This window comes from Paraburkholderia nemoris (genome assembly GCF_905221015.1).
Taxonomy (GTDB): Bacteria; Pseudomonadota; Gammaproteobacteria; order Burkholderiales; family Burkholderiaceae; genus Paraburkholderia; species Paraburkholderia nemoris.
Window position 1 is genome coordinate 172,753 of record NZ_CAJNBO010000007.1, and the last position, 57,326, is coordinate 230,078.

Here is a 57,326-nt window from a genome sequence, read left to right on the forward strand (position 1 = left end):
GCGATGAACGAGGACGTTGTGCCTGAAACGCTCGCCGCGCAGTTGCACGCGATGCATGGATCGTACTCGTTGATCGCCGCAAGTCATCGGACGCTGGGCCGTAGCACCCTGCCACGCGCCGCGGCGCTTGTCGGCGGTGCGTTCATTCCGGATGTGATCGCGGTGGAAGGCGAAGGCGCGTTCGTGCGCAGCCTGTATGCCGGAAGCGTCATCGCCAATGTGAACACGGCCAGCGCCGTGACGTTCGCGACGTTTCGGGCGTCGTCGTTCGCACCCGCGGCCGACAGCGGCGGCAACGCGCAACGCGTGACGCTCGAACCGGCTGCCGGCTTTAGCCGAACGAAGCTCGTCGAGCGCCATGCATCAGCACGGACTGGCCGCGAATTGCCCGACGCGCGGATCGTCGTTGCGGGCGGGCGCGGTCTGGCATCGAAAGACAACATGGATCGGCTCGGCGAACTGGCGGAAAAGATCGGCGCGGCGCTCGGCGCATCGCGGGCCGCGGTGGATGCCGGCTACGCGCCGAATACCGCACAGGTCGGGCAAACCGGCAAGATGGTCGCACCCGACGTCTACCTTGCATTCGGCATCTCCGGCGCGATTCAGCATCTGGCCGGGATGAAGGACTCGAAGACCATTGTGGCGATCAATAAAGATCCGGACGCACCGATCTTTTCGGTCGCGGACATCGGGCTCGTCGGCGATCTGTTCGAAGTGGTGAGCGAGATCGAAGCGCATGTAAGCGCAGCTCAGGTGTAAAGCCCTCACCAAAATCCGCAGGCTCAAAGAACGGCCGAATCTCGATCTCTGAATCACCCACCACCGGATTCGGCCACGCATCGCGTTAAACCCGGCTGATCGCGCAACGCGATTCCCGCGCCGAAAGAACGTTCACACCCTCCCCCTCCGATTTGCACTCAGGCCACCAACCTGATGTGCGAGTGCCGACTTTCCCTCCGTTATCGACGCCGAAAAAAAGCTTGGCTATTTTTTATGATGCAGTATAGTCCGGTCTAGACCGCATCGCGAATGGACTTCATCGAGGTATCGCGGACGCGCACAACGTTTCCCCAAGCCGTTCCCTTTCTGCACGGAGTGTTCGCCATGAATCGTCTGATCGCGTTATGTGCCGCCGCCGTCCTGTCCAGCTCCGCATTTCCAGTCGCCGCGGGGTGTCTGGACGACGTGAAGTCGAGCGGTGTCCTGACAGCGGGCAACGGCCTGATGGGCACCCGCCCTTTCGTCTGGCAAAACGAAGACGGCAGCTATGGCGGCTTCGAGGCCGATATGCTGAAGGAGGTGGGCAAACGCATCGGCGTGCCGAAGACGGACTTCGTCGTCACCGAATGGAGCACGCTGATTCCCGGGCTGAAATCGAAGCGCTGGGACATCATCTTTTCATCGATGTCGGCCACGCAGGAGCGCATCCAGAGCGCAAACGTGCGTTTCTCGCGGCCCTACTTCCTGCTCTATGACGAAATCATTGTCAAAACCGATTCGCCGATCCAGTCATTCGCAGATCTGAAGAACCGGAAGGTTGCCACAACGCTCGGCACCAACGATTCGGTGAACGCGCACCGGCTCGCGACCGAAGGTCAGATCGGCGAAGTCATGGACTTCAATTCGTTCGGCGAGCCGTTCATGGCCCTGCAAAACGGCCAGGTCGACGCGGTACTGCTCGATCAGGGCACCCTGCTCGGCCAACGCGAGAAGATGAAAAATCTGCGCGTTGTCGGTCAGCCGATCTACTACCACCCGAAGCCCGAATGGGTCGACGCCGAGAACAAGGCGAACTATAAATTCGGCACGAGTGCCGCAGCGGTGCGCGCAGAGTGCAGCGATCTGCTCACCGCGATCAATGGCGCGCTGCAATCGATGGATCAGGACGGCACGCGCCAGAAGATCCTGACGAAGTACGGTGCATGGTCGCCGGAGCAAGCGGTGCTGACGAAGTAATCGCGCCGATCATGAGCGAGTTCTTCTTTACGCTGATTCCGCGCTACTTTCCGTTCCTGCTGAAGGGCGCGTGGGTGACGATCGAACTGTCGGTCATCAGCATGACGTGTGCGATTGCGCTCGGCCTCGCGGTCGCGCTAGGCCGGCTGTCGTCACGGCGCTGGCTTGACTGGCTGCTGCGCGCTTATGTCGAGATCTGGCGCGATGTACCGCTGGTGGTTCAGTTGCTGGTGATCTACTTCACGTTGCCGCAGGTCGGCTTGACCTTGCCGGGATTCTGGGCGGGCGTGCTTGGCCTCGCGCTGAACCTCGGCGCGTATCTTTCGGAAGTGTTCCGCGCAGCGATCCAGGCGGTAGACAACGGTCAGCGTGAAGCGGGGCTGACCATCGGCATGTCGCACACGATGATCTACCGGCGGGTGATTCTTCCTCAAGCGCTGAAGGTTGCGCTCCCCACGATCGGCGGCTATTTCATTTCGTTGCTGAAAGATTCGTCCTTGGTGTCGTTCATCGCGGTCAACGAATTGCTGAGGCACGGCACGATTGTGATCGCCGATACCTTCATGAGCATGCAGGTCTATCTGATGGTCGCGATCATCTACTTCGCAATGAGCTTTGCTGCCGCACGCGGCGTGCGATGGATCGAGCAGAAGTTCACCCCGGTACACCGCGGCGGCAAGCGCGTGTCGACACAGATTCCCGCAGGCAAGGCCGGCGCAACGAGCACGGAGCCCAATCTTGAAACCTGATCTGAACGGGAAGGCGAATCCTTCAACGTCTATTCTCGAAGTGCGCGCACTCGAAAAATCGTTCGGCGCGGTGCGGGTGCTCAAAGGCATCGACCTGCGTATCCGGCCCGGCGAGGTCAGTTTCTTCATCGGTCCGAGTGGCGGGGGCAAGTCCACGCTGCTCCGTTGCATCAATTTTCTGGACATGCCGACCGGTGGTGAAATCCATTTCGACGGCGAACGGCTTTGTCACCAGGATGGCGCCACGTTTCGCACGAAGCCGGAAGCGCAGTTGCGCATCGCACGGCGCAAGATGCCGATGGTGTTTCAGCAATTCAACCTGTTCGCTCATCGCACCGTGCTCGAAAACGTGATCGAAGGGCCGATCCACGTGCAGCGTCGCCAACGCGACGAAGTCATCAGCGAGGCCTCGGCGATCCTGCATCAGGTTGGCCTCGGCAATCGCCTTGGCTACTACCCAGACCAGTTGTCAGGCGGCCAGCGCCAGCGTGTTGCGATCGCGCGTGCACTGGCGATGAAACCGAAAGTCGTCCTGTTCGACGAGCCGACCTCGGCGCTCGATCCGGAGCTTGTCGCGGGCGTGCTCGACACGATTCGCACCCTTGCGGATGCGGGTTTGACGCTTGCCATCGTTACCCATGAGATGGCGTTCGCGCGCAAGCTCGCCGACACGATTCATTTTGTCGCCGACGGCGTCATTCTGGAGTCAGGCACCCCTGACTCGATTCTCGGCGCGACAGGAAACAGCCGCATCGCCGATTTCATTCGGGCAGTTGAGCGGTGAGCAGCGTGCAATGTCAATCACATACAAAGGAAACGGAGATGTCTGAAACCATTCAACAGCGCGTCGCGCGCGCGGTGACCGACGATCTGGTGCGGGCGTTTCGCGTCGACGGCGCGGTGTGCATTCGCAATATTTTCTCCGCGGATGAACTGGCGATGCTACGCGAGGCCATCGACCGCAACATCGCCCAACCGAGTCCGCGTGCAAAAGTGGCGAGCCGGCCGGACGATCCAGGCTGGTTTTTCGAGGACTTCTGCAACTGGCAGGATAACGACGGTTATCGGCGTTTCATCATGGAGTCGCCCGCGCCGAGCGTTGCCGGAGCGTTGATGGGCGGCGAAGCGGCCCGCTTCTATCACGACCATCTGCTGGTGAAGGAGCCGAACACGCGCCAGCGCACGCCGTGGCACCAGGACCAGCCGTACTACAACATCACCGGCGATCAGAACGTGAGCATGTGGATTCCCGTCGATCCGGTCGCGCGAGCGTCAACACTCGAATTTGTCGCGGGTTCGCATCGCGGGCCGTGGCTAATGCCGCGCACGTTCATTGCCAACGAGGCGAAGTGGTTTCCCGAAGGCAGCCTGACCGATTTGCCCGATATCGAAAGCAATCGCGACGCGTATCCGATCATTGGCTGGGAACTCGAACCCGGCGATATGGTGTGCTTTCATATGCTGACCTTGCATGCATCGGGCGGCGTTGGTGGCAACCGTCGGCGCCGCGCGTTTTCGCTGCGCTTTATCGGCGACGATGTCCGTCACCAGCCACGCCCGTGGCGCACCTCGCCGGAGTTTCCAGGTCTGCGCGAGACGCTCGCCGAAGGCGCGCCGATGGCGCACCCGCTGTTTCCGATCGTGTGGCGCGCAGAACAGGGACAGGTGGGCGCATGAGCGAAGCGAAAAGCGAGTTGGACGGCGCCGTGAAAAACGCACCGGTGCCCGCGCATATCCGTGCGTTGCCGCTCTATGTACCGGGCCGCTCCGAGCAATCGGTTGCGCGCGAATATGGTCTTGCGCGCATCATCAAGCTGGCGTCGAATGAAAATCCGCTAGGCTGCAGCCCGCATGTCGCGCAAGCGTTAGCCGAGCAGTTCAGCGGCGCGAATACCGCTCTCGCGCGCTATCCGGATAGCGATGCATTCGATCTGCGCAACGCGCTTGCCCACTATCATGGCGTGCCGGCCAACCACATCGCGGTGACGAACGGGTCCCACGAATTGATCGATCTGTGCGCGGCGTTGAGTCTGCGTGCCGGCACCGCCGGCCTCTATTCGCAGTACGCATTTCAGGCCTATCCGATCAGTATCAAGGCGCGCGGCGCTGCCGCAATTGAAGTGCCCGCGTCCGATTACCGTCACGATCCTGCCGCGATGCGCGCGGCGTTGACCCCTGCGACGCGCCTCGTCTACATCTGCAACCCCAACAATCCAACGGGTACGCTGCTGTCCCCGGCGGAGATCGAAGTCATTCTGGATTCGGTCGGTCCGGATACGCTCGTGGTACTCGATGAAGCGTATATCGACTACGTCGATCCCACGCTGCGGCCCGATTCGATATCACTGCTTGCGCGTTATCCGCAACTGGTCGTCGCGCGAACGTTTTCGAAGGCATACGGGTTGGCGTCGCTGCGAGTCGGCTACGGCATCATGCATCCCGATCTTGTCGATGCCATTGCTCGAATCCGCCCGACGTTCAGCGTCAATGCACTCGCGCAGCGCGCGGCATTGGCGGCGCTCGCCGATCGCGCGTTCCTGCAACGCACACAGAGCCTGAACCGAGCAGGCGTTACGCAAATCACCCAGGCGCTGGAGCGTCAGGGCATTCCATTCATCCCAACGCACGCGAATTTCATTACGATTGGCCTGAATGACGCAAAGACGGTGGCCCAACGGCTGCTGCAGGCCGGCATCGTGGTCCGGCCGCTCGGCGCATACGAACTGGACAACCTTATCCGTGTGACCGTCGGTACCGAAGAGGAAAATGATATGTTTCTGCGCGCATTGTTTGCGGCGCTTGAGCGAGACTGAAAGCGTAATAGAATCGGTGTCGCTCAATTCGGAATCGAAGGGTAGTACATATGGCTCAAAAACCCGGTGCGCCGTTTCAGCAGATCAAGGCCGTTGTGCGCGACAAGGTTCGTGCGGGCGAATGGGGCGTTGGCGAGCGCATCCCGTCGGAGATCGATCTGGCGACGGCGTTCGGGGTCGCACGCATGACGGTCAATCGCGCTCTACGCGAACTGACCGCCGAGGGCGAACTCGAACGCGTGGCCGGCGTCGGCACGTTCGTCGCCGAAGGCAAACCGCAGTCGAACCTTCTGATGATCGCCCATATTCGCGATGAGATTCGCTCGCGAGGGCACGAGTATGCCTGCAAGGTCATTACGCTCGTGCGCGAAGCCGCTTCGGTCGAGGTCGCTGCCGCGTTCGGGTTGCCGAGGAATACGCCGGTGTTTCATCTGACATGCGTACATCTGGAAAACGGGCGGCCCATTCAGTTTGAAGATCGGTATGTGAACCCCGCTGCTGCGCCAGATTTTCTCACGCAGGATTTCACGGCCGAGCCGCCATCGCAGTATCTCTACAACAACGTGTCCCACTACGAACTGGAAATCGAGCATATCGTCGACGCCTGTTTGCCGACGCCTGAACAGGCAGCGCTGCTCGAGATGCGAACCGACGAACCTTGCTTGATGCTGACGCGTCGCACCTGGACCGGCGGCACGCCGGTGACACTCGCCCACTTTGTGCATCCTGGCAAACGGTATCGGCTCGGTTCGCGCTTCAAACCGAATTCGATGCCGGGCCAGGGCTTGGCCAGGGGCCGCTGAGGGGCACACCCAGGCGTCAGTCGGGTTTGGGCTCGAGAAGCGCCAGTGCGGGCCGTACAACGCCCTCCAGCAGCGCACGTTCCGGCCTTGTCCGGGCAAGCACCCGTATGCCGAGATGGAGTCCTAGCAGCAGGCGCGCAAGATCATCAGCAGACTGGGCAGTCGAAATCTCGCCAGCCTGTTGACCCGCGTGCACACAGCGCCGGAAAAACGCTTCTACCGCCACCAGCACATTGGCGATCATCGTCTGGAAACCGGCATCGTGTGGTGCAACCTCAAGTGCCGAATTCACCAGCAGACATCCCTTACGATCCCTGTCGCTGACCGATCGCTCGACGATTTCCCGAAAGAATGCCTTGATGGCATCAAGAGGCGGCAGGCTCCGCTCGAATCTCGACACCCGGTCGCCGAAGCTATTTTCTATGTAGTGGGCCAGCGCCCGCTGAAACAACGAACGTTTGTCCCCGAACGCGTTGTAGAGGCTCGCCCCCGTAATGCCCATGCACTGCGCGAGATCGCGCACAGAAGTCGCCTCGTAGCCGTAGACCCAGAACTGGTGGGCGGCTGCATCGAGGACCGCATTTTCATCGAATTCCCGTGGTCGGACCATGCTTACTCCAGCCATCGCGCAACGTCTTCCCGGTCGGGATTGCAACGTCACACACGTTGCGATATTCTAAATCATCCGATCTAAAACAACCTGGAGCCATAGCAAACCTGCTTTGGTGCCGCACGACAGCCAGCACGCGCGCATCAGGCGGTCTGAGAACGCAACGCACAGGAACATCATGACCGTGTACTCCGCAGAGGAGCGTCTGAAAACGTTGTTCGTCTCGGGCCTGGCAGGCAACGCATCCGAGTACCGCTCGTTTTTGTCCGAACTGACGCGTCATCTGCGTGGCTATCTTCGCAAGCGGATTCCCCAGCTTCACGACGACGTCGAGGATCTCGTTCAGGAAATCCTGCTGGCCGTGCATAATGCACGTCATACATACCGGCCGGATGAGCCGCTGACCGCGTGGGTCCACGCGATCGCGCGCTATAAACTGATGGATTTCTTCAGAACGCGTGCGCGACGGGAGTCGCTGCATGACCCCCTTGACGAGCACGACGACATTTTCGCCGAGTCCGCCGACGAACCGACCGATGCCCATCGCGACATCGGGAAACTGCTCGATCACCTGCCGGACAAGCAGCGGCTCTCGATCGTGCACGTCAAGCTGCAGGGACTTTCAGTTGCCGAAGCTTCCCGCTTGACGGGGCTCTCGGAGTCGGCCGTCAAGGTCAGCATCCATAGGGGTCTCAAGGCTCTGGCCACGTACGTCCGGAGAATGGCATGAGAACAGATGACCTCGTCGGATTGCTCTCGACCGGCATAACGCCCGCAAAAAGCGGCACGGTGGCCCGTCGGTTCGGCATCTCATTGCCGATTGCCGCTATTGGCGCGACGGCGTTGATGGCTACCGTATTCGGCGTTCGCCCCGATCTGAGCGCCATCATCAAAACCGCAATCTTCTGGGAAAAGCTGGCGTTTCCGCTATGCCTCGCAATCGGCGCCCTGATTGCAACCGTCCGGCTGGCACGCCCCGGCGCCAAGGTCGGAACCGGATGGCCCATCATGGCAATACCGGTTGTAATCGTCTGGATTGCAGCCATAGCGGTGCTCGTCAGCGCCGCACCGCAAGACCGGTTGCCCGCGATACTCGGGCAGTCCTGGCGCGCATGCCCGTTCAATATTCTTCTGCTGGCCGTTCCGGGCTTCTTTGCCATCTTCTGGGCTGTCAAAGGACTGGCGCCGACCCGTCTACGGCTCGCCGGCGCCATCTCGGGTCTGCTCGCAAGCTCGATCGCCACGGTCGCGTACTGCTTTCATTGCCCCGAGATGAACCCTGCGTTCTGGAGCATCTGGTATGTGGTCGGCATGCTGCTTCCGGCCGCGCTCGGGGCGGTGCTGGGTCCCAAACTGCTTCGGTGGTGAATTCCTGGGCAGCTCGTTGATCGGGCGGCTTGATTTCGTTGCTTCGCAGGTCGAAAGCAAAAAAAAGATGACTTGCCTGTAACCGGACGTCTCCAGTCCACGAATTAGAGGATGTATCCAGCACGGGTACTCCTCTATCTCAACTTCTGGAGAAATTCCATGTCCGCTAAAGCCACTGTCAGTTCCGCCCTCCTCGCCGGCGTAGTCGCGAGCCTGCTCGCATCCGTCGCCCACGCTGCACCGCTGACGAGCGCGGAGGCAAGCGCCGCTGTCGCCGCTCACAAGGAAAAGTGCTATGGCGTCGCCCTGAAAGGGCAGAACGATTGCGCCGCCGGTCCTGGCACCACGTGTCAAGGTACGTCCGCAATGGATTTCCAGGGCAACTCATGGAAGTTCGTTCAAGGTGGCACCTGCACGAGCATCGCCGTGCCGGGTGGCGGCCATGGCTCCCTCACTGCTCTGAAGTCCTGATCCGGCAAACGACGACAGGAAAGGGGGCGGCCATGACCGATTTCACCCGAACAACGCCAGCCGGAATCGGCGAGCGCGGCTGCCCCTCCAGTGTGACCGCTGCGGAACGGCAGTTTGTCGGCACCAGTTTCAAGCATGAACATCTTGCCGCGATTCTCGCGGACGGACTGAAGGACGGCTTCTTCGAAGTCCACGCTGAAAACTATATGGGCGCTGGCGGTCCCCCGCATCGGGCGCTAGCGGCTATCCGCGAGAACTACCCGATCTCTATTCACGGCGTGTGTATGTCGATCGGCGGCCCTCATGCGCTGGACGCGGCTCATCTCACGCGCTTTCGCGATCTGATTGCACGCTACGAACCCACGCTAGTGTCCGAGCATCTCGCGTGGTCCTCACATGGCGGAACGTTTTTTAACGACCTCCTGCCTTTGCCTTACACGAAAGAAACGCTCGAGCATGTGTGCGCACACATCGACCAGGTTCAGCACGCGATCAAACGCCCCATTCTTCTTGAGAACCCGTCGACTTATGTCGCTTTCGAGTCGTCGACAATGAGCGAAACCGAATTCATCCGTGCTGTCGTTCAACGCACCGGATGCGGCCTGCTACTGGACGTCAACAACGTTTTCGTTTCGGCAATCAATCATGGTTTCTCCGCCGCAGCGTACCTCGACGCATTGCCGCTTGAAGCCGTGGGCGAAATACACCTGGCCGGGCACAGCGAGCAACGCGACGACGAAAACGAACTGCTGCTTATCGATAGCCACGACCGCGCCATCTCCGACCCAGTCTGGAATCTTTACAGGCATGTCGTATCGAGGATTGGCCCCAGGCCGGCACTGATCGAATGGGATAGCAATCTTCCCGCATGGCCCGTGTTGCGGGATCAAGCAACGACAGCACGGCAAATCATGGCGGAGCACGGGATGTCACTCGCGCGGGAACTCATCAGCCATGAAGCCTGAAAATCATTCATGCCAGTACGCCACGGCGTTTGCGCCGGGACTGATCGACCCAGCGATCGCAGCGCCTGAAGAGCTGGTGGCTGCACCAGGGAAGCGTGTCGTCAAGCGCTACAACATTTATCGGAACAACGTCACGGTCAGCCTCATTGATGCACTGGCAGCGATCTACCCGGCTATCCAGCGCATCACTGGCGTCGACTTCTTCAGGGCGATGGCCCGTTTCCATGTTCGCGCGACGCCGCCTGTTTCGCCGTTACTGTTCGAGTACGGGCGGGATTTTCCTGCCTTCATCGAGTCCTACGAATACGCCCGCGAGATGCCATGGCTTGCGGACACGGCGCGCATCGAGCGCGCGTGGCTGGATGCCTATCACGCGGCGGACCTGCCTGTGCTTGCTGCCGAGGCGCTAGGAGATATCGAGCCCGCGTCGTTGGCCGGGCTGCGCTTCAGGCCGCACCCTGCGGCGCGGATCGTGCGTTCAGCCTATCCGGCCGTTGCCATCTTCGCGATGAATCGCACGGATGGTCCTGTTTCCCCGCTACGGTCGAACGAACCTGAGGATGCACTCGTGACGCGACCGGAGCAGGACGTCATCGTCTCGCGCCTGCCGGCGGGAGGTGCAACGTTCCTTATCGCCCTTCTCGCGGGCGCGTCACTAGGCGAAGCAGTCGCGACTGCATTTGAAGAAACCTCTTCCTTCGATCTCCAGGCCAACATGGCAGGGATGATCTCGGCTGGCGTTTTTTCCGCCATTCAACATGGAGATTGATCAAGATGACACCGGACACACAACAGGCAAAACTGCCCTTTCCAGGCGTGGTGATATCCGCGATTGGTGCGGCGAAGCGGCTGATCCAACATCTCGCGCAACCGTGGCTCGTTCAACTCGTGCTTCGGATTGCGCTGGCCGTACCGTTCTGGAAATCGGGCATTCTTAAATGGCACGGCTTCCTGCAACTGAACGACACGGCAATCGATCTGTTCACTCAGGAGTTCCAGTTGCATCTGCCAGGCGGCCCCTACCCGTTTCCCGCTCCGGCCGTGTTTGCATTTCTGTCGGGCTGCGGTGAGGTGACATTCCCGGTGTTGCTCGTGCTGGGCTTCGGAACCCGGTTCGCCGCAGCCGGCCTGATTCTGATGACGTGCATCATCGAGCTGACGGTGCCGGACGGCTGGCCTATCCATCTCACCTGGGTAGCCATGGCATTGGGAATTGCCGCTTGGGGACCAGGCCGGATATCCATTGACTATCTGCTGGGTGACAGGTCGTTCAGGCCCTGACCCGAAGTTTTCGTCGAATCCTTGGGCCGCTCCCCACTGAACAACATGAGAACTTCGGATCTGATAATTAGGCTGACTAATGGTCTTACGACGATTGAGCCGAATTCCGTTTCGAAGAGACTTAATCGGTCGCTAAGCGTGGGGCTTGCCGGCAGCATGGCGATGCTGGTGGTCATTTACGGCATCCGCAGCGACATGCCGGAATTGCTGTTGACGACGATGTTCTGGATACGGCTCGCGTTTCCGGTAGCAACACTCATCACCGCATTGCAACTCGCCGGGCGTCTCGGACGTCCCGGCGTGCCCGTCAAGCTCGCATGGTTCGCAGTCGCACTACCCTTCATTGCCATGTTGCTGGTTGCCTCGTTCATGCTGATCGCGACTCCACCAGGCTATCGCCTGGCGCTGATGCTGGGCACAACATGGCGAGTCGCCACTGCGAATATCGTGCTGCTTTCCCTGCCTTCACTTGCCGCCGTGATGCATGGCATGAAGGGCCTCGCCCCTACCCGCCTTGCACTGGCGGGTGCCGGCGCCGGGTTGCTCGCCGGTGCGCAAGGCTCGCTCGTGTACTCGCTTTACTGCTCAGAGATGTCCGTACCGTTCTGGGGTACCTGGTACGTACTGGGCATTGTCATAACCGCTGGTCTAGGTGCTGTATTTGCTCCGCTCTACTTGCGGTGGTAGTCCGGCGAGGGCCCGAAGCGAAATCGCGTCGCAGGAAAGCCGGCTTTTTTTTGATCAATACGGATTGGACGTGCTGACTGGGCACAGAGTCAACGCTTGCTGCAATATTGCGCTGTGGACACGCATTTCCGCCGCACATCGATCCCTGCGAAGTTGAACGTCGGCTATGGAGAAGGCAACTCTAAACCCCGGCCACCTCGGAAGATCACCTGGCGCCAGCGCCGCCCGTAGTCCGGCAACTGGCTCCCGCGGATAAACAATTCGCCTCCGGAGGTCATATACTGGTTACGTCTGCCTGCTGTCTGTGGTGCGGTTGTGGCATTCGTTCGCATAACTACTCGAGCAGTATCAGCGCGTTCGACGAGGGAAGACTCACGGCGTTGTGCCCGCCTCGCGTCGAACCTTAGGTGGCTGAGCGGTGTGCGCGCGCATGTTCTTTTTGTCAGACAGACGACCCGTAAGCTCCTGGACCGAGCTTCACCTCACTTGCCTGTTTGGACAAAGCCATGCTGACAATCGACGACATCCGGGCGATTCCACTGTTCTCAACACTCCCCGACAACGAACTGGAACATCTCGCGCACACGTGCGCGGACCTCCATCTGTGCGCGGGCGAATTCGCGGTCCATGAAGGTGGAGAGCGCGCGCTGTACGCCGTTCTGACCGGCAAGATGGAAGTCATCAAGACGTTCGACGGTATCGAGCGCACGCTGGGATGGCGTCTGCCCGGCACCATCTTTGGCGAAGTGCCGCTCGCGCTGAGTTCGCCGTTTCCGGGCGCCTATCGGGCCGCGGAGCCATCGCGTGTCATGCGCGTGGACGCCCAGCGTTACTACGTACTTGCTGCCGCATCGCCGGAAATTGCGTTGAAGATGGGCGCCCTCGCGCGCGAGCGCATCGGCGGACTGCAGGGACTCTCCGCCGAGCCACCCAAGCCCCGCGTGACCATGGTTGGCAATCGCTGGGACACCGCTTGTACCGCGTTGCGTCAGTTCCTGGCCCGCAACCAGATCAGTTGCGACTGGATGACGCCCGATGCGTCCGAACTGCCGGCGCGCTGGCCTGGAACCTGTCCGTCAGAGGAGGATTGCCCGGCGTTGCGGCTGATCGACGGGACGGTGCTGAGCCGACCTACGACACGGGAGCTTGCGGAGTTGCTGGGTCTGCAGACACAGCCTCGCCTTGCCGAATACGACACGATGATCATCGGTGGCGGGCCGGCCGGTCTCGCTGCGGCCGTGTATGGTGCGTCGGAAGGCTTGCGCACCGTGGTGGTGGAGCGCGAAGCGCCAGGCGGGCAGGCCGGAACTTCCTCACGTATTGAAAACTACCTCGGCTTTCCCAACGGTGTGTCGGGCGACGAACTCGCGAGCCGTGCACTGCAGCAGGCAAGGCGGCTGGGTGCAGAGATTCTGGTGACACGGTCTGTTACTCGAATCGATGTCGATGGGCGTAACGTTCACCTCGACGAAGGCGACGTCATCCGGGCGCGAACGATCATTCTTGCGACTGGCGTCACGTGGCGCCGCCTCGCGATCGACGGCTTCGACCGGTTTATCGGTAAAGGCATTTACTACGGCGCCTCGCGCAGCGAAGCGAGCGCGACTCACGGACTCGATGTCTATCTGATTGGCGGTGGAAACTCGGCCGGCCAGGCCGCTTTGTATTTTGCCAATCATGCACGCATGATTACGCTCGTCTTACGAGGCGATTCACTTGAGAAGAGCATGTCTCGCTATCTGGTCGAGCAGCTTCGCGGGAAGTCGAACGTAGCGGTGCAACTGCGATCGGAAGTTGTCGGCGCACACGGCGATACCCATCTGACAGCGATCGACGTACGCGATGGGTTGAGCGCAGAAGTGAGTCGGCACGACTGTGGCGGATTGTTCGTGTTCATCGGCGCCGACGCAGAGACCGAGTGGTTGCCGGAGGAAATCGCACGCGACGTCCGCGGATATGTTCTGACCGGCGACGACGTCGTCAAGGCGGGACGCTGGTCCCATAGCCGGGATCCCTACCTCCTCGAATCGAGTGTTCCCGGCGTGTTTGCCTGTGGGGATGTGAGATTGAGCCCGGTCAAGCGGGTCGCTTCAGCGGTCGGTGAAGGCAGCATGGCGATCGCGTTCGCCCACAAATATCTGCAGCACGACGCCAGACAGCATTGAGTGCCGCCTTGAGTGCCGCAGTGAGGCGAATGGGTGCAACCGGCCATCTACGGTCGATAGCCGTTAGCCGGCTGCCAAAGAAGTGTCTGGGGCGATATGCGCGGAAGCGCACAGAGTCATCTGAATCGGGTCCATACTCTGTTCGGTGCAGCAGACAGATCTCCACCGGACATTCGCGAGCCGTATTTCTGCATGTCCTTCACACACCCCAGCTCGACGAGCAATGGGGGAATGATCGCTCACAACACCAGGTCGACATCGGGGCCCCGCGCTACTCCGCGGAAAGCAACTTTACGCAATCAGGTGCCACCGATGCGTCTTCGAGCCATCAAATATGCGCTGACTCTTGCCTGCGGGTGCATCGCTGTCGCCAATGTACTTGCCGCCGATGCTGCCGGCGTCGTGAAGACCCTTAAAGGCACGGTGCAGATCGAACGGACTGGAGGAAGTTCGGGTGCGGCCATCGGCAGCGAGGTTTACGGCAGCGATCGCATAGTGACCGGCCCGGAATCTTCCGTCGGAATCACGCTGCGTGACGCCACCCAACTCTCTGCCGGCGCCAACACCATCCTCGAGCTCAACAAATTCGCGTTCAACACCACGACCCATGACGGGGTGCTCGACGCCTCCATCAAACGCGGTTCCCTGGCTGTTATTTCCGGGAAGTTGGCGAAGGCGAATCCGGATGCGGTCCGTTTCAGCACGCCGACTACCACGCTAGGCGTGCGCGGCACCGAATTCATCATCGAAGTCGGCGATAAATAAAGGGGAGGTGGCACGTTGAAGGCTGCAATTCGACATCACGGGCTGGCCTTTGCCGCGGCATGCGTCCTGCTGCCTTTCTTCGCCGGGTGCAGCACGCCGGACAAAATTATTCTATTGCCGGATCCTGATGGCAAAGTCGGAGCAGTCATTGTCCACAGCGCCACCGGAGAGCAGAAAATAGACAAGGCCTACGCCGGGGTCGACGTCACCAAGGGCGGCGCCATCGAAAAAACGATGGGTAGCCAGGCCACCGTGGAGACACGATATGGCGCACTACTTGAGGCCCGGCCGCCTCGTCCCCAGGCGTTCACGATCTTTTTTCTCTTTGATTCCGCCACCGAATTGGCCCCTGAGTCGTCAGCCACGGTTAAACAGCTAAAGGCCGTCCTCGCGACCTGGCCCGCGCCGCAGCTCGTGGTGGTCGGTCATACTGACCTGGCGGGTTCTCAGGAATTCAATGACCAACTCTCCATGCAGCGGGCGAAGACGGTTGCAGCGTTCCTGATCAAGCAAGGCATTCCTGCCCAGCAAATAGAGACCGCGGCCCGGGGCAAACGCGAGCCACTGGTGCCCACGGCAGATGGTGTTCCCAATCGCATGAACCGGCGCGCAGTCATCACAATCCAATGATCCGCGCCAGTCATCGGCGCTGAATGGCCTTTCCGTCGATGAAACGCTATTTCGACCCATGGCACGCCCGGATCAGGAATCTGCTGAAGGTGGCCCAGGGGCGTCCGGTGGCACTGGTGGTGTTGTTCGGCCTGAGCCTGCTCAACCTGTGCAGCGAATGGCCGAGCGATATAGCACGTCCCGCTTTCGTAGACACGCTCGATGAGACGCTTCCCGACTCCTTTAAAACAGCCCGGCAAATTCTGTTCGATCAGTATCAACGTCACTACCCACGGATTCCGACGGCTCAGCCGGTGACCATTGTCGAGATTGATGAAGAGACGCTCGCAACCACCGGTCAATGGCCCTGGCCGCGAAATCGACTCGCGAGCCTGATCGATGCCATCGCGGCACTGAAACCGCTGGCTATCGGTCTCGACATTTACATGCCGGAGCCGGATCAGACTTCTCCCGACAAGGTGGCTGGCAATCTGCCGGAAACGGCTGCGGCGCTGGCCGCCGGCTTGCGGGCCCTGCCCAGTCACGAAGCCATTCTCGCGAGATCGTTGCGCGCAGCGCCGACCATACTGGGTGCCGCGGCGCTCGATCATGCTGCTTTCGGCACCCGCACCGATCTGCGAAGCGCGCCGATCCGCGTTCACGGCACCGACCCACTGGGCTACGTGCAGCGTTTCGACTATGTTCTCGGCAGCCTGCCGGAACTGCAGGCCGCGGCCCACGGGCAGGCAATGCTGAGCGTAGCGCTCGAACAAGGCGTAGTCCGGCACGTTCCGCTCGTCACGGGGTTGCGGGAGAAACTGGTCCCCGGTCTGCCGATGGAAATGCTCCGCCTCGCCACGGATTCATCGGCGATTGACGTCTTTGCGGATACATCGGGCGTGCAAGCGGTGGGGGTCGCCGATGTGCTGGTGCCCACGCAGCCCGGAGGGGACATCTGGCTGCATTTCGCGTCTATCCGGTCGACGCTGAGCCGCTACGTGTCGGCACGGGACGTCATGCAGAGAATAGTCGACCCGGAACGGATCCGGGACAAACTGGTGCTGGTCGGACTGACCGGCGCCGGCGTGACTGACATGCGCACGACGGCGCTAGGGGAACTGGTGCCGGGTATCGAGATTCAGGCGCAGGTCATCGAGACGATTGTCGAGGGACGGTTTCTGCGCCGCCCCACCTGGCTGAAATGGGCAGAATGCGCCTTCATCATGACGTTCGGGCTGCTGATCATCTGGTATGTGCCTCGCCCCCAATCCCGCTTCGCGGCGCTCATCAGAGCCGTCCCCAAGGGCGTCGCCGCTCTGGGTATAGGCCTGCATCTGCTGAATCTTCTGTGCTGCTTCTTTATTTTCGTGCGCTTCGGACTGCTCGTCGATGCAGCCTCGATTTTCATTATCCTGTCCGCGGTCATGGGCTGCTTCCTGTCACCCGCGTTACTCCGTGTAGAGGAACCCGATTGATTTCCGGAAAACCAACCAAATAACTTCCGTTTTGGGTCGTTCAAGCGATCAAACCTACATTATTTCGCTGGCCTGTTACCCAAATAACTTCCGCCATCGCAGGAGCGCGACCAAGCCAGCAGTTTCAAGACGGCTTTGAACAGTCCCAGTCAACAACGTCTAGGCGAGCGTCCCGAATTCGGCTTGGGGCGTTCGTCCCGTCGACGAGGATGCGGCCGCTCCAGTCGATACCCTTGAGCGCCTCCGGCGCATCCGCCCAATTCGTGGCGAGGATCGCCACATCGCATTCCGCAGCGTCCTGCCTGGATCCTGCGCTGGCGGCCGGACCCAGATCGGCGACGAGCCCCGCTAACGCCTCCGGCCCCCGCGAACTGGACAGGACGACCTCATGGCCCGCACCGAGAAAATGACGACCTATGGTCGTAGCCATGCGACCGGCGCCGATGAACCCAACTTTCATGACCATTTCTCCGAGATCAACCGACGACTCGAGCAGCCGCGGCCGATGCAATCACTTCGCCGAACGCCTCCACCGCCGTCTCGCCTGACGTTCCAGCGCGCGCCGATCCGGCGAGTACGATGTCCAGATCTGTAATTCCGATGAACCCCAGCACCTGACGGAGGTAGCTGCTGGCGTGATCGTAGCCTTCGATCGGAGAGCCAGGACTGAAATCACCCCCGCTCGCAAGAATGACGGTGGCCTTCTTGCCGGTTAGCTGCCCGACATTGTCGACAACCGTGACGCCAACCCGGACGATATGGTCGATGTAGGCCTTCAGCACCGCCGGGATGGTGAAGTTGTACATCGGTGTGGCGATGATGATGCGATCAGCTGCTCGCAACTCGGCGACCAAATCGTTGGAAATCTTGATGGCCGCAGCGCTCTCCGGCGAATGTTGCTCCGGGGGCGTAAACGCGCCGCCAATCCATGGCAGATCGACAAACGGCAGATTGGTCTTCATCAGATCGCGTTCAATGGCTTTGCCGCCGGGGTGTGCGGCCAGCCATTTCTCGACGAACACCGCCGAGAGCTTGCGGGAGGTCGAGTATTCGTGGCGAGGGCTTACCTGTATCGCGAGAAGTGTCGGCATTTCGATCTGTTTCCTATCAGCTTTGAAGCGTCGCCCAAGTGGGCTTGCGTGATACGCAAGATAGGGAAAGTGAATCATCTTGAAAACTGACAAAATATCGCTTCTATCCATCTAAGGAGTAGATGAGGTGCTCGACACCGTCTCAATCAACCAACTTCACACCTTCGTCGCGGTGTGTGAGGAGATGAGCTTCACTGGCGCGGCCCGCCGGCTTCGGCGAGCCCAATCCGCCGTTAGCCACGCGATCTCCGCCTTGGAAACCGCGCTAGGCCTGGAACTCTTTCAGCGAGATGCCCGGAAGGCCGAGCTCACCGTTGCAGGACGGGGCCTTCTTCCTGACGCGCGAGCCGTGATTGCACGTATGGAAGAGATGAAGAACCGGGCGAAGTCGATGTCGGCGGAAGGCGTGCCGAGCCTCTCGATCGCCGTCGATACGTATTTCCCAAGGGGGCGCCTGATCGACTGCCTGCGTGCACTCGAACGCGAATCGCCAACGGCCGCCATTAGCCTGCGCATGGTCACCATGCAGGGTGGTGAGGCGCTGGTACTGGCAGGCAGCTGCTCGCTCGCGATTACCGTTTCAGACGTGCCCGAGATCAAGAAAGGCGCGATCGAGAGGCACTGGCTTTGCGAAGCAGAGATGGTCACCGTGTGTGCGCCGACCCATCCGTTAGCGAATATCGAGCGGCCAATCTCCCGCGAACAATTTGGTCAGCATGTGCAGTTGGTGGTGACAGACAACCAGCCGGGTGCAGAGAAGATCCAGATGGGCGTAGCAGGAGAGCGCCAGTGGCTCGTCAACGACCTCGGCGCGAAACGTGACCTTCTGATTTCGGGGCTCAGCTGGGGCCACATGCCTGCGAACCTGGTCGCTGAAGACCTGGCTGTTGGTCGTCTGGTCGAGCTTCGTCGCCGAGCATGGCACCTCCGCCCTCTTGTGTTTGTCCTCTCGCGCATGCGCGGCAGCGAGCTTTCTCCGTTTGAAGAGCGTGCCGTGCAGCTTCTGGCGGATCGGGCGATGTCAGACTCTTCGCAATATCCTTGAGATCGGACATTCAGTCCCGCGCGCGGCCAAATTCGGCTTGAGCGCGTTCCAGTTCAGCGCCATAGGTCAGCGCCCAAGTTTGCACCCATTGGGGAGGTCGACATGAAGTTGGTACCGGGATCTGTCAGGGCTTCACGAACCGATAGGCGAAGCGATCGGTCTCGCCCTTGATCGCAGGATCGAACACCTTGATCGAGTGCGGATCGTCCTTGTTCGCGAGCATGGTGCTTTCCGCGTCCAGTACGAAGCCGGCGGCCTCCACCTCCTCGCGAACGGACGCAGGCTCGATCCGATGCAGCGACTGGGCGTCGCTCGTGCCCTGCCCGACGGCGGCGGCGTGGTCCACGATGACGTAGTACCCGCCGGGCTTGAGCTGCTCGTAGACCACTCGATTGAAGTGGGCCGCCGTCGCGCCCCTGGCCTGCATCAGCGGTGTGTGGAGATCGTGATAGAACAGATGCAGCCAGAGGACATCCGCTGGTTGCGTGACCTTCGGCATCGCGATGAGATCCGCCGAGACGGCTTCCACGTTCTCTCGACCCGGCTCCGTTGCAAGCGTCCGCATGCGGCCGACCGGATCGTTCTTGAAGTGGGCGACTTCGGCCGGTACGAAGCTGTAGACCCGTCCTTTGGGTCCCACGATGTCGGAGAAGAGACGGGTCCAGTCGCCGTCGCCTGGGTAAACGTCGATGACGGTGGAGTCCGCACCGACTCGTGCAAACCGGATCAACTCGGATAGCTTGGGTTGGTCGTACATAGAGATTTCCTTTACGGTTGGGTATTCGACGAGCGCGCGGCATGCGAGGGGACGATCCACGGCTGATCCACCGTCTATCCCGACCCGATGGCCGCAGATGGCCAGCGCTACGCCGGCCCGGACATGTCCCTCTGCGAGGCCCGCGCCAGTGCTTGCGTGTCGATGTACTCCCGGATGCTCGTCAGTTTGCCGTCACGGACCGTGATGGCGAAGATCCAGTTGTCCTCGAACGTCTTGTTCGTGGCTTTGATCGTCCCCCTGGCGAAGCCGACGACCACGACCCTGTCTCCTTGCGCGATGAACTCCCGGGGTTCCGTGGACGTTTCTATCGACTTGGATGCGGTCTCAAGCAAATCCGCCAGCCCCGAGTGTCCGTGGCGCGTTCCGGCCAACGGCCAGTCCTCGCCCGGAATGATCCACTCGATGTCTTCGGCGGCCAGCGCCAGCAGACCCTTTCTGTCGCCGCGGCCGATCGCGGCGAAGAAGTCCTTCACGGTCTGGACGTTCTTATCGGTACTCATCGGATTTTCTCCATTTCTCTCGGATCGGGTCGCGCGCGAAGTGTCTCAATCAGGCTCGCCGTCAATATCCGTCGCCCCTATCGGCCTGTCGTCGGTCACGTCGATCAAACGCCTCAACAAGCGCCCGGCCGATATTGCAGAAACGTGGTCCCAAGACTGGCGCGGCTTGTGGGCCAGCCACCGGAGCGCGCCGGGGTCAGACCTGCGCCATGCCTCCATCGACGGCGAGATCCACACCCGTGATGTAGGAACTTTCATCGGAAGCGAGGAACGTGACTGCCGCCGCGATTTCCTCGGGCATGCCTCTGCGGCCCATCGGGATCTGCGCGGTGAACTGTGCGACTGCCTGCTCGGCCTGTTCAGCGGTAAGGCCTGTCGTCGTCGCCAAGGCCGGGGTGTCGATCGCTCCGGGACTCATGGCATTCACGCGGATCTTGCGGTCTTTCAATTCCATAGTCCAGCCGCGCGCGAAGTTGCGTACAGCCGCCTTACTCGCGGCGTAAGCAGTAAATCCCGGAAGCCCGAGCACGTTTGAGACCGAAGAGTTCAGGATGATCGAACCGCCGTCTCTGAAGAGGGGAAGGGCCTTCTGCACCGTAAAGAACATTCCCTTCACGTTCACGTCGAAGGTCTGGTCGAAATGGCCCTCGGTAGCTACCGCGAGCGGCGCGATTGTCCCTGCGCCCGCGTTCGCGAAGAGAACGTCAATGTGACCATGCTTCTCTTTCACCACGGCATAGAGCCGGTCCAGATCTTCCAGGCTCGACACGTCGCCCACGACCGTCGTAACGTTTCTCTCGATGGCGGCGGCGGCCTCCTGCAGCTCTTTCTCTCGCCGCCCGGTGATCACGACGTGCGCACCTTCTTCCACGAAGCGCCTGGCTGTGGCCAAGCCAATCCCGCTGCTTCCGCCCGTGATGACTGCAACCTTACCTTCCAATTTCTTCATGATCTTTCGCCTTTCGTTTGAGGTGTCAGCAGCGCCGCTGTTCCCATGGGTACAAAGGCGCTGTATCATTTGGACCACCGATCCAGATCCTGATTCGCAGCATCCGGACCAGTGATCCAAATATACGGATCAGCGATCCGTTTGTCAAGGAACCCCATGCGAGCCGACGCCCAAAAAAATTACAGCCATCTACTTGCAGTCGCGCACGACGTTGTCGCCGAGCACGGTGTCGACGCGTCGATGCGAGATATCGCCCGCCGGGCTAGCGTCGGGTTGGCGACACTGCTGCGTCATTTCCCGACGCGAGAAGCCTTGTTCGACGCGTTGTTGTGTACGAATCTGGACGAACTGACGCGGAAGGCAGGCGAACTCGAAACGTCGAACTCACCTGACGAAGCGCTCGTGTCCTGGTTTCGCGAATGGATCGCATTTGCCCAAAGCTATAGGGGCGTTGTCGCCCTGATGGCGGCAGCTCATACCAACCCGGACTCCGCGCTTTACGCTTCATGCGCAGCCGTGCACTCAGCGAGCGCACGGCTGCTGCTGCGTGCCCAAGCCGAAGGGACGGCACGTGCCGATATGAACGGGGACGACATGTTCGGCTTGATGGCGGCGCTCGGCTGGCTTGTCGATCTGCCCTCATTCGCGCCACGGGCAGATCATCTTGTTCACCTTATTACGAGCGCCATCCTGACAAACTGGCCCAGCAACGATGTCAAAAAGAAAGGCGTCAAAAAGGCAGTGCGCTGAGTCAGATCGGGCTAGAAGGATTGGTGGAGATCACTCGAACTTGACCAAGTCCTTGAAGATCAGTTGACCCCAGCTATTGCCGCGCGCCTGCACAAGCAGTCCACCTTCTGAAAGTCCACCAAGTTTGATCGGCGCGAAGCCGAGTTTTTCTGCAAGCGCACCAATCTCCGCTGCGGCACTGTCATCGTCGCTCGCCAGGAACACGACTCTCCTGCCGCCATGCACGGCCGGGTCTTGGGCAAGGGTCGCCGCGACCAAATGATTGAAACCCTTGACCAGCCGGCCGCCCCTGAAACCCTGCGCGATGAACCTCGACGAAGGTTGCCCTCCCAGTTCCTCGGGGGACACCCCGTAGGCATTGGTCACATCGACGACGATTTTCCCTTGCCAATTGGGCAGCGCTTTCGCGACTTCCTGATGCGACTCGAAACGGACGGCCAAAAAGAGGATGTCCGCCTTGACGGCTTCGGCCAGGGTCTTGGGAATGACCGTGGACCCGATCGCAGCCGCATCAGACGCAAAGCTTGCCGGGTCGCGCGTGGTGGCAATGGACACTTCGATGCCGTTGCGGGCAAACGCCTTGGCGAGCGCCTGACCAATCTTGCCGAAGCCGATGATGGCGTAGCTCATGTGCCTCTCCTTCCGCGTCAGAGTTGCGCCAAGCCGCCGTCAACGGCGACCTCACTAGCGGTCATGAAGCTGCTGTCCGACGACGCGAGGAAGGCGGCTGCCGCCCCAATCTCTGACGGATCAGCCATGCGCTGAAGCGGAGTCATCGCACCGTAGGCCTTCTGGCCCTCCTCGCCCAACGCCTCCTTGGCAAGTTCGGTCGCTGTCGCCCCGGGCGACAGCACATTCACCCGGATGCCGGTGCCCTTAAGATCCTCCGCCCAAGTCTTCGCCAGGTTGCGCACTGCTGCCTTGCTCGCGCTATAGGCAGTGAATCCCGGGGCACCCGTGGTGCCGGCGCTCGATCCGGTCAGGATGATCGAACCCCCCGGGCTCATCAGCTGCAGCGCCTTCTGAACCGTGAAGATCGTCCCTTTCACGTTGGTGTCGAATGTTTCGTCAATGTGCTTGGCGGTGATCTGGCCGAGCGGAACCGGGCTTCCCGTCCCGGCGTTGGCGAAAACGATGTCGAGGGTTCCGCGCTCCGCCTTCACCGCCGCGTAGAGACGGTCGAGGTCGGCCTCATCCGAGACCGAGCCCTTCACCGCGCGGGCATTGGGCCCGAGCTCGGCCACGGCGGCGTCGAGCGCTTCCTGCCGGCGGCCGAAGATGAAGACGAAAGCGCCTTCCTCGATGAAACGCTTTGCTGCGGCAAAACCGATGCCGGTAGCACCGCCGGTGATCACGGCGGTCTTTCCATTCAGTCTGGTCATGTCATGCATCCTTCGTTGAGGTGTACAGAAGCAGGGACCTGCTTACTTGAAGTAAGTATGCTGTTCTGATAACCTGACGACAAGTATGCACTTTTAGGTAAGTATCAAAAAATGACGACGCCACCTGAAATCTGCGACACCGGCTGCGGGCTCAATGCCACGCTCCGTATCATCTCGGGCAAGTGGAAACCGCTGATCCTGTTTTTCCTGCGCGACGGCCCGAAGCGCTATGGCGAACTCAGGCGCCTGGTCGAGGGCGTCAGCGACAAGGTGCTGATCCAGCAGTTGAAGGATCTCGAAGCTGATCGCGTGCTGGCGCGCAACGACTACAAGGAGGTGCCGCCTCGCGTGGACTACGCGCTGACCCCGCTTGGCCGCAGCTTGGCCGAAGCGATCATCCCGCTGTGCACTTGGGGAACCGAACACGCGGTGGAAATGGCAAGCATCTTCGCCGCGCGTGATGCCTTGCCCTAGTCGGGTGCTCAATCAGCCAATCGCTGGGCCTCGTTGTCCTCCAATCCCCAAAGACACACTGCCGCCTCGCGCTGTGGCGGCGAGTTGCTGGCCCAGCCGCTCTTCGATTACCGGCCGCCACGGCACCAGGCATGAATCCCATGCCGTCGTCCAGCATCGCGTAGCGTCCGCTGTCCACCTTTTCGCCGTGGGCGATGGTATAGACATAGACGGCTCTGGTGCAAACAGGTGGTGAAGCCGAGACGTCTCCAATATATAAGGATGCCTTATTTATTTAACAGGATGGCGTTCCAGACGGCAGGTGCAGCAGCATCCTTGAGCCCCTTATTACCTGAAGACCGACCTCGACCGTGCAAAGCTGCTAGTACGGCCCGCAGAGGCAATTAGCGTAATAGGATTTCCCTTCGGATTGTCTTCCACTGGTCGCTTTCCTATATGGGCCACTGGATTCATGGCGCAGGAATTGGGGATCGTAACGCCGGATAACCAAACCTTTCTCATTGACTGTCGCACTCGGCAAGGGCAATCGGGCTCACCTGTGATTGCCTATAGAGCAGATGTATTCACATACCTCAACGACAGCGGGCGGGTTTCGACCACAATGGCTGCGGGGACTGTTAAGTGGGAATTTCTCGGGATCTACTCAGGAAGAATAAATTCTGAGTCGGATCTTGGGCGTGTCTGGCACGTTAGCGCGATAGAAGAGGTTTTAGCCGCCGCCGAAGCAGCTATACCCAAGCCTTTGGACACGCTCCCCAAGCCAAACTGAATCGCCTCGGCTTTCGAGCGGGGGGCGGTTGGTTTAAGCTAAGACCGTAGGAAGAGCAAGTTTGGGAACGACTGCTTTCGGGAAAATCAAGAGACCGCTCAGGGTCGAACGGTTGCTGCCTGACGCGGAACAGGCCGCAACCGGCCATTCATCCGCAATGCCAGCTAGCACCGAACGTCGGCTAAGGCCGACCAGCGGACTTCTGTGCCCTGCACATTGCAAAATCGCGCCAACACCGCTTAGAGCGCCCTGCTCCACAACGCCTCGCCGACGTTTGGCGCGATAACCGATGTTATCGTGGCTGGCACCGGACATTTGAACCTAGCCCAGACGTCGCGCGAACGACAACGACTTTTTATGCAAATCAACGTGTATGGTGAACCCGCCAGATTTGCGCCTGCGATAACTGGGCAATGCTCCCGAGCATGCGGGCTAAACCGAATTGTCGGGCGGCATCCATTCCCGTGCCTTTTGGGTCTTCCAGATAATCTATTCGACTAGTTATGAGATTTGCATAAACTGTGTGATTCACACACATCACTCCAACTAAAATGAAGTGATGGACCGCAGATCTTCCAGGGCCAGCAGGAACGCCGCGCGGAAGAACAGGAGGAAGATCCGGACTCCGCGTGAGCGGCACGGAAACCCTCCCCGGGCCGCATGCGTCGGATAGGTCGGCGACACGTGTGGCCCGCCGGGCACGACGGCCCGATGACCCGGACAGGCGTTCCACCAGAGCCTTACGACAGTGCAGCGGCGAGCATCATCCGCTCGGCGCCACGCAGATGGTCGGCTTCGCGCGCACCTTGCAGCGCGGCGAAGCCTGGCTCGACGCTCGCATCGAGTTCCTCGAGTTCCGCTTGCGCCGCCTGAGCGACGTCGAGCTTGTAGCCGAGCGCATACACTGTCCTCAGGCTCAGCTCCGAAGTGCGCGACAGGTCCAGCTTCTTGCGCAGCTTGTAGATGTGCTGCTCGAGCGTACGCGCAGCAATCTGCTCGGTGGCGCCCCAGATGCTCGCTGCAATCTGCGCGCGGCTGAAGAATTTGCCGGGGTTCGAGAAGAACAGCCACGCAATCGCGAATTCACGCGCCGTCAGCGGAATTTCGACGCCGTCGATGGTCGCGCGGCCGGGGTTCTTTTGCAGCAGATAGCGGCCGATCTGGATCTCGTGCGTTGTGCTGTTGGAATCGCTCCGTTGCAATGCAAGGTGCGCGCGAAAACGGACCTGCTCCATGTCGTACCGATTGACGACGTCGGTCGCGCCCGTGTCGATCCAGCGCAACAGGCTCGCCCAGCTCGACTGGTTCGTCAGCACGATCAGCGGCGTGCAGATGTCGGCATTGCAGCTGCGCCATGACAGTATGGCGCTCGTCGCTGTCGGCTCGGTCTTCGAGTCGATCAGCACCAGGTCGTAGCGGTGCGCACGCATCGCGCGCAACAGGTCAAGCTCACACGAGAACGACTCGACAACGATGCCATCTCCGGCGAGTGATTCTTCAAGATTGCGTCGAAGCATCCGATCGTCAGTCGCGATTGCAAAGAGCAGGTCATTATTCACGGGCGGTTCGCATCCAAATAAGTGACAACCTTTCCGATTACTGGCCGGCACCCCTCCTGCGATGCCGACCGCCATCCCCGAGACAGCTTGTTGTCCTCTCACTCGCGATATGTTGTTCGTCGTATGCCGCGGAGCGCGGGAACGGAGCGCCAAAAGGCCCGTTTCGTTGCGCGAAACGTCGTTGACGGTATCGAGTGAGATCTCTCTGTCCGTTAGTGCATCGGCAGGACGCAACGGATGCACATCGCGCATTTATTTTGTTGTGCGGCGCGTAAAACATGGCCTCGCAAGGTAGCGCATCTTCTTTCAACTTTTATCTATTGCTCGTCATTGCCAGCAAAAAATTCCTTAAACGGCGCGATGCGGGGTCGTGCGCATGATAGGTCGCGCTGCGAGCGCATGTGAAAGATTCGTGTAGTGCTTCCAACTGTCAGCTTACGGATGCGGGCGCGCGAGCTCACGCACAACGCGTAATGCTCGCGTATCAACTCAGTTCGACGCGGCGGGTGAAGCGGTTTATCGCCGCGAGATACAGTTCGGGGTCGGCGTGATAGCCCATGCCCGGAGGGCCGCTCGTCTGCGGAGGCAACCTCTCGGTGTCGCCTTCGGGCGTGAGCCTCGTGGCATCGTAGTCGCTCAACGCGAGCTTGAGCCGCACAAGGCCCGGTGACTTGAAGCCGAGGCCCTTCATGCGGCCCATCAGCCCCTTTCGGGGGTTCGCAGGATAGTCGAGCGTGACCGCGACGCCCCGCGGCTTCGCATAGTCGTATTCGAGCGTGCCCCCCTTTACCGCATGCCGCAACTGCGCGGTGTTCGGCAATTGCGGATCGAGCAGTACGAGCGGCGGCTGCTTCCGCAACCTGACGCGGCTTTGCAGCGCCGCCGTGAAAAGTTGCGCGCTGGCCCCGCCCATCGACGCCCCCGCGATGTGGTCGAATTCGACGCGATAACCTTCGCGCTGCGCGTGCTCGATCTTTTGCGCAATGATTTCCGCCGCGTCGCGCACCGCGCCAAACACCGTGCCGACGCCGCCCGTCCCGCTGACGAGCGCCTGCCTCACGTCGCGCCAGTTCTCCGTTCCGCCGAAGAAGACGCGCAGCTTCACGCAGCGGGTGCCGTCCGCCGCCGTGGTTCGCCGTTCCTCGAACTGAAGATGCGAGACGTTCGAAGCATGCACGAGCTTCTCCTTCTGTTCAGGAGTGAGCGCCGTGAACAGCCAGGCGTTGCGGATGTTGGCCTCGTTCAAGTGTTCAGAGACCAGTTGGATACGCGGCGGACTCGCCTGCGTGTGCTTTGCGAAGTGCTCGACGAATACCCCCGAACTGTCGCCCGGCCTCATCCCCGCGGCGACCGAGTCGATCGAAAAGCGCTGTGCGTCCTCGCGATACCCGGGCGCTGTGAGCTCGGCCATCAGTTCGGCCAGCGCCTTCACGGCCTTGTAGTTGACGGAATCCGGCTGCGATGCGAGGGACTCGGCGCCATCGTCGCCGGTGAAATGCAGCTGCAACAGATGCTGCGCCTCGCCATTCTTGCCTCGCTGCTGTCGCTCGGTCATGAAGCAGCCGGCTCTGCCGGCTGCCGCGACAAGATGCTGCAGGCGTTCGGGCGGCAAACCGCGGCCGAATTTCAACTGCGCGATCGAAGCCGCGTAAGGTATGGGCGGCCCCTGATAGACCGCGCCGCGCAGTATGCGCCCAAGTGTGGCCGTCTGCATGTTGCGTACGTATTCGTCGGCATGCGCGGGCCCAAGCCCGAGTGCTCCGGTGATCAACGAGAGCTGCTCGTCGTCGAGGTTGTAGGCGGACATCAGCACGTTGTCCATGCCGTTGATCTTCGGTCCTGAGGGCAACGCGCGAATGGAGTTCGGCTTTGCTGTGCGCGCCTCGGAAGCAGGTGATGCTCCCGCGGATCGCGGCGCCTGCGCGACTTTTGCGGTCGCGCCGGGAGCTGCCTTGCTCGTCGATGTTTGCGCCCGTGTTTTCGGTTGCAAGGACATCTGTGGATCGACGCCACCTTGCGATCGCGTCGACGGCGATCCACGCGATGGCGAGCGCATGCCGACAATACTGCCGCTGTCGCCCACCGAACGTTCGTGCGTCGCGTTGTGCTGTTGCAGGCGCGCCATGTGTGCGGTCGTCTCCGGCGTGGGGCGTTCGCGGTGCATCAGTTCGCCAAGCGTCTCGCCCGGCGCCACTTCCCGGATTTCTCCGCTCGTGCCCCAGCGTTGTAATTGCTCAACCGGTGCGCGCGACGCACGTCCGTCGCCGACCGCGGCCGGTGAATGCGACCGCGATGGCGAACGCGCGCCGAGCGTGAGCAACGCGGAGTCGGTTGAACGAGCGCGCGCACGACGGCCTGTGTCGTTGCGGCGCGTCGAGGTCTCGGGCGTCGAGCCCAGATCGGACATCGAGCGTGCGTCGATCGCGGAACGGGTTTTCATGGCGCCTCCTCTGCGCGGCAGGCGGCTAAGCGAACGGCCGCGCACTCGCGGCACGATGCGCCCCGCATCGCTTGAGCACGTATTGAACGCTTGCTCTTGAGCACGCCCGCTGAAGCCCAGCGAAAAGTCGGGTCCATGCGCGAACCATGCACAACGCCGTGTGCCGTCGCGCGACAGGCTTCGTTCACGCCTTCATTTTTTCAGGCCGTCACACCTGCGTTCATTGACGCGACGACCATAATCGCGCCGTCCGGCAGGATTCGAAGGAGTTCGTCATGCAGCACGCCACTCATCGTTCGCCGCTCGCCATCAGCCTCGGCATGGCCATCGCGCTCATCACGCCATCCGCTCGCGCCGATTGCTTCGATGACGCCGCCTACCAGCAAGTCACCGCATCGCAAAAAAATAATTGCGCAAAGAATAGTTCGCGTTGCGCGACGAAGCGCAGGTTACCCGCGATCCGGACGCGAATTAAGCGAATCATTCATCGCCGAGTCACATAGTTCCCGATACATGGGACAAGACGCGGCCGCCGCTCCCAACTGCCGCGCGATTCAATAATTTCCGCGCTGTCGGGCAGGTATGCTCATAGCTGGGCAAACGGTTTGAGGCACGGGCCATGCAACTTTCGTCAGCCCCATGGCTTATCCGATCCGTGCCTCTCTTGCCCGCATGACCTGACTTGCCGCCGTTCTTTCGTTCGGTGCACAAGTCAATCAGAAAGAAGTGAGGAAAGCGAATGGTGGCACATCTTGTCGACGAAACGCGCATTTTCTGGTCGAGTTCATCGGATCGCCCAACGCCCGCGGCAATCAGGCGCCATGGCGCACAACCGCTACGGCTCGCGCATCTGATCGAAGACCCATCGCCGGCGGTCGTGTTTATCGACTGCGCGGATACCGACGCGAGCGTTGAAATAGAAAAGCTGCGGATCGAGAACGGCGATGAACACTATCTGATCCCGGTGCTACGCGAGCTTTCTGCCGGGCAAGTCGTCTCGCTCATCGCGCGCGGCGCCCACGACGCGGTGAACGACGAAGACCTGTTGAACCCGGACGCCATCATCGAACGCGCACGCGCCCAGACGAGGCTGCTTGCGTATGCGCGCGACGGCGTCACCGACTTTTCCACGCTGCAAAATCACACGGACGGCATGGTGTCGCCGGTGTTCTTCAAGGACGCGAATGGCCTGTACTCCGGCTGCAACCCGGTCTTCGAACGCTTTCTCGGTATCGACCGCGGCGGCATTCTCGGCAAGACCGTCTATGACGTGGCGCCCTCGGACCTCGCGCTGACCTATCATAAGGCCGACCTCGATCTCGCAGCCGACGGCGGCGTGCAGACGTATGCGGCCGGTGTGCGCAACGGGGCGGGCATCGTGCGCATAGTTCGCTTTTACAAGGGCGTCGTCTATGACGAGGACGGACGCATCACCGGCATTGTCGGCGCGATGCACGACATCGGCGATCTGCGCGGACACGAAACCGCGCGCCAGGAGATCGACGAAGTCACCAACCACGTGTCCGGGAATCCCGTCGCGCGTGAGGGCTTCGCTGCCGTCGATCACGACCGGCCCTTGCTCGAGCGCGTGGCGGCGGGCGACGCCTCGGCGCTCGCCCGCTTGTACCGGCTCTACCATCGGCGGCTTGCGCGCTTCCTGACCCGGCTCACGTGGAAGAGCGAGGTGATCGACGAAATCATCAACGACACCTTCATGATCGTCTGGAAGCGGGCCTGCGACTTCCGGGGCGAGGCCCGCGTCTCGACGTGGATCATCGGCATCGCATATCGCTCGGCGCTGCGCGCGTTGCGCGACCAGCGCCGTTCGGAATTCGAACCGCTGGACATCGACCATGCCGATACAATGGCTCAGTACTGGCACGACCATGAATTGTCGGACCTGCTATCGAAGGCGCTCGATCTGCTACCCGTAGAGCAGCGGCTCGTGATGGCGCTCGCCTATGTGCTCGGACATTCGGTCGGAGAGATCGCGGAGATCACCGGCTGCCCGGTGACGACGGTCAAGGCACGCATGCATCGGGCGCGCTGCAAGCTGCGAGAGACGATGGATATGTTGGGGAAGGTCAAGTGCGTTTGAGAGCGCGCTTCAAAGTACGCCCCTGCCCCCGCAATGTTGCAGGGTGACCTCGTCACTCAGCGCCACAGTTTTCGCGGCAGTTGGACCATGCGGCCGAGCATGCCCGTGATACCACTGCGACGCGCGCGACCCGTGGGCCCAGTTGGTGTCGCGGGCGTCGCGACTGAAGCCGCGGACGCCAACTTCGTGTCCCGGACATCCGGATGCCAACTCACGCGCGGCCCGGCCTCGCGGCGGGCAGCGCCCGGTTTGCGCAATGCGCTCTTCGGCCCGGCTGGGGCCGATGGCTCCGATGCCTTCGCGCCGGCATTGACGCGACCGCTGTGCAGATCCACTTCGATCAGATCGTCGTCATACTCGGGAGCCGCTGCCGTGTTTTGAGTCTGCATCTGAGCGGGTGACGCCGGGGCGTGCTGAAAGGCGTGCTCTTCATTGAACAACTGAAGCAGCGTCTTCTGCGGCGCGCGCTCTGTGGCCGGCAGAGGCAGTTCGAACAGCTCGTCGTCGGACTCGATCTCCGGGTTGGTGTGAGAAGACTCTGTCGTGCTCGGCTGCGCTTTGGCGGTTGCGCCGCTCGCGCCCGTCGGCGGCTTGGGCGCGGCCCGCTTCGGCACGACCTTGTTCATCACCACGGCCTGCTCGCGAGTCAGTTTCATCACGCCACCATTCGCACCGGCGCGCGGCGCATCGACTCGCCGACGCTGCTGATTGATCCACTGAACGGCGTTCCCGACAGGATCTTCCTTCGCCGTGACAGTCGCCGACGCAGCCCCGGGCGAGCGCGTCGCGGGACGCGAGCCGCCGCCAATCGACCTCAGCTGCGACAGGATTGCGCTCGCCGAACCGGAGAAGCGCGACTTCGACCGTGACCGGCTCGCATCGCCACCTGCACGCCGGGGCGCGTGAGAATCGGCGAGATCGGTTGCAAGGGTGCTGGCTGTGCGCTGTGTACGCATGACGTGGCTCCACTGGAAAATTCGACGGGCAAGGAAGAGCTATCACCTGTCGCTGCGTCGAACCGGACATCGGACGGAAGGCCGCTCACTTGACTAGTGAAATTGCCTGATAAGAGCATGCGCCCTGGATAACGCCCAACGTGGCCGGCGGGCGAACCGGTTCGTCCACCACCGAAAAGTGGCGTAGCGAGCGACGCGAACACCGAGTCGCGCCAGCCTGCGGTCAACGCAAGTTCGTTGTAATTGAAACGCGACGCGGACGGCGCCCGGGTGAACGGGTAGTGCGAGAGCATGGCCTGCGCGGCCCAGTCGCCGGAAAGGCGCCAGCCATAGCCCGCGTTGACGACGAACCTCGCGCCCGTGGTCATCGGGTCGCCCCATCTGATGGAGGCCGCCGACGCGCCCGCAAAGAAGCCGTTGCCAGGATACCAGCTCCGCGCAAGGCCCAACGACGGTCAAAGCAATGGCGTTACACAAGCCATCCGGCAAGCCTAGGGCGCGCGGGAGCGCACCAGGCTTGCCGATCTTAACCGATGAACCCGAACAGTAAAAAACTCACAAGGAGTTGTCAGGGACCGCTGGCGCCCTCCCCCACCGGCTCCGCGAAGCGCACGCCGGGTGCGGCGCGCAACACGCCGAGCTGCCTTGCGACGTCGCCCGGAGCAACCGGCACGAGCGGCCCGAGCGAATAGACGCCGTTTTCGCTCGGGCCGCCGACAATCTGCAGATGAAGCGGCACGAGCAGCGCCTGCAGCCGGCCAACCGGCATCGCGGGATCGGCGACAAGGCGGATCGTCGCGCGCGCAGCGCCCGCATTGACCTCGGACAGTGTGTGATAGTTCGCCGGCACGCTATCGGCGCCGCGGCTGAAACCGAGCGTCGCCAGTGCGCCCGTCTCCAGCAGCACGACGGCCGCGAGACCGCACGCGATCGCCGTCATGCGGCCGCGCCAGGGTGCCGACGACAACGTGCCGGTGCGAACGGCCGGCTGCGCCGCTTCGTCAAAACGCTCCCACAGATGATCGAGACCGCGTTCGATGTCGGGGCCGGCGTCCTCGCGCGACGCCATCGCCGCGCACAGCGTGCGTTGCGATGCGAGCTCGGCCTGGCATCGTTCGCAATCGCGCACGTGCGCGTCGACCAGCTTGCGTTCGGCGTCGGACGCCCGGCCGTTGACGATCCACGGCAACAGTTCCCATACATGCAGATGAGCGAGTTCGCTCTCGGCTGGATTGCTCATCGAGCGCTCCCATCAATGCCGGCGAGCGCCGGCAGCAGATTGCGCAGCTTGACCCGCGCATGAAACATTCTGGCCTTCACGGTACTGACAGGGCTTTCGGTTATCTCCGCAATCTCTTCGAGCGAATGGCCCATTACGTAGGCCAGCTCCATCACGATGCGCTGCTCCGGGGCGAGCCTGGTCAGCCCCTTGGTCACCCAGTCGGTCGTTTCGTGTTCGGCGAACGGCTCGACGCACGGCCCCTCATAGTCGTGCTGCTGTTCCGCCGGCAAGCCACCCTGGCGCAGTGCCTTCAACGTAACGCGGTACGCAATGCCCATGAGCCACGTCGACACGCGTGATTGGCCGCGAAATTCGCCAGCCTTCTGCCAGACGATCATAAAGGTGTCGTTGATGACTTCCTCGATCACGTCGTCGCGCCGCGTGAAGCGGCCAAGAAAGCGGACCAGCCGCCGGTGATATTCGCGGTAGAGCGTGGCCAGCGCGGACCTGTCCGCCGCCGAGATGCGCTGCAGCAGCGCGACATCCTCCGCGTCGACGCTACGCGCGGCAAGACAGACGTTGCTTGTAACGATCGGTTCCGGTGACATGTCGCTGTGCTCGCATCCGCCAGATTGTGTGGATGACCGTGAGTGTCGCCGCCGCCGCGAAAAGTTGCGAGCGACGCAAAAATAATTGTTCGGGCCCCGCCAGCCGTCAGGCGCGCCGCAGATGCGCCGGGGCCGCACGCCCGCTGGTTTCGTCTTGTGGTGGGCCTACATTACGGTCAGCTTTCGCATGCATATCGCAAGGTGGCACGAAAGCCCCGCCATCGCGTCCGCGCATTTCGAAATACGGCGCACCGGGCGGGTGGGTGTCGACAATCTGAAAGGCGCCTGTGCTGTTGAAAACTATCACATGTGCAATGAGAACGATTTGCACCGAGCCGTCCGCATGGTGAAGCGCCGAGTCGCCGGTGAGCTCCGGCACGCGCCAAGCGCCAAGATCCGCGCGTGCCATGGCCTGGATAATTTCGGCGCGCGCCTCTTCAATAGTCGACGGCGGCGGGCTGATCCTGCCCAGTTCGTGACGCAGGCGATGCAGCCGCTCGCGCGTTTGCGGCGTACGCATCAGCTTGGGGCGGTCCATCGGGCGTTGCCTGCAGTGCGCGGCCGTCGACTTCAATGCTGCGAAGCCGGGAGCCAGCCTCGCCTTGGAATGCGCGGGCATTCGTGCGACGTCTGCATCGCCGATTGTTGACAATGCGAGCTCAGCAAGCGCCTGAACGCTGCTTTCCGCCGATACTTTGGACATGGTGACTTCTTCAGTTCCGATCGGGTGGCGCATACCCTACGCAAAAACGCGAGCCGCCCGGCGTGGGACAGCGAAGTTCTTTCTCCGTTACCGAAGTGTCGGCGTCGATCCGCCGATTGCCATCTTTTCGCGCGGCGAGGTCCGCGGAACTGCGATACAGTGCGAAGCCCCGATGGCAGCCAACGACACCACGGCATGCCGCACATCGAACATCGCTCTAGAGGACCGGTAATGACGAAAACAGATCAAGCCGCAATTGAAGCCAACGCCGATGACCGATTGATTTCTCACGGCGGCAACGCGAAGAGCGGGTATGAAGACCGGCTGCGGACGATCGTCGAGAGATTGCGCGGCGCGGGAGACATACCCGGCGCCACCGTCGCGCAACAGATCGCGCTCGCGAACGAGTTGTCCGGCTTCGAACTCGGCAGGTTTCTGCTCGAGCATCGCGGCTTGAATGCTGACTGGACGCATCGGCTGGTCACGTATCAAGCCGGCGCGACTGCGCCCGCCGCGATGACCGCGCTGGAATCGCGGATTTTCGACACGCTGCCGGCGGTGCTCGCGACACGCGAACGCTTCGGCATTTTCCGTCGTACGCTGCAGGCACTGCTCGCGCCGGGGATGGTGCTCGCATCGGTTCCGTGCGGCGTGATGGGCGAATTGCTACTGCTCGACTACACAGGGCTGGAAGACATCGAACTCGTCGGCGTAGATCTGGATCAGGCCGCGCTGGATCACGCGGCCGCGCTCGCCGATGAACGAGGCCTCTCCGTGCGCGTATCGCTGCATCGCAAGGACGCATGGTCGTTGGGCGTCCATCGCGGCTTCGACGTATTGACGAGCAACGGCCTGAACATCTACGAGCCCGACGACGGCCGTGTCGTCGCGCTCTATCGCTCGTTTTTCGATGCGCTCAAGCCGGACGGAAAGCTCGTCACGAGTTTCCTGACGCCACCGCCCACGCTGTCGCCGGAGTCGCCGTGGGACATGGCGCAGATCGACCGTGAAGTGCTTGCGCTTCAGCATCTGCTCTTCGTGCGCATCATCGAAGCGCAATGGAGCGCGTTCCGCACTCATGCGCAAACCGATAGCCAACTTCGCGAAGCCGGTTTCGTGGATATCGAGTTCATCGACGACCGCGCGCGCATGTTCCCGACTGTGGTCGCGCGCAAGCCGCTATGATACGGCGCGCGTTCAGCGCAACGTGAGTCGTGCCGCGTGGCGGATATGCTGTCCGGCACGACCGCTTCCTGAAATCGACACCTACCGCGCGTGGCTGGACGCAGCGGCGAGCCTTGAACGAAAGGTCTCGCCGCTGTCCGCGTGCGCATCGCGGTGACGCCCTGCCATTGCGATTCGAGCGCTCCTGGCTCAACCGGAAAATATGCGCCACGCACGGCGGCAAGGTTCGCGGCATCGCGCAACTCGCCGACCTGCGCACCGCCCTGCGTGAGCCGCGCGCCGTATTGCGCGCTCGTCAGCGGCGCCTTGCCGGCGGCCGCCTGCGACGCTGGATCGTGACAGTGCGCCTCGATGCTATCGATCAATCCATCGCGGTATTGATTGATCGACTTATGCAAATCGGCCAGTTCGGGCGTGGTCGCCGTGAGATGCGTGACGAGCGGCGTCCAGCTAGCGAGGAACTCGGCTAGCGCCTTGCCGCCGTCGCGCAATTCGCCTCTGATGATCCGCGAGCACGCTGCTTTCAACGCGTCGTCCGAGAGTCCTTCGATCACGACACCGGCGTCGTGCGTCGATGCGCCGTCCGTGTGCGGAATCGGCAGCTCGAGGGTTTCGCGTAACGTTTCGCGAGCGCGCAAGACGACCTCGACGCCTTCGTCGTTTCCATACCCTCGCCCGCTTGCGGACGTGAGCGCGTAGGCGTCCACCTGGCCGAGCCGGTACATGCCGCGGCCAAGCAAAAACAATTGGCCTGCGTCGTATGCGCCACGGCTCGCATGATGCGCCTGACGGGCGGTCTGCACCTGCTGCCACATCAGCAGCGCGCGATCCGCGCATTCGGTCAGACCTTCGCGCATGTGGTCGATGCAAGTCTTGAGGAGCGCGCCATCGCCGGACATCTCCTGGCCGAGCGCCGCCACGTCGTGGTGGAATGCGGCCTTGGCGCTACGAGGCAAGGTTCTGTCGATCCGGCTCGCCCAATTCGACATCACGTTCCGTTCATCGGATGTCAATGAGCACCCCGGAACCGGTGCGCCGCAAACAGTCCCGCAGCGCGGCTGCGCAGCGGTGAACGTCTAAGTGACGGCGCGCCAGACGACGTCGATCCCGATTGATCGTACTCCGCAGCATCGGCTGCGGCACTCGTGAAGGGCGCGGAGGGGCTATCGACACGTTTCATGGCTGTCCTGAGATCGGTTTGGCGTGCCGGTCAGCGATGCAACCGGTCGACAACGCACCACGGCACAAACGCGCAACGCGAGTGACGCTGCGCGCGCATGGACTTGCAGGCGGATCGCGAAAGCGACGTCTCCTGAATACGCGCCAAGTATCGCAAGCGCCGCGCGGCACACGATCGAGAGTCGGCGAAATCCGTATTCCTTCAGCGAACCGGTTCAATGAGCCCGAACGGCAGGCTTGTTTCGCAGCGAGCGGCTGTTCGGCAACACACAGCGCTGTTTCGCCTTCGTCGCCGCCTATTCGCCGCATCTTCGTTGCTTGCGTATTGTCGGCGGCCACAATCGACTCGTCATAGGCTCATACGTCGCGGATTTTTCTGGTTTCCCGCGGCGGCATCGGTGAGCCACCGCCCGACCAAAGGAAACATATGGTTCAGCCGATTCGATCCCCGCAACGACCTCACGACGTGCCGGAGCACGAAGCCGCAACGACCGGAGCAACTGGAGCAACAACCGGCGCGCAACGGGAACGCCGCTTGCGCGCCGGGGCGAACCCGCTCATCGCCAGCTTGCCAGCGCATCCGTCGGCGGCCGAAGGCGCGTCGTCATCGTCTTCGATCGAAGTGACGCCCGTCGCGCAGCAACGGTCCGAACCCGCGAACCGTGCCATCGCGCTCGGGGCAAGGCAACGCGATATCGATGCGATACTCGCATTCGCCGATGAAATCCGTGAGATCGAGACCCAGTTACTCGCGCTGAAGGCCCCCGCACAATCCGATGCGCCCGATGCGCCCGACGCGCCCGATGCCCCGCCAATCTCGCAAGCCGAAGTGCAGCAGGCCATTGCGCGGCTCGAAGCGCGCAAAGACATCGCGCAGCGCAGCGTCGATACGCTCGGCAAACAGTGCGAACGCGCGCGCGCGGTTGTCGAAAAGCTGAATGCGTCGCTCGAAGAAAAGTCGAGCCGCCTCGAACAATTGCATGAAGCCCGTACCGCCGACGCGCCGGTCGCAAGCATCGCGGCACGTCCGCCGCAAGCCGGCACGAGCCGCGCCGAACTGCGCGTCGCGCACGAACAACGTATCGCCGCATTGGGGCAGCAGGTCCATCTGCTAAAGAGCAGCCGCAGCAACGCGGCGCGCGAAGTGCAAGCCGTGGCGAGCCGCGATACGCTGCGCGCTTTGGGAGACGTCGGCACCTTCGAAATGATCGACCACGTGAGTCCCGAACTCGCGGACAAGGTCACCGAATGGCTGCACGGCCTGCAGCCCGTGCAAGGCCGGCTGTCGCGCCGTCCTCAGGATCCCGAGCGTCAGTTTCAGGAATCTTTCGACACTGCGCTCGATCACATTGTGCAAAGCGGTGCCGCAGAACCGCAAGTCAAGCCGGAAGACGCGTTGCAGGCGTTCATGGCGCTCGTGTTGCATCCCCGGCTCAAGCCGTTGTACCCCGTCGTCGAGCGCTTGCTGGTGGAGGATTTCGCCCGCAGCTTGCGCGTGTCGACGGTTGCACGGCGGCAAGGCAAAACAATGGACCACATGAATGGGTTTCGCCGCTGGCTCGGTGTGACGCCCGCGCAAATCGCCACGCGCGAGGTGCTGCGGGTGTTCAGGAACGCGCAGCATAATCTGCAGGCCGCCGTGCAACGTCAATCGTCCGGCGTGACCTTCGGCGAGGTGCGCCTGATAGGTCCTAACATCGCGCGCGCGGCCGGGCAGGTCGAGACCGTGACCACCGCGCTCACCGCGAATCGCGCGGCGTTTCAGGCCATGATCGAGGCGGTGGAGAAACAGTTCGCGAAGCTCATCGACATCGACGACATCGAAGCACTGGGTCAACATGTGGCGCCGAAACTCGACGCCTACTACAAGGACAGGATTGCAGAAGTGAACGCCGAGCGCACCAGGCTCACGCGCGAGGGCATGCCGAAAGCGAAAACAGGTGAGTCTCTTTCGGCCGGAACAGGCGCAAGCCATGGCGATATCGATCAACTGGAAATTCGCATTGGACGTCTGCAAGGCGAAATACTTCAATACGCGGAGCAGCACAAGAAAGAGTTCGAGCACTACGCGAAGCTCAGCGCGCGTCACATGACCGTATCCGACGAAGTCGAAGACATCGGGCAACAACTGTCGGCTCATCGCCAGAGGCTGAAGGATTTGCGTGATGGAAGTAAAATCCAGATGCGGCAGCGTACGGCTCGTGGCAATCAGAGCGAACCAATCGAAAACCGCCTTCGCCAACTGTGGGACAAAGTCACGCGCGAGCCCGCGCTTTTGCAAGTGATCTCGCGCGGCGCGCTGGAACGCGTGGTCAAGGTGCACGTCGGGCAGACCCCGGAACAGATGCGCACGCGAATGAGCAAGGTGATGCGCACGGGCACCTTCGTTTCGCGTGCCGGTGTGCTGCGCGTGATTGCCGAAGTCGCGCGTCATGAGATCGAACAGCCTCAGTCGGCGCTCGTTGCGCAAGACCGCGACGCATTCGAGCGCATTGCGCAAGGCTATCCGCGCGGGCGCATCGACGCGCTCTGCCATCATGGCCGGACCATAGGCCACGGCGTGCGCAACAGTGCGCGCGGTGTCGAGGAATCGCGTACTGGCACGAGCCAGTACGCGCTCGAATGGATACGCGGCCAGGGCGCGCGTATCAGCCATTTGCATCCGTGGATATCGCCGTATTAAAGCGCGTGACGCGCATCGGATATGCAGAGTCGGCCGCGAGACATGCCAGCGCGTATGCGGTTCGCCGTGGCCGTTGCAGCGCTTCGCGGTTGCCATCTGTGCGGCCAAGGTCGCATTTGAGGGCAACACGATGCCGATGCCGCTCGCGACGGCTACGGTCGCGAGTCAATGATCGGCCTCTGGGCGCGCACAGGCGGTAAGGCGCCGCGAATGCATGATCATTGGCCCCGCTTGATTTATCGACTCGTCTTCACTATGTTGCCCAGATCCAGCCCGTCTAGTGGAGTCCGTCATTGAACAGACTCCACAGCATGTCCTGTTCGATATCCCATGCCCTGTTGACTGCAAGTGATGCCTCGATATCATCAACTACGATGACGACCTGGCTGTGTCGATCGGTGTACAGGACTTCGATATTGATACCAGCGTCGGCCATTCTGCGCATAAAGTGGCTGAACTGTCCTCCTACGGATTGATTGAGTCTCGGGATGACCACATCTCGTTCGGACAATACTTGTATGTTTGCGGCGAGAAGCGCACGACGGGCACTGGATACATCCTTAACAAGGAAATGTCCCACGCCACATCCGTCAACAACAAACACGCCGCCACCTTCAATGCGCACACCTGCTCTGTCAAGAGCGTCGGTCATTTCCGCGAGGGTACCAGGACGGTCCACTAAAGCAATTGCCAGGTTCTTCATGGAAAAGTTCTCAACCGCCCTTCTTCGCCACGAAGCAATCCCTGGCGCCCGGCTTCAGCACTACATATGCACGCCTCCACGGCTGATCGTCGATCAGGCGCCATTTGTGGCCGATGCCGATATTGTCCTCGGCGAGCAGGACGTCTCCGGGTCGCACCACGAATGTTTCGCCCTCGCGGGTAGTGAATTCAAGCGTTCCCGACAGCGTAATCACGTATTGCGACTCCGGGGCAGTGTGCCAACCGTACGAGGCGTGCGCGGCCGTTTCCTTGAAATGGATGGCGACTACATCAGTGCGATCCATCTGGTCTATCGTGCCTTCAAGCACATGCGATGCATTATCGGGCCCAGTGTATAGCTTGAACGCCCGTACCCCAGCATCCACCGAAGTGCCTGCTCCCGTGGTCGCGGCGACAGCACTACGAGCCCCCGAAATGCTCGCACCCGCAGTCAGGGCGACAGCCCCGACACCCAATGCGCGAAGCAGACCGCGCCTGCCTTTCGGTAGGTTCATTGCGCTCGCCTTCATTATCCGTTTCATGATGTTCCTCTCTGGCTGTGATACTCGCGATGAAACACGACGGGGATACTGCGGCTCGCGCGCCGTTCCCTTCGTGTTCCTTCGTTCCAATGCGGATCAGGACATACCTATCCCGATCGGTTCAGCTATCGCAAACGCCTCACCTTCCGTACTGCGGCAGGACGCTTGAGAGCGCCCATGGCGCTTATAGCGCCATGTCAGCCGCAGCCTCGTTCGGCCGGGACGCACCCGCTCCCGCGGTCGAACGCGGCGCGACGGTGAGGTCGATCTGCGGCGGCGTCAGCTGCAGCACGTCGCTGGTATAGGTCAATTCCTGATAGACCTTGGCCGGGCTGTCGTTCAGCCTGGTCCCGTAGCTCGGCACGATCTCGCGGATCTTTTCCTGCCAGACCTGTGTCGCGACCTTGTCCTTGAACACCTTCTCGAGCAGGCTGAGCATGATCGGCGCAGCGGTCGAGGCACCCGGCGACGCGCCCAGCAGACCGGCGATACTGCCATCCTGCGAACTCACGATTTCCGTACCGAGCTTGAGGACGCCGCCCTTCGCACCGTCGCGCTTGATGATCTGGACACGCTGACCGGCTTGCCACAGGCGCCAGTCTTCCTTCTTCGCCTGCGGGAAGTATTCCTTCAGGGCATTGAAGCGATCGTCATCCGACAACATCAGCTGACCGGCCAGGTATTCGACCAACGGAAACTCGTCGATGCCCACATGCATCATCGGCACGACGTTATGCACATTGGTGCTGCTCAGGAGATCGAGGTACGATCCGGTCTTCAGGAATTTGGTCGAGAATGTCGCGAACGGTCCGAACAGAATGATTTTCTTGCCGTCGATGATGCGCGTGTCCAGGTGCGGCACCGACATCGGCGGCGAACCGACGGAAGCCTTGCCGTAAGCCTTGGCCAGGTGCCGGCTCACGATCTCCGGCTTGTCCGTCACCAGGAACGAACCACCGACGGGAAACGCACCGTAGTCTTTGGCTTCCGGGATGCCCGATGCCTGCAGCAGGTGCAGCGCACCACCACCTGCACCGATGAACACAAACTTCGCGTCCACGTCCTGCCCGGAATCACCGGTCTGGGTCTTCACGTAGGACACTCGCCACGTACCATCGGCATTGCGTTTGATGCTTCGTACTTCACTGGAGAGCGAAAGCGTGAAATTGGGCTGGCTCTGCAGGTATCCGACGAACTGGCGCGTAATCTCGCCGAAGTTCACGTCGGTGCCCACGGGGGACCAGGTCGCCGCGACCTTCTGCGCAGGGTCGCGCCCCTCCATCATCAGCGGAACCCACTGCCTGATCTGGTCGAAATCGTCCGAGTACTTCATACCGCGGAACAACGGGCTCGCCTGCAGCGCATCGTAGCGTTTCTTGAGGAAACGGACGTTGTCGTCTCCCCAGACAAAGCTCATGTGCGGAGTCGAATTAATGAACGATCGCGGATTCCTGAGCACATCGTTCCTGACCTGCCAGGCCCAGAACTGGCGCGACACCTGAAAGGCCTCGTTGATTTCGACGGCCTTCGAAATGTCGATCGTGCCGTCCGGCTTCTCGGGCGTGTAGTTGAGTTCGGCCAACGCGGAATGTCCCGTGCCCGCATTGTTCCAGCCATTCGAGCTTTCCTTTGCCACGCCGTCGAGGCGCTCGATCATCATCATCGACCAGTCGGGCTGGAGCTCATGGAGCCATACGCCCAACGTCGAACTCATGATGCCGCCGCCCACCAGCAGGACATCGACCTTTTTCGTCTCGCCGGCTTGCGCGGAAAGCGCGCTCACCGAAAGAACCAACCCCAACAATACCGCTCTTGTCGTCTTGACCACTGTGAACGATCCTTCTCAATATGCACAAAATCTTTGTCGAGGTTTCGAATTGGACGCCTCATGGCCTCATGACCTTATGGCCGTTCTTCGTGCAACAACTCGCCCAGTCGGCGCCCCGATCAGGAACGCGACGGCGTTGCGACCTGATCGGCTGGCACCTGCCTGCAGCCGGTGGTACTGCTCAGGTGCACGGGTGACGGTTTGCTGGTCGCTTCGCCACCACGCATGCGCTTGATGGCGGCCGCAATATCGCCGCGGCGACGAGCCTCGGCATTCTGCGGTGATTGCGTCGATCGGTGCGGCGCGTGTTGGGCTGGCGGGTTCATCAATTCCTCGCCTGTCACGTACGGTGCCGTGATGCTAGGTCGCCAACGCCGTCGAAAGAGCGCAAGAGGCCGAAAACCTGGCCCTCGATGCGAACGTTCATGCTTCACGCGTGCTGCGCGGCTCCGTCAATCGATGTATCGTTACGTCGATTGACGCGGGTCTCACCGACTGCGATCCGCAGCCTGTCAACTATGATGAATTGCTGAATACCCTTCGATACATGAAATCTCTGAAGCGCTCGACCCGTGCAGGCGACCCGCGCGACGTCGACGGCGATGTGCCCCGGCTCGCACTCACTTGTCCGCCGGAACAGTTTGTCGCGCTGCTCGAAAAGCACTTCGGGCAGATTCGCGACTACTGCGCGCAACTCGACCTGTGTCTGTCCGAACGCCGCTATGCGGACGCGCTGACGATCGCTCGCCGGCTGACCGGCACGGCGCAATGCCTCGGAACATCGGGCGACGACATCGCCGCGTTGCGCGAATACGAACACGCGCTCGAACTCGAGCCGACCGACGCCATCGAGCGGGCCGCCGGCAACGCGCAAATCGTCGCCTTCCGCCTGTGCGTCGCCATCAAGGACGCACTCGCTGATCAGTCGGCGAAGCGCGACTGTTCCAATTGACGCATCATTTCCCACACGCAGACTTCGGCGCGTGTGCTCATATCGTCCCAGGCGCCGGAATGGGGCGCTGCGAGCAACAGCAACACGTCCATTGACGAACGCGCATGCCCGCGCCGCTCAGCCCGAACAGAACCCGTTCGCGCGTGCCTGCTGCGCTTGCCGGCGCGCACCACCAAACACGTGCTCGACGATTTCCGGCGAATAGCGATAGTTCCACCTCAGTTCGGCGCCCGGTTCGATCTCGCGTCGGGCAAAGAACGCGCGGATCGAGAAGTGCCGGCCGCAGCGTGACGACGCATCGAACGTCAGCGCCTCCATGTTGTAGCCGTCGTCATCGGCCTGGGCAACCGGCGCACCTTCGGCGTCGTACGCGAGGGACGTGTTCGCCATCGCCAGAATGTTCTCGCCATCGATAAAAGCGACGGCATTGTCCGAATTCGCGCTCAGCACGAACGATTCCTCCACACAGGAAAAAAATATCGCCGCGCTCATGAGCCGGCCGCCATAGACGCCGAGACATTCGCCCGCGCGGATCGCCCGCGCCGCGAACGCGCCGCGCTCGCCAATGAGCGTGTGCTCGCGCGCATCGCGCAGGTCAGCGGGGCCGATCGTGCGGCAGTACATGGCGCTTGCATAGGCATCGGCGCGCGCGCGGTCATGCAGACCCGGATCGATATAGCGCTGCACCGCGGCGAGATGCGAGTCTGCTGTCGCATTCGGCCCCTGCTTCGAGCGCAACGCGACGATGTAAACGGGATTCGACAACTCGTCGCGATACGGATAGCGGGCGTCTATTTGCGGCGAGTACGGCAGACGCGGAATCGCATGATCGTGTTTGAACGCTTCGAAGGCTTCGCGCAGCGACTGCATGGCCTGGTCCGCGACGAGCGCGTCGTCGGCCAGCAACTCGTCGATTTGCGCCTTCATCGCGGGCACGATATCGAAGATGGCTTCGTGCCGCGCCGCCAGTCCCGGCATGCGCCGCGCCTCCGCAATGCGCTCGTGAATCGTGTCGACAAGCGCTTGCGCGCGTGGTTGGATCGTTACAGTCACCGTGCCTCACTTTGCCGTATCCGGCTGGAATTGCATGTCTATGGATAGCGCGACGTTAGCCAGGACCGCCCTCGCTCGTGCGGGACGAAGGCGAAACCGGTGCGCCGGCAGCGAAGTCAGCGCGGCGCTTCGTTTGCGGCGCCATGGTGTCGCCGCGCGCGCCTGGCGCGCGGGCCGCGCGGGTCTACGCTCCGATATCCGCGCGAGCCGCAGACCGGCCGCTCATCACATCACGAATGTGCGCATCCGCGGCACAAGGAGCATCCGATGCCCGATCGAATCACTTCCTCGCCCAGCATTTCCACCGTCGATAGACCGGACGCCCAGCCGGCACGGGACCACGCCGCCGGGCGAGGCAATCGGCCTTCGCGCGCCTTGAGCGCCGGCTTGCAGGAAGGGCCGGGAAGCGCGTCTTCGTTGCAGAGGAGAACCCCGGGTGCGCCCGCGCCGCGCACGTTGCGGCGCACGCTGTCACACAGCGACATCACCGATCGCGTCGCCGCCTTTTCGCGCCGCTTTCAGGAGGACCAGGAAACACCGCCCGCCGCGCGCTTCAGCATCACGCACGCGCGTGATGTGCAGGAGCGGCCGGCGGTTCCACCGCAGGGGGACACGGCGGTGGAGCCCACGGCAACGGCGTCGGCGGCCGGCAGCGCAAGCAATCCGCCGAACGCGACCGGCATCGCAAGCGAGACGAGCGCGACAAGACCGGAGGCCACGGCGACCACACATGCCGCGCCCGAGCCCGAGCGAACCAGCGCCGGCTCACATGAGCCGCAGGGCGGCCACGGCGCCCCCGCCCATCCGTATGCGGTCCCGTATTTCGTTCCGCATCCGGGACGGAGCTATGCGTCTTACGCGTCCCATGCGTACGCACCCCACATGCAACCATGGGCGGCACCCTGCCACGCGCCCTACTATTCGAACTGGAACTGGACGGCCCAGCACACGCATCCCGCAATGGCATCCGCGTTTTCGCCTCACGGATACGCCGCCTACACGCAACCGCAGCACTGGCAACCGCAGCCAAGCTGGAGCATGCCGTCCTATCACAGCCGGGTAGTCGGCGCGAACAGCCGGTTCGGCTTCACATACGGCTCCGGCGACGGTCCCGTCGGCAAACAGATGCACATCGGTTTTCATTTCAACGGACGCTTTCGCACGCTAAGCTTCGGCCTCTATCCGAGCGCGTCGCGGCCGTTCTTCGTGTCGACGCACAGCGGCCGCATGAACGCGATGCCGCCGCCTGTCTGGCCGTCGGCGACCCCGTGGCACACGCCGCCCGCGTATCACTATGGGCCCGCCGCGCATGGCTATCATGCGGCTTACGCCGTAAGCGGAGCGGCGGCTCAGGGCCAACCGGCGCAGGTCGCAGATCACCCCGGCAGTGCAAGCCCAGTGCGCCCGTGGCACACGGTCCTCGGTGTGCCGCAGGAGCACGCGACACTTGAGCTCGTGATGCAACGCTACAACCTCAAGAAACGACTGCTGAACCCGACGACTGCCCACGGCAAGGTGGCGCTCCTCGAACTGCAGGCGGCCTATCGGAGCGCACTGGAGACGCTCGCCGCTCGCGGTCCGGAGCAAGCGCCGCCGCGAAGAACGGCAGGCTGAATCTCGCCGCTTCATTCATCGTTGCAGACCGCAAGACGAGAAAAAGCGCCCTTTCGGAGGGCGCTTTTTTCACACACGTTGGCCGGCGCGAGCGCCGGCAGCCAGACAACGCTCAGTGCACCGCGGCGTCCAGCGGGCGCCCGGTGAGATCGACACCCGCGTTCGCATACGCCTCGTCGCGCGCGGCGCGCAAGGCATCCGGGTTGATGTGCGGACCGTCATTGACCCGACCGTCACCGGACGAACGCAAGCCCTTTTCCACGAAATCACGGGTCAGCACGTGCTGTTCGAAAGCACGCACCTTCGGACGCGCCTCTGTGATCACGCGATCGTAGTTGCCTGTCTTCACCGCGACGCGCGCTTCCGGCGTCAGTTTGTCGAGCAGCGGCTTATACATGTTGCCGGTTTCCGCCCACGTGTCCTTGACCTGCGGATTGAGCGCGTCCGAGCCGAACAGGAAACGGTCCGGAAACTCGTTGATGAGCGCCGCCCACGCATGCACGGATTCGTGATCCGGCACTTCGGTGCCGTCGGGCTGCGTCTTCATGACGATCTGACGCGCCACGCGCGACCACGAAATGTCGATGTGGATGTGGCTCATCTTCGGGTCGGAGAGAATCGTGCGCAGATTGTTCGCGTGGTCGATCGGCTTGCGCACGAAGCGTCCGATACCTCCGCAATGCGCCCAGATCAGCGTGGTCTTGCTGGTCTCCGGCGACGCAAACAGCTTCTTGAGGTCGTCCAGGTACTGCGGCTGGCCGATGCCATTGGCTCGCTGGTTCGCCGTCGAATCGACGTCGCAATGCAACACCACCGGCATGCCGATCACGCCGGCCGTCGCCACCAGATGCTTGAATGACTGCACGTTGTTGGTGAGATTCGCCTGGCGCGATCCCTCGTATTGCTGCTGCACCAGTTCCTTGTGGATCGTCACTTCGCCCACGCCGGTAAACATGCCCGGGTGCGTCGCGAGCTTCAGGAGCAGCGCTTGCGGACTCAGCGGTGAACCCAGGTGCAGGCCGGTCACCATCGGATCCAGGCGATCGCGCTCGGCATGAGAGAGCTGCGCGATCTGCATGAACAACGCGGTGTCGGCATCCACCTGCTGGTTCAGCATCAAGTGCGCGCCCTGCGTGATTTCCTTCTCTACATCCTGCGTCAACTCATGCGGCTGGATGTTGGTGTACTTCTGCTGCACGTAGTACGACTCGGCGGGAATGTTGTTGTGGTTCGGCGCGTGAGTGTGCTCGTCATGGCTGCCGCACGGCATCACGTCGGTCGGAATCGGCGACATCACGCTGCGGTGGATGCCGACCTCGTCCATCATCTTCAACATCTCGCGCGGCACCATACCCTGCTGCACGTAGTTCGTCGGGTGGAAGTGCGAATCAGACATCCAGTCGCCGGTGGCGTTGCGGCTCGCATGCGCATTCTCCAGCGGGTGCTGCGCCATGGTGTCGACGGTGGCGGTCAGCATGGCGGACAGTTCAGGCGTGCCGCGCAGAGCCTGCGAAACCGCGCGCTTCTGCCCCGCTGCGCCAGGCCTTGCGGGAGACACGTCGAAACCTCGCACCGACACGCTGTTGTCGTCGAAAAAGCGGGTGTGAGCGCGCAGCAGCTTGTCCGCACCGGCCCGCACCGGCGGATTGGCGCTCTCGCCACCGCCGGTTGCGGCGCGCTTGGGCGCCGACGGCTGCGGGCTCCCCGTGCCGCCTAGCGACGTTGCGCCGCGCTTGCGCGATGTGCCGCCGCGGCGCGCGGCGGATTCGCCGGTGCCGGACGAGCTGGCCTCCGAGTTGTGATCGGTCGCTGACGTGTGAGCCGAATTGATGCGAGTCATGTCTTTCTCCAAGAGAGTTTCAGGGTGGTGCGCGAAAGCATGCTAGGCGCCACCCGGCGCCCTCCTCCGCGGTTGCAGCGAAACATGGCATCCCCTAACGAAACCCGATGAAACGCCGGCGCAACTTCGACGAAATCGGTGCAGACTCATCGATATCTGGCCCTTCTACACTTCACCCTTTGGAGCGCAGCAGTTCACGCTGCGCGAGCACGCTTGCGGAAGCGACGCCGCCGATCGGCGTAATCACGCCGGGTGTACTGTGCACACGTCCCGCCACTTCGTTGACCGCGATCCGCTCCGGCAGCCACGACGCGCGCTCGCGCAACATGGCGTCGAGCGGTCGCGACCAGTCCTCGCCCTTGCCGCCCGCGGTTTGCGCGGCGGCATCATGCATGCGTTCGAGCGCGCGATAGACGTCGCCACGCCGCGCGTGTTCCGGCTTCAGGCGGCGCCGCACGAGGAACGTGTGATTGGAGCGCTGATGGCTCTGCAGCATCGCGAGGTCGGCGTTCAGCTTGACGACCGCCGTCGGATAGTCGCAGTTGTGATTATTCCGGTACATCTCGATCCACTCTTCGCGCGAGCTGTTGACCGCCGCGGCGAAGGCGTTGAACGATGCGAACTGCTGATCCGCGTAGCAGCCGCGATTGAGCAGCCGCCCTTCGCGCTCCGGCAGCATCACGCGCGCGGCAACGAGCCGCTCCGGCAACGCGCCGCCGATCCCGAGCGGCGACGCGCCCGGCAGCCCGCCCGTCAGGTCGCCCTTGTGCCAGGCGGGGCCGACACCGACCGTGCCCTGCGTGGAGACGCGCACGCTCGAGGTCACGGTGCGGCGGTCGTAGCGGAGCGAACCGGTTGCCTCGTTGACGGCCGCGTCGTTACGGCTGTTCAGGTCCACGGTCACCGTGCCGTCAAGCCCGAAGGTGCCGCGTGCCTTCGACTGAGGACCGGACACCGACGCGCCCCCCGTTGCCTGAATGCCCTGGCGCGATGCCTTTGTCTTACCGTCCTGCCAGCCGATCGAAATATCGGTGCGCTCGCCGATGCGCGCGGCAAGACGCTCGAACAGCGAGGTTTCGGCGCCCTTTTCGCGCACCGGTTCGCGCGCTTCCTCGAACAGAAAGTCGACCATGTCGAGCACGGTTTCGGTGGTGCGCGGATCGTCGTACTTCATCGCGACCCAGTCGAGGTTCTCGTCGGTCAGACGCTCGCGGGCGACGCGGATCATCACGCCGCGCGGCTCGCGCAACTCGCGATCGACCGGCGCGATGCGCAGCGAGCCGCCCAGGCGCAAGCCGCAGAGCCAGTCGAGACGTCTGGCGTAGCCGATGCGGGCGCCCACCTTGAGCTGCGAGCGCTTGCTATGTTCCGTGCCGATGAAGATATCGAAGCCGACGTTATTGCGCTGCAGGGTCACGAGGGCGCGGCGGCCGCGGTAATGCCCAAGCGTGAGTTCGCCTCCGAACGGCAAGTGGTGATGCAGACCCTTGGTGGCCGACACCGAAAGACCGCGCGTGCTGAAGCCGTAGCGCGCACCGTCCGCGAAGGCGACCTGGGTCGATTGCTGCAGATCGGTGATCAACTGACGTAGCACGGTTCTGACTTCTTCGCGGCCCAATCGCTCGGGCTTGAGTGGCTTGGCCTCGCCGACTTTCTCGGCGTGAGCGAGCGCGGCTTTCACGTCTTGCCAGCGATGCACCTGAAAGCGCTTCGCGCAGTCGCGCAACGCGCCGAGGTCGAGCAGTGGAGGGGCGTCGTCGCGTTGCGCGGCGTTCGGAACCGGCTCGCGATTTTCCAGCGCGGCCCTGGTTGCCTCGTCCAATTCGAGATCGCCGATGTGCGCCGCGGGTCGCGCGGCAATCGCCTCCAGCGCCGCCGCCGCGGCTTCGCGCGCTCGCGCCTCGGGACCGTCCGGCGCGCCGAGCGCGAGACGCGGGTTGCGCAGCGAGGCGGCCAACGTCGCGCTGGCCGCCTTAAGCGCGTCGGCGTAACGGGTTGCCTCTTTCGTGTACGACGCGAGCGCCGCGCTTGACGTGCCGAGCATCATGCTGCGCAACGCGGACTTCTTCATGCCGAACATGCGCTGAAAAAACCAGTTGGCCTTGTCGAGCCGCAACATCCCCCGCGTCACGAAACGATTCAGCCGGGTTTGCGCCTGCTTCAACGGGCTGCCAGGCGCATCGCTACGGAACTCCTGGCGCCACGCGAACAGCGCCGCGGCATCGCGCGGCGTGCTCGAACCCGACAGCGCACGCAGCACGCGTGGAGCGAGGTTGCCTTTGTCGTCAACCGTGGCGTGCGCGGCGGCAAGCGCCGTATCGAGATCGGCTGGCGGCTCTGGCAACGCATGCCACGCTTGCAGCACCGCGAACGCGGCCGCATTGTCGGTGCCCGATGCGCCGCTATGGATGAGCCTCTTCAGTACGTCGAACCCTAGGGGAGTATTCGCGAGCGAGCGGGCAATGCGCCACGCGTCTTCGTGCGCCCGATTGACCGGCGCGTGAGACGAAGTGTGATCTTCCGCATCGGTCGTGCGCACGTTGCCGTGGTCGTGTGTGGTTCCGCCTGCGTCTTCCGACGTGATTTCCTCTGCGGACGTTCCGTCCGCATGGCTCACCCGGACAGGGTCGTGATTCAGCGGTGGCTGCTGTTCCGTCGTCGTGACGGGGGGGCGCGCGGCGTTCGGGTCGAACGCCGCTGCCCGCAGCGCGATGCCTTCAATGCTCACCACTTCCGGTAACGCCTGCAATGCTGCCGCCGCGCGCGCCGGTTCGTTCGAGCCGAGCGCGGAGAGCACGGCGTAGCCGAGCATCAGCGAAGGCGCGAATCGGTGGGTGCTGTCCGTTGCGGACGGACCGGCTTGCTCTATGGCGTCGCCCGTGGCGGCGTGGACGGACTCCGTTGACTGCGCCGCCTGGGCCAGCAATGCGGATAGGGTGGCGACTGGATCGGCAAGCCCGGGTGCGCCGAAGTACTCCCGTACCCAGCTATCCAGCCCTTCCCGATGATCCAGCCAATGCTCGAGTTCGGCCGCATCGCGCGGGGGTCGATTTGCGTGCGCCGCGTCGGCATTTGCCGACTGGTCCGCGCGCTTCGCCGTGAACTTGCCGATCGTCTTGGCCAGCATGCGCTGCGCCTTCACCGCGCGCCGCTGAGCGGAGGCGCTCGTACCGGGCGCCGGGCCCGCCTTGCTCGCGTCGCCCCAGTCGCCGGACGGATCGAGTGGGCGAGCCGGTTTCTGCGGCGCAATCCGCACGGCGTGTGCAGGAAAAGAGCGGCCGAACCTGTTCGCGCGCACGAACGGTATGCGCCACTCGGTTTCCACGAGCGCCCGGCGATCCGTCGGCACCTTGGGTGTCGCGTACGGCGGACGGCTCAATCCAAGTAGGCTTTTGAAACGCTCCCGTGTAGCCGCGAAGCTCGCCTTGGCGCCCGCCCGCGCGCCCGGCGACGACGGTTGCACGCCCGCCCCCGTCGACCCGATGGGACTCGCGGCCGGGGCAACTGTCGTCGACGAGCGTGGCGCTCCCCGCAGCATCGACGTCGCATTCCGCAACATGTTGGTAAGCCGCATTTTTCCTCCTCCGATGCCGTTGATTATCGGGACTGCGCATGACATGAGCGGCCAACCGGCGAAACCTTATCGACCGGAACGAAACCTTCGATCTTCCCCGCGATAGTCCAGTGAGTTCGCCGGCGCGCACCGTGTTTCGCTGCAACGGCAGCCGGGGCGCCGCCTCTCGCGGCTACCCTGTCGATACCCCGGCACGCCCGCTTTCGCGCGCCACTTGGGCTCCGCGCAAGCCGCAGCGGCCTGCTTCCCATGGTCCACTTCATCTCAACGCCCATGACTCCTCCTAAAGTATCCAGTTCGGGCTACACGCACGAGCCCGTGACGACTGGCGACGTCACCGCCGGCACGTCGTCTTCTGCTGCAACGGGGCCGCAAACGACGCGGCCCACGGCAAGCCGCCGCCGCGACGGTTTCTGGTCGAACCTGAAGCGCACGCTCGCGCCGCGGCCGGTGACGGTCTCGAACTCGCTGTTGGGCTCCGTCACGACCGCGCGTCCCACGACCGCACGCGCGAAGATCGGCGTGACAGAAGATCAGCGTCACAAGCCCGATAAAAATGCGACGCCGCCCGCGGCTGTCGCGAGGCACAAGCACAACGTCGCACTGACGCTCGCGGGAACCGATAAGACCGCGCCCGCCGAGCGGGTCGTCAGCGAAGGCGGTGCGGCGGCGGTCGCGGCGCAGCTCTTCAATCGGTCGGGGCTCGGTCCGCAGAAACCCACGACGGATCTCGCGAGCGAACTGGAAACCTGTCTCGGCGCCCCCGAAGGCAGCGACATGGACACCCAGTTGAAGGCAGCGGCCTGTCAGGAAATCGTGCTGCGCCGCATGAACCAGGCGTTCGGTGCCGATGTCGACCGCGCAAGCAAAGCGCTTCAGGACTTGCGCGGCACGGGTCCGCTGCTCGAAGTGAAAGGCGGCGCGTTCGAACTGGCGCACCGGCTCGCGGTATCGTCGCTGGGTTACGGCACGCTGCGTACGTTGAGCGGTGACGTCGGCGCCGACGCGGACCCGGTCAAGCACGCCATGCGCGAAGACGCCACGAAGCTCGCGTTGCGCGCGGCCAACACGTTGATTGCCGCGCTGCCCGAAGGCCACCCGCCGCCGCAGAGCATGGATGAAGTCGTCGGCCTCGCGTTGGCCGCGCTCCCCGAACATCAACGTCCGACCGGCATCACGAACGTGCCGCCGTCGCAGCTCATGAACGGCGATATCAGCGTGCCGGCGAAGGCACTGCTGGCCGCGGTGCAGCTTGCCGATGATCCGACGGCTGAACCCGAGCGGCACCTGAAGTCCGCGTATTTCACGTGGCGCTGCGGCTTCACGCATGAAGGGCCCGGTACGCTGCTCGCGCATGCGCAGAACCGACTCTTCAAGCTGTCGCGCTACGCACGGCGTGCCAGCCAACCGGGCACGCTCGCGAACCTGCGGCGTATGTTCGGCTTCAACAAGTCGCCGATGTCCGCGCTTGCGCTTGGCACCGGCGGCGCGAGCCTGCGCCACCCCGAGGACGATTTGCTCAAGGCGGATGTGATCTGGCAACTGGGCGGCGCGCTCGCGGAGCGCGCGCAAACGCACGGCGACGGGCCGCCCGATTCGCGCATTGCCGACGCCGTGCAAGCCGCGACGCTCGAAGCGTGGTATCAGCGCGTGGCACACAAGGGCTGGCGTGACAAGACCAGCGTGCCGAAGCACATGCGGCATGCGATCGCCGCACGCGCCGCGGCACTGACCGGCGTCAGCGAAACGGAAGTCAAGCTCAGTCCGGAATATGCCGCGCTGAAATCGCGCACCGGCTCGCGGCTCACGACCGCGACGCTGGAAAGCTGGATCGACCGCCTCGAAGCCAGTGAGCCGCGCGACGCAACGCCTCAGCCGACGACGCAACAGGCATCCGAACAGCTGGACGAAACCGATGAAATCACGGCAGTAGAAACGCAGACCGCGCCCGCCGCGTCGCAAGCTGCGCAATTCAAAGCCGCGCTGAAAAACCTGACGACGCTCGAGCGCAACGGCGAGGCAACGCCCGACCGCTCCACGCCGCAGACCGTGCTTGAAAACTTCAGGCGTGTCATCACCGAACCGCGCATGACCTACGACGTGCGCCTGTCAGACGGCGGACAGTTCGGCATCAACACCGGCGTGGCCGAACTGCTCAACTTGCCGGGCGCGAGCAAGCTGCCGTTCGTGCTCGCCGGACCCGACATCAAGTTAATCCACGGCCGCCACGCGATGATCAACGGCGGTTCGTCGGCGAATCACGGGCAACTGTTCATTGGCAGCGATCGACGCTGGGCGTCGCATGCGGGCGCGAGCGCGGCAGGCGGCGTCAATCTGTTCCACAAGAGCTTCCAGGCGATCGGCTCGGCGCAAGTCTTGCCGGCCGTTTTCGACGCGTCGCAGCCGAAGGGCGTGATGGTGCGCGCGCGGCTTCAGCCGACCGGCACGCTGCCGGCCGGGCAGCAGCCCGCGGGCGAGCCCGACCCGTGGCGAGCGAAGATGCTCGGCGTGATCGACGAGGCAACCGCGAGCGGGCCGAACCGCGGTCTGCCGCACGACGCGGGGTCGATGTGGGACGCCATTGCTCACTCGTTCTACAAGGATCCGGACGTGTCGGTGAACTGGCTCGACTCCAAGGCGCAATCGCTTTCGACGACGGTCAACGCATCGACCGGTGTCCGCTACGAACACGATGGATACAAGATCGGCCCGTCGGTGCAGGCGGGCGGCACGAAGACCTGGTTCACGCGCACGCGCCGTCAGGAAACCGGTCCGTTGAAAGCCGAGTTCGCGGGCAGCAGTAGCGCGCGCATGGCGGGTGCATCGGCTACGCTCGTCGCCGGCCTCGCGCCGCAAGGCAATTTCGCCGACGAGACGGGCCACGTGAAATCGGTCGTGCTGCCCAATGTCTCGATTGTCGGCTTCGGCACCACGGTGCTTCAATCGGAGACGGGTTCCACATGGCGCATCGCCGAGGAAGATGGCCACATCGACGCATCGCTCAGCTATCGCGACACCACCTTCACGAGCGTGAAGAAGTTCAAGCGTTACGTCGACAGCCGCCGCGCAACGTGGGACGACACTTACAACAAGCAGCCCGCGGGCGCCGCGCAACCCGAGCCGATCGACGACTACCTCGCGCGAGTGGATCAGGACGCGCTACGCGGCAACCAGCTCTTTGCGGAACGTGTCTGGCTGAAGCCTGAAGCGGCGAGCAAGATCAACATTCTGCGCGAGCTGCGCGACGCGGTGGTACCACCTGGCGCGAAGCCAGGCAAGGGCGACCTCGCGCAGATCAACGAGCGCAATGCGCAGATCGCCACCCTGCTCGAGGCAGACGACAGTTGGGATAACCGCTTCCTGTACTCGCTGGAAACAAACGGCGCGTCGCGCACGCTTGGACCGAGCTTCCTTGCAACGCTGCAGCGCGTCACCGAGGTGTCCCATCCGCGTCAGCTGAGCGTGCTGCGCGCGGAGCGGCCGGTCACGCCGCCGGAGCCCGATCGTTCCTGATCGTTAGTTGTTTGCCGGTTTTTCCGGTTCGCCGGTAAGGGCGGCGCCGCGCGTTTCGCGCGGCGCCGCATCGTCTTCCTGCTTCGTCTGCTCTCTCCCCGCCCCCCTTTCCCGCCGATTCGCCGTCACGCCTGATGTTTCGTTTTACGAAACAACACAATCAAGCCAGTCTCTTACGCTTTGTTACGGGACGATCGCCATGCTGCGACCGTCGCGCGGCCAATCGGATTTCAAATGCGCAGCGTGTTCAAAAGCCGCTGCGCTTCTCTCATCGTTTACTGTAAGAGGCTATTCATGAGCAAGATTACCAATGACTCCGGCAGCAGCGCCATCCAGCCCGATCTGCAGCAACTGGAATCGGACCTGCAAGGCGGCGGCAAGCTCGGCAACAACGATATCGAGAAGCTGCTCGAAATGATCCTCGCGATCATCGAACAGAAGGTGAACGGCAGCTCGCAAGGCGGCAACCCGTCTGCCGGCGGCGGTGGCGGTGGCGGCGATAACTCGACGCAAGGTGCGTCGACCGACAACAACGTCGATCCGGGCAACGACTCGACCGACGTGCAAAGCCAGATCATGTCGCTGTTGCAGCAGATCCTGCAAATGCTGCAGCAGTCGTCGCAAAGCGGCCAGGGGCTCGACAAGCAGACTGCGAGCATGATCGACGATATTCTCAAGCTGCTGCAACAGATCCAGGGCGCGCAAGGCGGCGGCGGTGCGAACAAGGGTGGCGATCAGACCTCGCAGATTCAGGATCTGCTTTCCGAAGTGATCCAACTGCTGCAACAGCTCCAGGGATCGTCGCAAACCGACGGTTCGAACAACGGCGGCACCGATCCGAACAGCACGAGCGACCCGAGCGACACCAGCACGAACGGCACAGACGGCACGGACGGGTCGAACAACGGCACGACCGGCGCGGCTGATCCGAGCACGCTCACCAACGAACTGCTCAAGCTGCTTTCGCAATTGCTGCCGATGCTCAACAAGGCGATGAACGAGAAAACGTCGACGAATTGAGGCAATTCCACCCACATCGTCGCGCGGCCCTGCTGGCAGACCATCCGATCGGCCCCGCCTTGCGTGGGCCGCGCGCATTGAGGAGCACACCATGAGTATATTTTCGAAAATCAAGCATGCGTTCCAGCATATTGGCCACGACATCGAGAAGGCCGCGAAATCGGTCGCGCACGGCGTCGAGCATGTGGCCCATGTGCTGGAAAAGGATCTCAAGAAGGTGCTGCAGGACACACTGGCAATGACCGAGGCACTCATGCAGGGCAATATGAAGCTTGCCATGCAAGACCTGCTGAAGACGGCCGATGACGTCGGCAAGGCTGCGACGGACGCGGCCACCGCAAGCGCTGAAGCCACGCTCGAAGGTTTGCAGGGATTGCATCTCGGCAAGGGTTTCGACAAGGTATTGAATAGCGTCGAAAAGGGAGTCGAGACGGTCAAGAAAGACGTCAACGAGGGCGTCGACGCCGCTGCCCAGGACCTCGTGTCCTCCGTCGAGGGCGTCGTATCCGGTTCCGTCAACGCGGTGAAGGATCTCGCCCACGGCAATTTCAAGGGCATGATGAACGACCTGACACAGGTCGGGGAGGATGCGCTCGAAGCCGCCGCCGACCTCACGCCCGAGGGCCTGGGGACGACCGTCGCAGCCTCGACGCTCGCCGCGGCGCATATCGGCAGCGAAAAGCTCGACAACACGATCGCAGCCGCGATGCACGGCGGCGTAGGCAAGGTCATCAAGTCGGTCAGCGAGATGGAAGTCGGCCAGGGCGCGCAGAAAGTGGGCGACAAGCTGCTGGGTGGCGGCAGTGCCGGGACCGCAACCACGACGGGCGGCGACGCGGTTGCGCTCATGGCGATGGCCTCCGCCTCTGGCGGCTCCGGCCGGCGCGGCGGGCATCGCGGCGTGGAAGGCTCGCATGAAACCCGTTCAGCGGAAGGTGAAACACCGAAGAACGGCAGCGCCGAAGGGCACAAGCAGGACGGGAAAACCGAAACCAGATCCGACTCCAAGGAGAACCAGGATAACTCCAAGGACAAGGAAAAGGACAAGGATGAAAAGACCCAGCAGGCGGGACCGCCTCCGGGCGTACTCGATACGCTGCTACTCAGCTATCTTGCGGACAACCAGCGACGCGTTGCCTGAGGACAGCGAGGCTTCAGACTCCGGCTTTCTTGCTCTAGCGGTAACCTTGCAGCAGTAATCGGAATACAGCCCGCACGTGTGCGGGCTGTATTCATTTGGGGGAACCGAAAGACACGTTTGGCGGCACCATGCACGACTGGCGGCGTTACTACTGGTTATGTGGTGCTCCCCAAGGCTTCGGTTAGCGGCTCTTGCCGAGGCTGCCGTTGGTCAGCGCCGGATCGTGATTTTTGCACGATCTGTTCGGAACGAAAGCGGTCAGTGGCGACGATCGTTTTGGCGTGTGCGGTCTTTTCCGCAAAAAAAAAGCGACTGCGCTGTCGTACACGATTACAGACGCCAAACGCACCGTCTCAAGGCTTGTCGCCCGAAACCGTGCTGACGTTGCCGCCAACGCCGCCCGCGCCGCCTGTTTGCGGCGGCGGCAAACCAACGAGTTGCGCGATACGGGCTACACCC

52 protein-coding genes and 1 pseudogene (2 of these 53 only partly in view) are annotated in these 57,326 nt (G+C 62.5%); 30 read left to right on the top strand and 23 right to left on the bottom strand.

The window, feature by feature from the left end:
* The 7 genes from KHO33_RS42785 to hutC all read left to right on the top strand — a co-directional run.
* Nucleotides 1–759, top strand: the 3' portion of a protein-coding gene (locus KHO33_RS42785) for an electron transfer flavoprotein subunit alpha/FixB family protein (protein WP_200565729.1). 177 nt of this gene lie to the left of the window's left edge; only the last 759 of its 936 coding nucleotides appear in the window; its start codon lies beyond the left edge, outside the window; it ends in the stop codon at nt 757–759.
* A gap of 345 nt (nt 760–1,104) precedes the next feature.
* Nucleotides 1,105–1,956: a substrate-binding periplasmic protein gene (locus tag KHO33_RS13085; RefSeq protein WP_054041182.1), complete on the top strand. Its 852-nt coding sequence runs from the start codon at nt 1,105–1,107 to the stop codon at nt 1,954–1,956.
* Nucleotides 1,923–2,705 (top strand): amino acid ABC transporter permease, encoded by a 783-nt coding sequence (locus tag KHO33_RS13090; protein ID WP_200565730.1) that lies wholly within the window; start codon nt 1,923–1,925, stop codon nt 2,703–2,705. The genes KHO33_RS13085 and KHO33_RS13090 overlap by 34 nt, the downstream gene beginning before the upstream one ends.
* Nucleotides 2,695–3,489, top strand: coding sequence for an amino acid ABC transporter ATP-binding protein (locus KHO33_RS13095; RefSeq protein ID WP_234480631.1), 795 nt, complete (start codon nt 2,695–2,697; stop codon nt 3,487–3,489). The genes KHO33_RS13090 and KHO33_RS13095 overlap by 11 nt, the downstream gene beginning before the upstream one ends.
* 38 nt (nt 3,490–3,527) lie before the next feature.
* Nucleotides 3,528–4,382 (top strand): phytanoyl-CoA dioxygenase family protein, encoded by an 855-nt coding sequence (locus KHO33_RS13100; protein ID WP_200565731.1) that lies wholly within the window; start codon nt 3,528–3,530, stop codon nt 4,380–4,382.
* Nucleotides 4,379–5,518 carry a histidinol-phosphate transaminase gene (gene hisC / locus KHO33_RS13105; protein ID WP_200565732.1) on the top strand — a complete coding sequence of 380 codons (1,140 nt, stop codon included), beginning with the start codon at nt 4,379–4,381 and terminating at the stop codon, nt 5,516–5,518. The genes KHO33_RS13100 and hisC overlap by 4 nt, the downstream gene beginning before the upstream one ends.
* A gap of 50 nt (nt 5,519–5,568) precedes the next feature.
* Nucleotides 5,569–6,321, top strand: a complete 753-nt coding sequence (gene hutC / locus KHO33_RS13110) for a histidine utilization repressor (protein WP_200565733.1) — start codon at nt 5,569–5,571, stop codon at nt 6,319–6,321.
* Between the two features lie 16 nt (nt 6,322–6,337).
* Here the strand turns inward: hutC and KHO33_RS13115 are convergent, their stop codons facing one another.
* Entirely contained in the window at nt 6,338–6,931 is a 594-nt protein-coding gene (locus tag KHO33_RS13115) for a TetR/AcrR family transcriptional regulator (protein ID WP_200565734.1), read from the bottom strand.
* 178 nt (nt 6,932–7,109) lie between these two features.
* Here KHO33_RS13115 and KHO33_RS13120 point away from each other — a divergent pair, with 178 nt between their 5' ends.
* From KHO33_RS13120 to KHO33_RS13170, 11 genes are all read left to right on the top strand, one after another.
* Nucleotides 7,110–7,661, top strand: a complete 552-nt coding sequence (locus KHO33_RS13120) for a sigma-70 family RNA polymerase sigma factor (RefSeq protein ID WP_200565735.1) — start codon at nt 7,110–7,112, stop codon at nt 7,659–7,661.
* Complete coding sequence (locus KHO33_RS13125; protein ID WP_200565736.1) at nt 7,658–8,299, top strand: DUF1109 domain-containing protein; 642 nt, start codon at nt 7,658–7,660, stop codon at nt 8,297–8,299. Before KHO33_RS13120 ends, KHO33_RS13125 begins: the two co-directional genes overlap by 4 nt.
* Nucleotides 8,300–8,458: 159 nt before the next feature.
* Nucleotides 8,459–8,770, top strand: coding sequence for a BufA1 family periplasmic bufferin-type metallophore (locus tag KHO33_RS13130; RefSeq protein ID WP_054041172.1), 312 nt, complete (start codon nt 8,459–8,461; stop codon nt 8,768–8,770).
* A 32-nt stretch (nt 8,771–8,802) separates the two neighbouring features.
* Nucleotides 8,803–9,735, top strand: coding sequence for an MNIO family bufferin maturase (gene bufB, locus KHO33_RS13135; protein ID WP_200565737.1), 933 nt, complete (start codon nt 8,803–8,805; stop codon nt 9,733–9,735).
* Complete coding sequence (locus tag KHO33_RS13140) at nt 9,725–10,504, top strand: HvfC/BufC N-terminal domain-containing protein (RefSeq protein WP_200565738.1); 780 nt, start codon at nt 9,725–9,727, stop codon at nt 10,502–10,504. Before bufB ends, KHO33_RS13140 begins: the two co-directional genes overlap by 11 nt.
* Nucleotides 10,505–10,509: 5 nt before the next feature.
* On the top strand, nt 10,510–11,016 hold the full coding sequence (locus KHO33_RS13145; protein ID WP_200565739.1) for a DoxX family protein: 507 nt from the start codon (nt 10,510–10,512) through the stop codon (nt 11,014–11,016).
* Between the two features lie 45 nt (nt 11,017–11,061).
* Entirely contained in the window at nt 11,062–11,703 is a 642-nt protein-coding gene (locus KHO33_RS13150; RefSeq protein WP_200565740.1) for a DUF1109 domain-containing protein, read from the top strand.
* 506 nt (nt 11,704–12,209) lie between these two features.
* Nucleotides 12,210–13,868, top strand: a complete 1,659-nt coding sequence (locus KHO33_RS13155) for an FAD-dependent oxidoreductase (protein WP_200565741.1) — start codon at nt 12,210–12,212, stop codon at nt 13,866–13,868.
* A 312-nt stretch (nt 13,869–14,180) separates the two neighbouring features.
* A complete protein-coding gene (locus KHO33_RS13160; RefSeq protein ID WP_054036790.1) occupies nt 14,181–14,633 on the top strand; it encodes a FecR family protein in 453 nt (150 codons plus the stop codon).
* 15 nt (nt 14,634–14,648) lie between these two features.
* Nucleotides 14,649–15,263 (top strand): OmpA family protein, encoded by a 615-nt coding sequence (locus KHO33_RS13165; protein WP_200565742.1) that lies wholly within the window; start codon nt 14,649–14,651, stop codon nt 15,261–15,263.
* 38 nt (nt 15,264–15,301) lie between these two features.
* Nucleotides 15,302–16,717, top strand: coding sequence for a CHASE2 domain-containing protein (locus KHO33_RS13170; protein WP_200565743.1), 1,416 nt, complete (start codon nt 15,302–15,304; stop codon nt 16,715–16,717).
* Nucleotides 16,718–16,841: 124 nt separating this feature from the next.
* Here KHO33_RS13170 and KHO33_RS13175 read toward each other — a convergent pair whose 3' ends face one another.
* Together KHO33_RS13175 and KHO33_RS13180 are read right to left on the bottom strand one after the other, a co-directional pair.
* Nucleotides 16,842–17,177, bottom strand: coding sequence for an NADPH-dependent F420 reductase (locus tag KHO33_RS13175; protein WP_211629214.1), 336 nt, complete (start codon nt 17,175–17,177; stop codon nt 16,842–16,844).
* A gap of 16 nt (nt 17,178–17,193) precedes the next feature.
* Nucleotides 17,194–17,808 carry an FMN-dependent NADH-azoreductase gene (locus KHO33_RS13180; RefSeq protein ID WP_054036991.1) on the bottom strand — a complete coding sequence of 205 codons (615 nt, stop codon included), beginning with the start codon at nt 17,806–17,808 and terminating at the stop codon, nt 17,194–17,196.
* 127 nt (nt 17,809–17,935) lie between these two features.
* Here KHO33_RS13180 and KHO33_RS13185 point away from each other — a divergent pair, with 127 nt between their 5' ends.
* Complete coding sequence (locus KHO33_RS13185; RefSeq protein WP_200565745.1) at nt 17,936–18,853, top strand: LysR family transcriptional regulator; 918 nt, start codon at nt 17,936–17,938, stop codon at nt 18,851–18,853.
* Nucleotides 18,854–18,977: 124 nt separating this feature from the next.
* On the opposite strand, the gene KHO33_RS13190 is transcribed toward KHO33_RS13185, so the two are convergent.
* From KHO33_RS13190 to KHO33_RS13200, 3 genes are all read right to left on the bottom strand, one after another.
* A complete protein-coding gene (locus KHO33_RS13190) occupies nt 18,978–19,610 on the bottom strand; it encodes a class I SAM-dependent methyltransferase (RefSeq protein ID WP_200565746.1) in 633 nt (210 codons plus the stop codon).
* A 107-nt stretch (nt 19,611–19,717) separates the two neighbouring features.
* Complete coding sequence (locus KHO33_RS13195) at nt 19,718–20,131, bottom strand: nuclear transport factor 2 family protein (protein WP_200565747.1); 414 nt, start codon at nt 20,129–20,131, stop codon at nt 19,718–19,720.
* Between the two features lie 196 nt (nt 20,132–20,327).
* On the bottom strand, nt 20,328–21,080 hold the full coding sequence (locus tag KHO33_RS13200; protein ID WP_083086790.1) for an SDR family NAD(P)-dependent oxidoreductase: 753 nt from the start codon (nt 21,078–21,080) through the stop codon (nt 20,328–20,330).
* Nucleotides 21,081–21,236: 156 nt separating this feature from the next.
* Between KHO33_RS13200 and KHO33_RS13205 the strand changes: the two genes are divergently transcribed.
* Entirely contained in the window at nt 21,237–21,830 is a 594-nt protein-coding gene (locus tag KHO33_RS13205; RefSeq protein ID WP_200565748.1) for a TetR/AcrR family transcriptional regulator, read from the top strand.
* A 30-nt stretch (nt 21,831–21,860) separates the two neighbouring features.
* Here KHO33_RS13205 and KHO33_RS13210 read toward each other — a convergent pair whose 3' ends face one another.
* Both KHO33_RS13210 and KHO33_RS13215 read right to left on the bottom strand, forming a co-directional pair.
* A complete protein-coding gene (locus KHO33_RS13210; protein WP_200565749.1) occupies nt 21,861–22,460 on the bottom strand; it encodes an NADPH-dependent F420 reductase in 600 nt (199 codons plus the stop codon).
* Between the two features lie 17 nt (nt 22,461–22,477).
* The gene (locus tag KHO33_RS13215) at nt 22,478–23,212 is read right to left on the bottom strand and encodes an SDR family NAD(P)-dependent oxidoreductase (protein ID WP_200565750.1); all 735 of its coding nucleotides are present in this window, start codon (nt 23,210–23,212) and stop codon (nt 22,478–22,480) included.
* 111 nt (nt 23,213–23,323) lie between these two features.
* Between KHO33_RS13215 and KHO33_RS13220 the strand changes: the two genes are divergently transcribed.
* The gene (locus KHO33_RS13220) at nt 23,324–23,686 is read left to right on the top strand and encodes a winged helix-turn-helix transcriptional regulator (RefSeq protein ID WP_054036797.1); all 363 of its coding nucleotides are present in this window, start codon (nt 23,324–23,326) and stop codon (nt 23,684–23,686) included.
* A gap of 12 nt (nt 23,687–23,698) precedes the next feature.
* On the opposite strand, the pseudogene KHO33_RS13225 reads toward KHO33_RS13220, so the two are convergent.
* The 3 genes and pseudogenes from KHO33_RS13225 to KHO33_RS13235 form a co-directional block, all read right to left on the bottom strand.
* Nucleotides 23,699–23,858: pseudogene (locus KHO33_RS13225) on the bottom strand (DUF3363 domain-containing protein); the annotation flags it as partial.
* Nucleotides 23,859–25,195: 1,337 nt separating this feature from the next.
* Nucleotides 25,196–26,014 (bottom strand): response regulator transcription factor, encoded by an 819-nt coding sequence (locus KHO33_RS13230; RefSeq protein ID WP_200565751.1) that lies wholly within the window; start codon nt 26,012–26,014, stop codon nt 25,196–25,198.
* A gap of 484 nt (nt 26,015–26,498) precedes the next feature.
* A complete protein-coding gene (locus tag KHO33_RS13235; protein WP_200565752.1) occupies nt 26,499–28,454 on the bottom strand; it encodes a type III effector protein in 1,956 nt (651 codons plus the stop codon).
* Nucleotides 28,455–28,729: 275 nt separating this feature from the next.
* On the opposite strand from KHO33_RS13235, the gene KHO33_RS13240 reads away from it, so the two are divergent.
* Nucleotides 28,730–28,957 (top strand): hypothetical protein, encoded by a 228-nt coding sequence (locus tag KHO33_RS13240; protein WP_200660362.1) that lies wholly within the window; start codon nt 28,730–28,732, stop codon nt 28,955–28,957.
* Between the two features lie 236 nt (nt 28,958–29,193).
* Complete coding sequence (locus KHO33_RS13245) at nt 29,194–30,552, top strand: RNA polymerase sigma factor (RefSeq protein ID WP_200565753.1); 1,359 nt, start codon at nt 29,194–29,196, stop codon at nt 30,550–30,552.
* Between the two features lie 56 nt (nt 30,553–30,608).
* Here the strand turns inward: KHO33_RS13245 and KHO33_RS13250 are convergent, their stop codons facing one another.
* The 4 genes from KHO33_RS13250 to KHO33_RS13265 form a co-directional block, all read right to left on the bottom strand.
* A complete protein-coding gene (locus KHO33_RS13250) occupies nt 30,609–31,508 on the bottom strand; it encodes a hypothetical protein (RefSeq protein WP_200565754.1) in 900 nt (299 codons plus the stop codon).
* 568 nt (nt 31,509–32,076) lie between these two features.
* Entirely contained in the window at nt 32,077–32,748 is a 672-nt protein-coding gene (locus KHO33_RS13255) for a zf-HC2 domain-containing protein (protein WP_200565755.1), read from the bottom strand.
* Nucleotides 32,745–33,338 carry a sigma-70 family RNA polymerase sigma factor gene (locus tag KHO33_RS13260; protein WP_115107671.1) on the bottom strand — a complete coding sequence of 198 codons (594 nt, stop codon included), beginning with the start codon at nt 33,336–33,338 and terminating at the stop codon, nt 32,745–32,747. The genes KHO33_RS13255 and KHO33_RS13260 overlap by 4 nt, the downstream gene beginning before the upstream one ends.
* Nucleotides 33,339–33,444: 106 nt before the next feature.
* Entirely contained in the window at nt 33,445–34,041 is a 597-nt protein-coding gene (locus KHO33_RS13265) for a hypothetical protein (RefSeq protein ID WP_200565756.1), read from the bottom strand.
* A gap of 231 nt (nt 34,042–34,272) precedes the next feature.
* Here KHO33_RS13265 and KHO33_RS13270 point away from each other — a divergent pair, with 231 nt between their 5' ends.
* Nucleotides 34,273–35,226, top strand: a complete 954-nt coding sequence (locus KHO33_RS13270; protein ID WP_115776304.1) for an SAM-dependent methyltransferase — start codon at nt 34,273–34,275, stop codon at nt 35,224–35,226.
* Here KHO33_RS13270 and KHO33_RS13275 read toward each other — a convergent pair.
* Nucleotides 35,118–36,215, bottom strand: coding sequence for an NEL-type E3 ubiquitin ligase domain-containing protein (locus KHO33_RS13275; protein WP_200565757.1), 1,098 nt, complete (start codon nt 36,213–36,215; stop codon nt 35,118–35,120). The genes KHO33_RS13270 and KHO33_RS13275 overlap by 109 nt on opposite strands.
* A gap of 617 nt (nt 36,216–36,832) precedes the next feature.
* Between KHO33_RS13275 and KHO33_RS13280 the strand changes: the two genes are divergently transcribed.
* On the top strand, nt 36,833–39,088 hold the full coding sequence (locus tag KHO33_RS13280) for a coiled-coil domain-containing protein (RefSeq protein WP_200565758.1): 2,256 nt from the start codon (nt 36,833–36,835) through the stop codon (nt 39,086–39,088).
* A gap of 277 nt (nt 39,089–39,365) precedes the next feature.
* Here KHO33_RS13280 and KHO33_RS13285 read toward each other — a convergent pair whose 3' ends face one another.
* From KHO33_RS13285 to mqo, 3 genes are all read right to left on the bottom strand, one after another.
* Nucleotides 39,366–39,791 carry an amino acid-binding ACT domain-containing protein gene (locus KHO33_RS13285; protein WP_115776301.1) on the bottom strand — a complete coding sequence of 142 codons (426 nt, stop codon included), beginning with the start codon at nt 39,789–39,791 and terminating at the stop codon, nt 39,366–39,368.
* Between the two features lie 10 nt (nt 39,792–39,801).
* Nucleotides 39,802–40,095: a cupin domain-containing protein gene (locus tag KHO33_RS42095; RefSeq protein WP_229758320.1), complete on the bottom strand. Its 294-nt coding sequence runs from the start codon at nt 40,093–40,095 to the stop codon at nt 39,802–39,804.
* Nucleotides 40,096–40,516: 421 nt separating this feature from the next.
* Nucleotides 40,517–42,160 carry a malate dehydrogenase (quinone) gene (mqo, locus tag KHO33_RS13295; protein WP_200565759.1) on the bottom strand — a complete coding sequence of 548 codons (1,644 nt, stop codon included), beginning with the start codon at nt 42,158–42,160 and terminating at the stop codon, nt 40,517–40,519.
* 547 nt (nt 42,161–42,707) lie between these two features.
* Here mqo and KHO33_RS13300 point away from each other — a divergent pair.
* The gene (locus KHO33_RS13300) at nt 42,708–43,112 is read left to right on the top strand and encodes a hypothetical protein (RefSeq protein WP_128576460.1); all 405 of its coding nucleotides are present in this window, start codon (nt 42,708–42,710) and stop codon (nt 43,110–43,112) included.
* Between the two features lie 117 nt (nt 43,113–43,229).
* Here the strand turns inward: KHO33_RS13300 and KHO33_RS13305 are convergent, their stop codons facing one another.
* Nucleotides 43,230–44,165, bottom strand: coding sequence for an SET domain-containing protein (locus KHO33_RS13305; protein WP_200565760.1), 936 nt, complete (start codon nt 44,163–44,165; stop codon nt 43,230–43,232).
* A 267-nt stretch (nt 44,166–44,432) separates the two neighbouring features.
* On the opposite strand from KHO33_RS13305, the gene KHO33_RS13310 reads away from it, so the two are divergent.
* Nucleotides 44,433–45,779: a hypothetical protein gene (locus KHO33_RS13310; protein ID WP_200565761.1), complete on the top strand. Its 1,347-nt coding sequence runs from the start codon at nt 44,433–44,435 to the stop codon at nt 45,777–45,779.
* Between the two features lie 112 nt (nt 45,780–45,891).
* Here the strand turns inward: KHO33_RS13310 and KHO33_RS13315 are convergent, their stop codons facing one another.
* A complete protein-coding gene (locus tag KHO33_RS13315) occupies nt 45,892–47,619 on the bottom strand; it encodes an amidohydrolase family protein (RefSeq protein ID WP_054036843.1) in 1,728 nt (575 codons plus the stop codon).
* A gap of 172 nt (nt 47,620–47,791) precedes the next feature.
* On the bottom strand, nt 47,792–51,193 hold the full coding sequence (locus KHO33_RS13320) for a hypothetical protein (RefSeq protein ID WP_200565762.1): 3,402 nt from the start codon (nt 51,191–51,193) through the stop codon (nt 47,792–47,794).
* 273 nt (nt 51,194–51,466) lie between these two features.
* On the opposite strand from KHO33_RS13320, the gene KHO33_RS13325 reads away from it, so the two are divergent.
* The 3 genes from KHO33_RS13325 (at nt 51,467) to KHO33_RS13335 (ending at nt 56,867) form a co-directional block, all read left to right on the top strand.
* Entirely contained in the window at nt 51,467–54,706 is a 3,240-nt protein-coding gene (locus tag KHO33_RS13325; protein ID WP_200565763.1) for a hypothetical protein, read from the top strand.
* 294 nt (nt 54,707–55,000) lie between these two features.
* The gene (locus tag KHO33_RS13330; protein WP_200565764.1) at nt 55,001–55,726 is read left to right on the top strand and encodes a hypothetical protein; all 726 of its coding nucleotides are present in this window, start codon (nt 55,001–55,003) and stop codon (nt 55,724–55,726) included.
* A 91-nt stretch (nt 55,727–55,817) separates the two neighbouring features.
* Nucleotides 55,818–56,867: a hypothetical protein gene (locus tag KHO33_RS13335; RefSeq protein ID WP_054036851.1), complete on the top strand. Its 1,050-nt coding sequence runs from the start codon at nt 55,818–55,820 to the stop codon at nt 56,865–56,867.
* A 353-nt stretch (nt 56,868–57,220) separates the two neighbouring features.
* Here KHO33_RS13335 and sctC read toward each other — a convergent pair whose 3' ends face one another.
* Nucleotides 57,221–57,326, bottom strand: the final stretch of a protein-coding gene (gene sctC, locus KHO33_RS13340; RefSeq protein ID WP_200565765.1) for a type III secretion system outer membrane ring subunit SctC. Its footprint extends 1,979 nt past the window's final position; the window shows 106 of its 2,085 coding nt (coding positions 1,980–2,085); the start codon falls outside the window, past its right edge; the stop codon is at nt 57,221–57,223.

Excerpts from the sequence above, each read along its gene's own strand:
- KHO33_RS13085 (WP_054041182.1), top strand. The coding sequence starts at position 1,105 with ATGAATCGTCTGATCGCGTTATGTGCCGCCGCCGTCCTGTCCAGCTCC.
- KHO33_RS13090 (WP_200565730.1), top strand. The coding sequence starts at position 1,923 with ATGGTCGCCGGAGCAAGCGGTGCTGACGAAGTAATCGCGCCGATCATG.
- KHO33_RS13100 (WP_200565731.1), top strand. The coding sequence starts at position 3,528 with ATGTCTGAAACCATTCAACAGCGCGTCGCGCGCGCGGTGACCGACGAT.
- hisC (WP_200565732.1), top strand. The coding sequence starts at position 4,379 with ATGAGCGAAGCGAAAAGCGAGTTGGACGGCGCCGTGAAAAACGCACCG.
- hutC (WP_200565733.1), top strand. The coding sequence starts at position 5,569 with ATGGCTCAAAAACCCGGTGCGCCGTTTCAGCAGATCAAGGCCGTTGTG.
- KHO33_RS13115 (WP_200565734.1), bottom strand. The coding sequence starts at position 6,931 with ATGGTCCGACCACGGGAATTCGATGAAAATGCGGTCCTCGATGCAGCC.
- KHO33_RS13120 (WP_200565735.1), top strand. The coding sequence starts at position 7,110 with ATGACCGTGTACTCCGCAGAGGAGCGTCTGAAAACGTTGTTCGTCTCG.
- KHO33_RS13125 (WP_200565736.1), top strand. The coding sequence starts at position 7,658 with ATGAGAACAGATGACCTCGTCGGATTGCTCTCGACCGGCATAACGCCC.
- KHO33_RS13130 (WP_054041172.1), top strand. The coding sequence starts at position 8,459 with ATGTCCGCTAAAGCCACTGTCAGTTCCGCCCTCCTCGCCGGCGTAGTC.
- bufB (WP_200565737.1), top strand. The coding sequence starts at position 8,803 with ATGACCGATTTCACCCGAACAACGCCAGCCGGAATCGGCGAGCGCGGC.
- KHO33_RS13140 (WP_200565738.1), top strand. The coding sequence starts at position 9,725 with ATGAAGCCTGAAAATCATTCATGCCAGTACGCCACGGCGTTTGCGCCG.
- KHO33_RS13145 (WP_200565739.1), top strand. The coding sequence starts at position 10,510 with ATGACACCGGACACACAACAGGCAAAACTGCCCTTTCCAGGCGTGGTG.
- KHO33_RS13150 (WP_200565740.1), top strand. The coding sequence starts at position 11,062 with ATGAGAACTTCGGATCTGATAATTAGGCTGACTAATGGTCTTACGACG.
- KHO33_RS13155 (WP_200565741.1), top strand. The coding sequence starts at position 12,210 with ATGCTGACAATCGACGACATCCGGGCGATTCCACTGTTCTCAACACTC.
- KHO33_RS13160 (WP_054036790.1), top strand. The coding sequence starts at position 14,181 with ATGCGTCTTCGAGCCATCAAATATGCGCTGACTCTTGCCTGCGGGTGC.
- KHO33_RS13170 (WP_200565743.1), top strand. The coding sequence starts at position 15,302 with ATGAAACGCTATTTCGACCCATGGCACGCCCGGATCAGGAATCTGCTG.
- KHO33_RS13175 (WP_211629214.1), bottom strand. The coding sequence starts at position 17,177 with ATGAAAGTTGGGTTCATCGGCGCCGGTCGCATGGCTACGACCATAGGT.
- KHO33_RS13180 (WP_054036991.1), bottom strand. The coding sequence starts at position 17,808 with ATGCCGACACTTCTCGCGATACAGGTAAGCCCTCGCCACGAATACTCG.
- KHO33_RS13190 (WP_200565746.1), bottom strand. The coding sequence starts at position 19,610 with ATGTACGACCAACCCAAGCTATCCGAGTTGATCCGGTTTGCACGAGTC.
- KHO33_RS13195 (WP_200565747.1), bottom strand. The coding sequence starts at position 20,131 with ATGAGTACCGATAAGAACGTCCAGACCGTGAAGGACTTCTTCGCCGCG.
- KHO33_RS13200 (WP_083086790.1), bottom strand. The coding sequence starts at position 21,080 with ATGAAGAAATTGGAAGGTAAGGTTGCAGTCATCACGGGCGGAAGCAGC.
- KHO33_RS13205 (WP_200565748.1), top strand. The coding sequence starts at position 21,237 with ATGCGAGCCGACGCCCAAAAAAATTACAGCCATCTACTTGCAGTCGCG.
- KHO33_RS13210 (WP_200565749.1), bottom strand. The coding sequence starts at position 22,460 with ATGAGCTACGCCATCATCGGCTTCGGCAAGATTGGTCAGGCGCTCGCC.
- KHO33_RS13215 (WP_200565750.1), bottom strand. The coding sequence starts at position 23,212 with ATGACCAGACTGAATGGAAAGACCGCCGTGATCACCGGCGGTGCTACC.
- KHO33_RS13220 (WP_054036797.1), top strand. The coding sequence starts at position 23,324 with ATGACGACGCCACCTGAAATCTGCGACACCGGCTGCGGGCTCAATGCC.
- KHO33_RS13235 (WP_200565752.1), bottom strand. The coding sequence starts at position 28,454 with ATGAAAACCCGTTCCGCGATCGACGCACGCTCGATGTCCGATCTGGGC.
- KHO33_RS13240 (WP_200660362.1), top strand. The coding sequence starts at position 28,730 with ATGCAGCACGCCACTCATCGTTCGCCGCTCGCCATCAGCCTCGGCATG.
- KHO33_RS13245 (WP_200565753.1), top strand. The coding sequence starts at position 29,194 with ATGGTGGCACATCTTGTCGACGAAACGCGCATTTTCTGGTCGAGTTCA.
- KHO33_RS13250 (WP_200565754.1), bottom strand. The coding sequence starts at position 31,508 with ATGCGTACACAGCGCACAGCCAGCACCCTTGCAACCGATCTCGCCGAT.
- KHO33_RS13255 (WP_200565755.1), bottom strand. The coding sequence starts at position 32,748 with ATGAGCAATCCAGCCGAGAGCGAACTCGCTCATCTGCATGTATGGGAA.
- KHO33_RS13260 (WP_115107671.1), bottom strand. The coding sequence starts at position 33,338 with ATGTCACCGGAACCGATCGTTACAAGCAACGTCTGTCTTGCCGCGCGT.
- KHO33_RS13265 (WP_200565756.1), bottom strand. The coding sequence starts at position 34,041 with ATGTCCAAAGTATCGGCGGAAAGCAGCGTTCAGGCGCTTGCTGAGCTC.
- KHO33_RS13270 (WP_115776304.1), top strand. The coding sequence starts at position 34,273 with ATGACGAAAACAGATCAAGCCGCAATTGAAGCCAACGCCGATGACCGA.
- KHO33_RS13275 (WP_200565757.1), bottom strand. The coding sequence starts at position 36,215 with ATGTCGAATTGGGCGAGCCGGATCGACAGAACCTTGCCTCGTAGCGCC.
- KHO33_RS13280 (WP_200565758.1), top strand. The coding sequence starts at position 36,833 with ATGGTTCAGCCGATTCGATCCCCGCAACGACCTCACGACGTGCCGGAG.
- KHO33_RS13285 (WP_115776301.1), bottom strand. The coding sequence starts at position 39,791 with ATGAAGAACCTGGCAATTGCTTTAGTGGACCGTCCTGGTACCCTCGCG.
- KHO33_RS42095 (WP_229758320.1), bottom strand. The coding sequence starts at position 40,095 with ATGGATCGCACTGATGTAGTCGCCATCCATTTCAAGGAAACGGCCGCG.
- KHO33_RS13300 (WP_128576460.1), top strand. The coding sequence starts at position 42,708 with ATGAAATCTCTGAAGCGCTCGACCCGTGCAGGCGACCCGCGCGACGTC.
- KHO33_RS13310 (WP_200565761.1), top strand. The coding sequence starts at position 44,433 with ATGCCCGATCGAATCACTTCCTCGCCCAGCATTTCCACCGTCGATAGA.
- KHO33_RS13315 (WP_054036843.1), bottom strand. The coding sequence starts at position 47,619 with ATGACTCGCATCAATTCGGCTCACACGTCAGCGACCGATCACAACTCG.
- KHO33_RS13320 (WP_200565762.1), bottom strand. The coding sequence starts at position 51,193 with ATGCGGCTTACCAACATGTTGCGGAATGCGACGTCGATGCTGCGGGGA.
- KHO33_RS13325 (WP_200565763.1), top strand. The coding sequence starts at position 51,467 with ATGACTCCTCCTAAAGTATCCAGTTCGGGCTACACGCACGAGCCCGTG.
- KHO33_RS13330 (WP_200565764.1), top strand. The coding sequence starts at position 55,001 with ATGAGCAAGATTACCAATGACTCCGGCAGCAGCGCCATCCAGCCCGAT.
- KHO33_RS13335 (WP_054036851.1), top strand. The coding sequence starts at position 55,818 with ATGAGTATATTTTCGAAAATCAAGCATGCGTTCCAGCATATTGGCCAC.